Origin of the sequence: Roseibium salinum (assembly GCF_026240905.1) — a bacterium.
Taxonomy (GTDB): domain Bacteria; phylum Pseudomonadota; class Alphaproteobacteria; order Rhizobiales; family Stappiaceae; genus Roseibium; species Roseibium salinum.
This window is the reverse complement of the sequence record NZ_JAPEVI010000002.1, coordinates 400,507-440,976: the sequence shown is the minus strand read 5'-3', so window position 1 is coordinate 440,976 and position 40,470 is coordinate 400,507. Positions and strand designations below refer to the sequence as shown.

At 62.8% G+C, this 40,470-nt stretch carries 38 protein-coding genes and 1 pseudogene (1 of these 39 only partly in view); 22 read left to right on the top strand and 17 right to left on the bottom strand.

Annotated features, from left to right (window positions below):
- From ON753_RS04380 to ON753_RS04325, 12 genes are all read left to right on the top strand, one after another.
- On the top strand, positions 1-695 hold a 695-nt coding region (locus ON753_RS04380), incomplete at its 5' end, for an SEL1-like repeat protein (RefSeq protein ID WP_265961335.1).
- Positions 696-1,047: 352 nt separating this feature from the next.
- Complete coding sequence (locus tag ON753_RS04375) at positions 1,048-1,809, top strand: hypothetical protein (protein WP_265961334.1); 762 nt, start codon at positions 1,048-1,050, stop codon at positions 1,807-1,809.
- A gap of 280 nt (positions 1,810-2,089) precedes the next feature.
- Positions 2,090-2,443: an NADH-quinone oxidoreductase subunit A gene (locus tag ON753_RS04370; protein WP_265961333.1), complete on the top strand. Its 354-nt coding sequence runs from the start codon at positions 2,090-2,092 to the stop codon at positions 2,441-2,443.
- Entirely contained in the window at positions 2,434-2,988 is a 555-nt protein-coding gene (locus tag ON753_RS04365; RefSeq protein WP_265961332.1) for a hypothetical protein, read from the top strand. The genes ON753_RS04370 and ON753_RS04365 overlap by 10 nt, the downstream gene beginning before the upstream one ends.
- Positions 2,985-3,413, top strand: a complete 429-nt coding sequence (locus tag ON753_RS04360; protein WP_265961331.1) for a hypothetical protein — start codon at positions 2,985-2,987, stop codon at positions 3,411-3,413. The genes ON753_RS04365 and ON753_RS04360 overlap by 4 nt, the downstream gene beginning before the upstream one ends.
- Positions 3,410-4,336 carry a complex I subunit 1 family protein gene (locus tag ON753_RS04355; RefSeq protein ID WP_265961330.1) on the top strand — a complete coding sequence of 309 codons (927 nt, stop codon included), beginning with the start codon at positions 3,410-3,412 and terminating at the stop codon, positions 4,334-4,336. Before ON753_RS04360 ends, ON753_RS04355 begins: the two co-directional genes overlap by 4 nt.
- Positions 4,327-4,926: an NADH-quinone oxidoreductase subunit J family protein gene (locus ON753_RS04350; protein WP_265961329.1), complete on the top strand. Its 600-nt coding sequence runs from the start codon at positions 4,327-4,329 to the stop codon at positions 4,924-4,926. Before ON753_RS04355 ends, ON753_RS04350 begins: the two co-directional genes overlap by 10 nt.
- Before the next feature lie 12 nt (positions 4,927-4,938).
- The gene (gene nuoK / locus ON753_RS04345; RefSeq protein ID WP_265961328.1) at positions 4,939-5,244 is read left to right on the top strand and encodes an NADH-quinone oxidoreductase subunit NuoK; all 306 of its coding nucleotides are present in this window, start codon (positions 4,939-4,941) and stop codon (positions 5,242-5,244) included.
- Complete coding sequence (locus tag ON753_RS04340; RefSeq protein WP_265961327.1) at positions 5,244-7,214, top strand: NADH-quinone oxidoreductase subunit 5 family protein; 1,971 nt, start codon at positions 5,244-5,246, stop codon at positions 7,212-7,214. The genes nuoK and ON753_RS04340 overlap by 1 nt, the downstream gene beginning before the upstream one ends.
- A gap of 4 nt (positions 7,215-7,218) precedes the next feature.
- Entirely contained in the window at positions 7,219-8,712 is a 1,494-nt protein-coding gene (locus ON753_RS04335; protein ID WP_265961326.1) for a complex I subunit 4 family protein, read from the top strand.
- Positions 8,713-9,306, top strand: a complete 594-nt coding sequence (locus ON753_RS04330; protein ID WP_265961325.1) for a proton-conducting transporter transmembrane domain-containing protein — start codon at positions 8,713-8,715, stop codon at positions 9,304-9,306.
- Complete coding sequence (locus ON753_RS04325) at positions 9,306-10,118, top strand: NADH-quinone oxidoreductase subunit N (RefSeq protein WP_265961324.1); 813 nt, start codon at positions 9,306-9,308, stop codon at positions 10,116-10,118. Before ON753_RS04330 ends, ON753_RS04325 begins: the two co-directional genes overlap by 1 nt.
- A gap of 168 nt (positions 10,119-10,286) precedes the next feature.
- Here ON753_RS04325 and ON753_RS04320 read toward each other — a convergent pair whose 3' ends face one another.
- The gene (locus ON753_RS04320; RefSeq protein ID WP_265961323.1) at positions 10,287-10,955 is read right to left on the bottom strand and encodes a BON domain-containing protein; all 669 of its coding nucleotides are present in this window, start codon (positions 10,953-10,955) and stop codon (positions 10,287-10,289) included.
- Positions 10,956-11,055: 100 nt separating this feature from the next.
- Positions 11,056-11,574: a superoxide dismutase family protein gene (locus ON753_RS04315; protein ID WP_265961322.1), complete on the bottom strand. Its 519-nt coding sequence runs from the start codon at positions 11,572-11,574 to the stop codon at positions 11,056-11,058.
- A 271-nt stretch (positions 11,575-11,845) separates the two neighbouring features.
- Between ON753_RS04315 and ON753_RS04310 the strand changes: the two genes are divergently transcribed.
- A complete protein-coding gene (locus ON753_RS04310) occupies positions 11,846-12,346 on the top strand; it encodes a YciE/YciF ferroxidase family protein (protein WP_265961321.1) in 501 nt (166 codons plus the stop codon).
- A 96-nt stretch (positions 12,347-12,442) separates the two neighbouring features.
- Here ON753_RS04310 and ON753_RS04305 read toward each other — a convergent pair whose 3' ends face one another.
- The gene (locus tag ON753_RS04305) at positions 12,443-13,075 is read right to left on the bottom strand and encodes a hypothetical protein (RefSeq protein ID WP_265961320.1); all 633 of its coding nucleotides are present in this window, start codon (positions 13,073-13,075) and stop codon (positions 12,443-12,445) included.
- A gap of 249 nt (positions 13,076-13,324) precedes the next feature.
- On the opposite strand from ON753_RS04305, the gene ON753_RS04300 reads away from it, so the two are divergent.
- Together ON753_RS04300 and ON753_RS04295 are read left to right on the top strand one after the other, a co-directional pair.
- The gene (locus ON753_RS04300) at positions 13,325-13,903 is read left to right on the top strand and encodes a transporter substrate-binding domain-containing protein (protein WP_265961319.1); all 579 of its coding nucleotides are present in this window, start codon (positions 13,325-13,327) and stop codon (positions 13,901-13,903) included.
- Positions 13,900-14,886: a cation efflux transmembrane domain-containing protein gene (locus tag ON753_RS04295; protein WP_265961318.1), complete on the top strand. Its 987-nt coding sequence runs from the start codon at positions 13,900-13,902 to the stop codon at positions 14,884-14,886. The genes ON753_RS04300 and ON753_RS04295 overlap by 4 nt, the downstream gene beginning before the upstream one ends.
- 72 nt (positions 14,887-14,958) lie before the next feature.
- On the opposite strand, the gene ON753_RS04290 is transcribed toward ON753_RS04295, so the two are convergent.
- Positions 14,959-15,831 (bottom strand): SDR family oxidoreductase, encoded by an 873-nt coding sequence (locus tag ON753_RS04290; RefSeq protein WP_265961317.1) that lies wholly within the window; start codon positions 15,829-15,831, stop codon positions 14,959-14,961.
- Between the two features lie 219 nt (positions 15,832-16,050).
- Between ON753_RS04290 and ON753_RS04285 the strand changes: the two genes are divergently transcribed.
- Positions 16,051-16,407: a hypothetical protein gene (locus tag ON753_RS04285; RefSeq protein WP_265961316.1), complete on the top strand. Its 357-nt coding sequence runs from the start codon at positions 16,051-16,053 to the stop codon at positions 16,405-16,407.
- A 93-nt stretch (positions 16,408-16,500) separates the two neighbouring features.
- On the opposite strand, the gene ON753_RS04280 is transcribed toward ON753_RS04285, so the two are convergent.
- The 3 genes from ON753_RS04280 to ON753_RS04270 form a co-directional block, all read right to left on the bottom strand.
- A complete protein-coding gene (locus ON753_RS04280) occupies positions 16,501-19,662 on the bottom strand; it encodes an efflux RND transporter permease subunit (RefSeq protein WP_265961315.1) in 3,162 nt (1,053 codons plus the stop codon).
- Positions 19,659-20,999: an efflux RND transporter periplasmic adaptor subunit gene (locus ON753_RS04275; protein WP_265961314.1), complete on the bottom strand. Its 1,341-nt coding sequence runs from the start codon at positions 20,997-20,999 to the stop codon at positions 19,659-19,661. The genes ON753_RS04280 and ON753_RS04275 overlap by 4 nt, the downstream gene beginning before the upstream one ends.
- A gap of 207 nt (positions 21,000-21,206) precedes the next feature.
- Positions 21,207-22,091 carry an AraC family transcriptional regulator gene (locus ON753_RS04270; protein ID WP_265961313.1) on the bottom strand — a complete coding sequence of 295 codons (885 nt, stop codon included), beginning with the start codon at positions 22,089-22,091 and terminating at the stop codon, positions 21,207-21,209.
- Positions 22,092-22,187: 96 nt separating this feature from the next.
- On the opposite strand from ON753_RS04270, the gene melA (ON753_RS04265) reads away from it, so the two are divergent.
- Positions 22,188-23,639, top strand: a complete 1,452-nt coding sequence (gene melA, locus ON753_RS04265; protein WP_446692677.1) for an alpha-glucosidase/alpha-galactosidase — start codon at positions 22,188-22,190, stop codon at positions 23,637-23,639.
- Between the two features lie 141 nt (positions 23,640-23,780).
- Here the strand turns inward: melA (ON753_RS04265) and ON753_RS04260 are convergent, their stop codons facing one another.
- Positions 23,781-24,728 (bottom strand): IS110 family RNA-guided transposase, encoded by a 948-nt coding sequence (locus ON753_RS04260; protein WP_265961312.1) that lies wholly within the window; start codon positions 24,726-24,728, stop codon positions 23,781-23,783.
- A 388-nt stretch (positions 24,729-25,116) separates the two neighbouring features.
- Here ON753_RS04260 and ON753_RS04255 point away from each other — a divergent pair, with 388 nt between their 5' ends.
- Positions 25,117-25,557 carry a GFA family protein gene (locus tag ON753_RS04255; RefSeq protein WP_265961311.1) on the top strand — a complete coding sequence of 147 codons (441 nt, stop codon included), beginning with the start codon at positions 25,117-25,119 and terminating at the stop codon, positions 25,555-25,557.
- Between the two features lie 32 nt (positions 25,558-25,589).
- Complete coding sequence (locus ON753_RS04250; RefSeq protein ID WP_265961310.1) at positions 25,590-27,131, top strand: tryptophan halogenase family protein; 1,542 nt, start codon at positions 25,590-25,592, stop codon at positions 27,129-27,131.
- Between the two features lie 520 nt (positions 27,132-27,651).
- On the opposite strand, the gene melA (ON753_RS04245) is transcribed toward ON753_RS04250, so the two are convergent.
- The 5 genes and pseudogenes from melA (ON753_RS04245) to ON753_RS04225 form a co-directional block, all read right to left on the bottom strand.
- Positions 27,652-29,019: an alpha-glucosidase/alpha-galactosidase gene (gene melA, locus ON753_RS04245; RefSeq protein WP_265961309.1), complete on the bottom strand. Its 1,368-nt coding sequence runs from the start codon at positions 29,017-29,019 to the stop codon at positions 27,652-27,654.
- A gap of 18 nt (positions 29,020-29,037) precedes the next feature.
- Positions 29,038-30,705, bottom strand: coding sequence for an ABC transporter ATP-binding protein (locus ON753_RS04240; protein WP_265961308.1), 1,668 nt, complete (start codon positions 30,703-30,705; stop codon positions 29,038-29,040).
- Between the two features lie 11 nt (positions 30,706-30,716).
- Positions 30,717-31,814: an ABC transporter permease gene (locus ON753_RS04235; RefSeq protein ID WP_323054680.1), complete on the bottom strand. Its 1,098-nt coding sequence runs from the start codon at positions 31,812-31,814 to the stop codon at positions 30,717-30,719.
- A 44-nt stretch (positions 31,815-31,858) separates the two neighbouring features.
- Positions 31,859-32,869: an ABC transporter permease gene (locus tag ON753_RS04230; protein WP_265961306.1), complete on the bottom strand. Its 1,011-nt coding sequence runs from the start codon at positions 32,867-32,869 to the stop codon at positions 31,859-31,861.
- Between the two features lie 72 nt (positions 32,870-32,941).
- A pseudogene (locus ON753_RS04225) lies at positions 32,942-35,038 on the bottom strand (ABC transporter substrate-binding protein).
- Between the two features lie 147 nt (positions 35,039-35,185).
- On the opposite strand from ON753_RS04225, the gene ON753_RS04220 reads away from it, so the two are divergent.
- The 3 genes from ON753_RS04220 (at position 35,186) to ON753_RS04210 (ending at position 36,827) form a co-directional block, all read left to right on the top strand.
- Positions 35,186-36,175, top strand: coding sequence for a helix-turn-helix domain-containing protein (locus tag ON753_RS04220; RefSeq protein WP_265961305.1), 990 nt, complete (start codon positions 35,186-35,188; stop codon positions 36,173-36,175).
- 77 nt (positions 36,176-36,252) lie between these two features.
- Positions 36,253-36,486, top strand: a complete 234-nt coding sequence (locus ON753_RS04215; protein WP_265961352.1) for a type II toxin-antitoxin system ParD family antitoxin — start codon at positions 36,253-36,255, stop codon at positions 36,484-36,486.
- A complete protein-coding gene (locus tag ON753_RS04210) occupies positions 36,486-36,827 on the top strand; it encodes a type II toxin-antitoxin system RelE/ParE family toxin (protein ID WP_265961304.1) in 342 nt (113 codons plus the stop codon). Before ON753_RS04215 ends, ON753_RS04210 begins: the two co-directional genes overlap by 1 nt.
- A gap of 22 nt (positions 36,828-36,849) precedes the next feature.
- On the opposite strand, the gene ON753_RS04205 is transcribed toward ON753_RS04210, so the two are convergent.
- The 4 genes from ON753_RS04205 to kdgD all read right to left on the bottom strand — a co-directional run.
- Positions 36,850-38,406: a tripartite tricarboxylate transporter permease gene (locus ON753_RS04205; RefSeq protein WP_265961303.1), complete on the bottom strand. Its 1,557-nt coding sequence runs from the start codon at positions 38,404-38,406 to the stop codon at positions 36,850-36,852.
- Positions 38,403-38,870, bottom strand: coding sequence for a tripartite tricarboxylate transporter TctB family protein (locus tag ON753_RS04200; RefSeq protein ID WP_265961302.1), 468 nt, complete (start codon positions 38,868-38,870; stop codon positions 38,403-38,405). The genes ON753_RS04205 and ON753_RS04200 overlap by 4 nt, the downstream gene beginning before the upstream one ends.
- A 140-nt stretch (positions 38,871-39,010) precedes the next feature.
- Positions 39,011-39,988, bottom strand: a complete 978-nt coding sequence (locus ON753_RS04195; RefSeq protein ID WP_265961301.1) for a Bug family tripartite tricarboxylate transporter substrate binding protein — start codon at positions 39,986-39,988, stop codon at positions 39,011-39,013.
- A gap of 80 nt (positions 39,989-40,068) precedes the next feature.
- Positions 40,069-40,470 carry the 3' portion of a 5-dehydro-4-deoxyglucarate dehydratase gene (gene kdgD, locus ON753_RS04190; RefSeq protein ID WP_265961300.1) on the bottom strand. Its footprint extends 540 nt past the window's final position, so only the last 402 of its 942 coding nucleotides appear in the window; the start codon falls outside the window, past its right edge — the gene reads right to left on this strand; the stop codon is at positions 40,069-40,071.

Below are 40,470 nucleotides of genomic sequence, written 5' to 3'. Positions count from 1 at the left end.
GGCTGGAATCCGCCGATCGCAAGAATGCCTGGAGCCGGCTGGAAGTCGACCAGGAACAGGTATTGCAGGTCGCTGCGCGGGAAGGCGACAGCAGGGCCCTCAAGGGGCTTGCCTATATGCGTCTCAATCCCGAAGGCGACCGTTTCGATCCGTCCCAGGCGGCAGCCCTGCTTGAGAAAGCTGCCGAGGACGGAGACCCGGAAGCCATGTTCGAACTGGCGCGCATGTATGAGCGGGGCATCGGCGTCGATCAGGACGTGGAAAAAGCCCTCACGCTCTTCCGCAAGTCGGCGGACGCGGGATTTGCGGACGCCATCAACGATCTCGGATTTCTGCATTTTCAGGGCGGTCTGGGCATCACCCGCGATCCGAAGAAGGCAATCGAGTTTTTCGGCAAGGCCGCCGACCTGCGCCACCCCGAGGCGATGTTCAACTACGCGGCGCTGATCGACGACGGCATCGTGGATGGCAAGCAGCCGGACGACGCGGCGGAGTATCTCTATCGTGCGCTGAGATCAGGCAACGAGGAAGTGCTGGGACAGCTTTCCGACAATCCGGACATGTTCAAGGTGTCGACACGCCGGTCCCTGCAAAGGAAACTGGCCGAGCGTTCCTTCTACACCGGCACCATCGACGGGCAATTCGGGCCGCAGACCCAACGCGGGCTGAGGCAGGCATACGGTCTTTCGGAATAGGTACCCGCACGCAACCTGCACATTTGCACGCGGCGACTGCATTCGCCAATCTGCTGTGCAGCAAGCCGAGGGAGCCTGCGCGGCCGGGAGTGCCGCAGAGGAAATTTTTGTTGTGCTTCTATTTTTAAATCCAAAGAATGTTGCTATAACTTTATCATAACAAATGTGATGCCGGTGGGGTGTCATTCACAAGGAACGTTTAAACCACGTGCTTCTATATATTCTGCACGATCCGTATTGTTTATGATCTGCTTTGATTGATGGAATTTTTGTGAAGAAAACTGATTGTTGAAACGGATGTATTTATCTGGAAATCTGACTATTTTTATCTTCTTTTTTGAAGGGGAAGGGCATGTTGAAAACGAGATACTTGGAATTGCTGGTTGCCGCCGCTCTGGCCGGGCAATTCGCTGCGGCGTCGTCCCTGCCTGCCAGGGCCGACATGTGGGACGGCTACATTATCCTCGCACAAACCGCTCCGCCGGACCCTGAAGCGGACCCCGAACCCGCACCCGAACCGGAGTCGCCCTCGTATACGGGCACCATTCCGGATGAAGAGCGGGATCCCGACTTGAGCACGGTATATGATTACGACGATCAGATCACCCGTGGTGTCGCGCGGATGATACAGGCGGGCAGTTTTGAATGTAACAACTTGCTGCTTCCTGAATACCGCATCGACTGCCTTGCCGCCGTATTTGCGCGTGCCAGCTCGGTCATCGAACGCCGGCCCGATTATGGGGACGCGGGGCGTGAACTGAGAGATCTATCGCGCGAGCTCCGCGATATCGTCTCGGAAGCCGAGGACCCTATTGCGCCGCGCGTGACCCAGGACAGACGCAGCTATCGTGCGGTCGCAACGGACAAGCTGGCGGAGGCAAACCAGAAAGCAGACGCCGCCATCAATGAAACCGTAACCAAGCTGCTGAGATCGGTCGGTAACTCCGAAAAGCGCAGAGTGCACTATTCCGAGATTGCAAACGCCGTGGGATCGACCAAGATCATTCTGCGCTCCTTCCTCGAGAACCCCAGCGAGTTCATTCGCGAATTTGTCCGCTGGCATCTGGAGAAAGCGCCGGTTGAGGACAGCGATAGCGGGTCCGTCACGCTTTAGGGCGCGGGCTCATAAAATGCAGGTTGACGGGCCGGCTCGCCGCCGCGGTGTGGCGACCGAGGTGAACTCCGGTCGGCCCGCTGCTGCTGAGACACGGCGCGGCACCTGTTTGTCCCACCCGATCCTGACGGGCCGGTCTCCGAGACCGCCGGCCGGCCTGCCTTTGAGCGATGTATTGCTCGCAGTTCGTCCCCAGATCCCAAGCATCCTCCAGAGCGCCGCGCGAAGTCCCGGAACATTCCCGGAATTGGCGCGTTAGGAGGCTTTGAAGGGAGGACGCATGGAACCCCTGATCGGCGCGCTCGCCGTCACCGTTCTTGCTGCCGCGACCGCCGGTCTGCTGCAGCTCTGGGGCATGCGGATGTCCAAGGGCCGGGCGAGTGAACCGCAGAAGGTGCCTTTCCTGGGTGGAGCCACACCTAATACCCACGCCTGGCAGCGTTACCATGTGCGCTACTATTCCATGACCTTGCTCTTCATCGCCTTCGAGATGGAGATGATGTTCATGTATCCGTGGGCCGTGGTCTTTGTCGCCGAAGGGATAAAGGCGATGGTCGAGATGGGCATGTTCCTCGCCATTCTCTCCGTCGGCATTCTGTATGGCTGGCGAGAAGGAATCTTCAAATGGCAATGAGGCTTCTCCGCCGCCTTGCGGCGGCCGCACCGGCCTGCGTCTTTCCGGCAATCGGCGAGAACGGCGCCGGCCGCGTTGCCGCCCTGGCCTCGCTTGGTCGGTTCCGGTTTGTATCCACTGCCCGCCACGCTCCGATCCTGCTCGTTGCCGGTAAGATCCGCAAGGAAGACCATGAGGATTTGTGCCGGCTGCACGATCAGTTGCCCCATCCCCGCAGAACCCTCTGGTGGGGCAGCGACCCGATTGACGGGTTCGCCGATCCGCTCGTCGTCGCATCAATCGACGAAGCCCGTGATGCGATCCTGGACGTATGGCGCAGGCTCGTTTCAGGCGAGGAGACCAGCGAACCGGATCTCCTTCCCGACAAGCCGGCGCATCCGTGGCGCGGAAAGGGAGAACACGGCCAGGGCGGTGAGGGCATGATGGGCGGAAAGCCCTACGGCCGTCCGATGGCAATGACCGGCGACGACCTCCGTGACGGACTGGCACTGGACCAGTGCACCTGTGAATACGGGCCCTTATTGCCAATCCTTCCCCCGGATTGAAGCTCGAGCTCACGCTGCAGGGCGACGTCATCCAGACAGCAAGGGTCCGCCGGCCGCCCTATCGCGAAAAGGAAACCGACGAAGAGGCAACGGCAGTCCGCCGCAGACTGTTACATCTGCTCGGGATGCCGGGCATGAAACCAGGCCGCTCAGGCCGAAGCGGCCGCAATGTATCCTTCGCGCTTCCCGGGAACCTGGGAGCCATCGGCGGGACGGACGTTCGGAGCCGTTTCGGCGGAAAAGCTGTTGACGTACCCACCGGTGATCTGCCGCGCCTTGCGGACCTGCTTCCCGGACTGGAGTGGAACGAAGCGCTGCTGCTCATCAACAGTCTGCCGGCATCGACGCTCGAACCGATGTGCCCGGTGGAGCACCGCGAAGAGGCAGGCGAGGGGCACGCACACGATCACGGGGGCGCGGGATGAGCCAGGCGATCGCCATCCTGTGCATCTTCCTGCTGCTGGGTGCAGGAAGCTGGCTTGCAGCGGTCATGGACCGTGCGCACAGGGCGGCGATTGCCGGCAATCCGCAGGGCAATGTCGTTATGGCTCCCCTGGCGGAGGGCGCCGCGCAGCTGCTGCGTCAGACGACGACAACGGAGAGGCCGGATCTCCTGAACTGGCGGCTTGCCCCCGTTTTCTATTTTTCTCTGGCGGCACTCGGGCTGAGCGTGGTTCCGCTTGCGCCCGGCATTGTGGCTGCCGATTTCGAGTCCGGGATCGTCTTGTGGGGCGCCTGCGAGGCGCTGACCGTCATCGTCGTCTTCCTGCACGGCTGGTCGGCGAACGCTCCGCTCGCGCTTGTGGGCGCCTACCGTTACGTGGCGGTTGCGCTTCCGGTGATCTTGATCAGCATGTTCGTTCTCATTGCGGCCGCTCTGCCGGCAGAATCCCTGTCGATCGCTGCAATCGTCAGGTCCCAGGACGAGAGTGTGTGGAACATTGTCCGGCAACCGCCGGGGTTCCTGCTGTTCATGCTGGTGGGGCTGTCGATGTCCCTCCGCGGCCCGCTGGATTATGCGGATTCCGCCGATCTTGCCGGCGGCACCGCGTCCGAGGCGTCAGGCGCCCATTACGCCACCTGGCAGTTGGCACGGCTTGCCATGCTGGTGTCGGTTTCGGTCATGGCGGCCACCGTCTTCCTCGGCGGTTATCTCGGTCCCGTTCTGCCGGGTCTCCACTGGCTGGCGCTGAAGTCGGCTGCCGTGCTGGCTCTCCTCGTCGTTGCCGGCAACAGCTTCGCCCGCACCACACCCGCGCGCATGCTGGAACTGATCTGGGTGCTGCTGCTGCCGCTCTCCTTCCTCGTTCTTGCTCTTGTCGGCGCGGAGTTGCTGCTATGGGGCTGAGCGATATTCTTTTCGTCATTCTTTCGGCGATCGCAATCGTCTCCGGCTGGCGCGTCTTCGCAACCGACTCCATGGTGCGCGCGTCCTTCCTTCTGCTTACGTCGTTTATCGCCGCCGGACTGATGATGGTGATGCTCGCCGCGCCCTATATCGGCATCGCCACGGTGTTCATGATGGCCGTCGAGATGATGGTGATGGCCCTGTTCATGGTGATGTTCATGATGAACCCGGCCGGTCTCAATCCGATGATGATGGTCCATCAGCACCGAATCTCGATTGGCGCCGGCATCGTTGCCTTTGCCGGACTGACGCTGGCGCTCCTGCTGAGCCGGCTTCCGACCGATCCCGTCGACCCGCAGCGTCCCGTGATTCACGAGCTCGGCATCGAACTTCTCGGCGCCTCGATGCTGATCTTCGAGACGGCGGGTGTGACGCTGCTCGCCACGATGATCGGCGCAGTCGTGCTGTCCAGCCGGGCCGGCCGCTTCGGTCCGGCCGACGAGGCCAGCGTGCCGCCTCCGCTTGAACCGGGCGGCGAGCCGGCCGGCAGGCGGCCGGCGGACGGCGCAGGCCACCACCACCACCACTGAAGCGGAGAAACCATGACCCTTGAGACCGTGCTCCTCACCGCAGCAGCCCTGATCGGCATAGGACTTTACGGCGCCCTGTCGCAACAGTCGTTCGTCATGCTGATGATGGGGCTGGAACTCATGCTGAACGGAGTGCTGCTGGCCTCGATCGGGTTCTGGTCCTTTTCCCTAGCCGGCGCGCCGACCGGACAACTGCTTGCCATCATCGTCATGGCGGTCATGGCGGTCGACATGGCCATAGGCTTCGCGCTCGTCACCGCCGTCTACCGGAAAAGGCAGGCCGATGTCACCGAAAGCCTGACCACGCTGAAGAACTGATGATCTGGCTGCTTCCCCTTCTGCCCGCCCTCGGCGGACTGGTCGTCTTCCTGTCCGGCATCCGGGCGCGCCCCGTGCTTGCGGCTTCCGCCTGCGGCCTGACGGCAGTGACGCTGCTGAGCGCAGCTTTGGCGGCGGCCGGCGGGTGGAGCGGGCGCGTGGAATGGAGCGAAGCGCTGATCCTGACGGCGGCCCTTCCGCCCGCATCGGCGGTCATGGCCGTGCTCGTGCCGACAATTGCGCTCCCTGTCCTGCTGTTCGCCGCTTATCACGAGGAGAAGCAGGGCCTGAGCCGGCTCATGGCGCTTCTGCTGCTGTTCGTGGCCGGCATGGAGCTGCTCGTCGTCGCGGCCGATTTCCTGACGCTCCTCATCGGATGGGAGATCGTCGGGGCCTGCTCCTGGGCCCTGATCGGGCACGAATGGCGCGAAAGGCAAGCACCGTCCGGCGGCCGGTATGCCTTCGTCGCGACCCAGCTCGGCGACCTCGGCCTCTTCCTGGCAGCAATGTCTGTCTATGCCGCGGTCGGCTCCTTCAGCTTCGACAGCATTGCCTTGATGCGCTCGCCGCATGTCGAGATCCTGGCCTTTGGCGTCCTTCTGGCGGCAAGCGCGAAATCCGGTCAGGTGCCGTTTTCACCCTGGCTGTTCCGGGCGATGCAGGGGCCCACCTCGGTCTCGGCGCTTCTGCATGCCGCAACGATGGTGGCCGCCGGCGCCTTCCTGCTCGTCAGGCTCCATCCGTACCTGGCCGAAGTGCCCGGCTTCGGCGCGGCCGCCATCGGGATCGGCCTCGTGACTGCGTTGTGTGGCGGTATCGTCGCGGTTCTGCAGTTGCATGCAAAAAAGCTGCTGGCCGCTTCCACCTCCGCGCAGTACGGGCTGATGTTCGTGGCTGTCGGGGCAGGGTATCCGGGTGCGGCACTGGCTCATCTCGTCGCCCATGCCGGGTTCAAGGCGCTCCTGTTCCTGTCGGCGGGCGTTGCCGGCAAGAGAGCGCATTCCTACCTGCTGCAGCTGATGGGCTTCGGGCGCGCGCTCCCCCTGGCGGCGGCCCTGACCGCGACCGGTACGCTCGCCCTTGCCGGAGTTCCGCCGCTTGGCGGTGCATGGACCAAGGAACTGGTGGTGGCCGCCGCCGAGCACGCGAGCCTGTGGGCGGCGGCCGGTACGATGCTGGCCGGCGCGCTGAGCGCAGCCTATGCCGCCAGGTTTCAAATGCTCGCCCTTGGCGCCACCGCAAGGAGCAGGGGCAGCGGCCTGCCGTCACGCGCGGAACTCGCCGCTCTGGGCCTGCTATCGGCGTTTACACTCGTGCTCTGCCTGTTGTGGCTGCCGGAGGCACGCTCCGTCCTTTCGGCGCTCCCTGGCATGAAGGTTCCGCAGATACGCCCCGCCGGATTGACGGCTTCACTGATCCTCGTTGCCATCGGACTGTTTGCCGGCGCCGGACTTGGCCGCCAGTGGCCGAGCCTCGGGATGACGGGTCCGGCCGCCCGGCAGTCGAACTGGCTCGGCCTTCCGGCGTTGATCGAGGCGGCAATCGTGCGGCCCTTCAACGGCCTGGCCCAAGCCGCGGCACGGTTTGACGACACCGCAATCGACGCGGGCCCACGCGGCATCGCCCGCGCTGCCGGTCTTGCCTCCAATGGCTTGCGGCGGGCCGACGGATGGGCCATCGAAAGCGCTGTCCGCCATTCAGCGGCGCACCTGTCCGCATGGCTTGCGTACGCGGATGAACGCATTGTCGACCGTTGCGTCGGGTTGCTGGCTGCGGCGACGGGGGAAATCTGCCGGGCAGGCGACGGGATCGGTGAGTTCCTGACCGACGGACTGCCCGAGGGCACCGCGCAGCTGGTCGGTCTCGGCGGCGAGGATGCGCGGCGGCTGCAGAGCGGGCTCTCGCATCACTACTACACCCTTATGGCGGCCGGTACGCTCGTGACCGTCCTGTTACTTCTCATGGTATGACGGCATGCTGACACTCTCGATCCTCATCCCGCTCCTTGCTTCCCTGGTCCTCGCCCTGACGCCCGGTCTCGGCGAGAGAGCGGCGCGATGGACGGCCGTCACCGCATCCGCCGTTCCACTGGTGCTGCTGGTCTTCGTCTGGATGCGCTTCGACACGTCCGAAGGCGCGCCGGTCTTCCAGTCGGTGGCCGAAGTCGGCTGGATTCCCACGCTCAACGTGGCGTGGCGCGTGGGCGTCGACGGCATGTCGCTCGCCATCGCCCTGATGAGCGCGCTGTTGTTTCTTGCCGCCATCGCCTGGCCGGCCGAGGTGCTCGGCCGGGCGCGGCTGTATTACGGCTGGTTCCTCTTTCTGGAGAGCGTGTCGCTCGGACTGTTCCTGACGCTCGACCTGCTGGTCTTCTACGTGTTCTTTGATCTGAGCCTCGTGGGAATGTATTTTCTGATATGCCGCTGGGGCCACGGACAGGCGCAGCGGGCGGCGCTGAAGTTCTTCATCTACACCCTTGCCGGCTCGCTCGCGATCCTGCTTGCTATCCTCGGCCTGGTGCTGGCGAGCGATCCGATCACTTTCGACATGCGGGAGCTGATCGCGCGCCGGCCGCTTGGCGGGGCGGATCTCAGGGCATCGCTCGTACTCGCCGGTTTCCTGGTCGGCTTCGCCATCAAGACACCGCTAGTGCCGTTTCACACCTGGCTGCCGCCGGCCCATGTGGATGCGCCGGGGCCGGCCTCGGCGATCCTGGCGGGGGTGCTTCTGAAAATGGGAACCTACGGCATGGTGCGCGTGCCCTTGTCAATGATGCCGGACGCGTTCGCGCGCTATGCGCTGCCGATAGGGATCATAGCCGTCATTTCGATCCTCTGGGGTGCGCTGGTCGCTTACGCACAGCCGAACCTGAAGCGCCGGATCGCCTACACCTCCGTCAATCACATGGGCTACACGGTGCTCGGCATTGCCGCGGCCGGGGCGCTCGCCGTGAATGGCTCTGAGGCCGGACGGCAGCTGGCGCTGACAGGTGCCGTCACCGAGATGGTTGCGCACGGCCTGATCACGGGTGCGCTTTTCCTGATCGCCGGCGCCTTCTGGCGGCGGACCGAAGACTATGAACTCAGTCACTATGGCGGCCTTGCAAGCGTGGCACCGAAGCTCTCGGCGATGACAATCCTGGCGGCCTTCGCCAGTCTCGGACTGCCCGCACTCGCGGGCTTCGTCGCCGAGTTCCAGATCTTCGCCGGAACCTTCGCCGTCTATCCCTGGCTTGCAGCTATAGGACTGCTCGGCATCGTGATCACGGCCGCGCTCTTCCTGACGATGGTCCAGCAACTGTTCTTCGGGCCTTTGCCCGAGGACGGCCGCGCATTTCCCGATCTGGACGCAACCGAGACGTGGGTGCTAGGGGCACTGCTTTTGCTGGTCGTGCTCATCGGCGTCTATCCGCGATGGCTGCTGGACCTCATCGCGGCGGGTGCGGCCCCCATTACCGGAGCAGGCTAGATGCCGGTCGGCGATATCGTTCCAGAGATCGCCGTTCTCACGGCGGCGGTCGCCGCGATCCTCCTTGCCTGCTTCACTCCCCATGCGAAGCAATGGATCTGCGCGCCGGTGTCGCTTGCCGGGCTACTCCTGGCCACGTCGCTGTGTCTCCTGCAGTTGGGAACAGAAAAACTGACCTTCAGCGGTGTCTGGGCGCTGGACGGCGCAAGCATATGGGGCCGTCTGATCATTCTCGGCACGACCGTCTGCGTGGTTCTGCTCTCGCCGGACTGGATGAAGACCGACCGCCGGCACGGAGAGTACTACGCCGTCCTGCTGTTTTCCTGCCTTGGGGCGATGGTCCTTGCTGCGGCTGCGGACCTGCTCCAACTCATCATGGGCGCGCTCCTCTCTTCCGTTACGGGCTACACGCTCGCGGCCTATCATCGCGACTGGGGGATATCGGTGGAAGCGGGACTGAAATATTTCCTCATAGGCGCGCTGGCCAACACCGCGCTTGCCGGCGGAGTGACGCTGGCCTTCGGCATGCTCGGAAGCACGGATTTCCGGGAACTCGGCATGGCCTTCGAGACAAGCGGGGCCTCTCCCTGCTGATGGCCGGCATCGGGCTGATCGTTGTCGGGTTGGCCTTCAAGATCGGAGCCGTGCCGGCGCATGCATGGATGCCCGATGTCGCCGAAGGGGGACCGGCCCCCGCCGCGGCATTCCTCACGGTTGCGCCGAAAATCGGCGGTGCCATCGCGCTCGCCCGGTTCGTTGCCCTCGTTCCACCGGAGACCATTCCCGTTCGGCCCGCCATTGCGGCACTGGCCGCCGCCACGATGACGCTTGGCAACCTTGCGGCCCTCTGGCAGGACGACGTTCGCCGCCTGATCGGCTGGTCATCGGTCTCCCAGTCGGGATACGCTCTCATGGCCGTCTGCGTTCTCGGCCTTGCCCCCGGCGCACTGCCGGCGCTTCTCTTCTTTCTGCTCGGTTATGCCTCGGCGAACCTTGCCGCCTTCGCCGTCATCGTTCATCTGCGCGGGCGGACGAAGCGTCAGGACTATACGGGGATCGCCCATGAGCGCCCCTGGAGCGTGCTGGTGCTCGTCATTGCGTTTCTGTCGCTGATAGGCATCCCGCCGCTGGTCGGGTTTGTCGGCAAGCTGCAACTGTTTTTCGTCACGATCGAAGGGGGATACGCATGGCTTGCGGTGGTGGCCCTCGCAAACACGGTCGCTTCGCTGTTCTACTACCTGCGGGTCATCGGCCCGGCATATTTCGGCAAGCCCGCCGGCCGGCCGGCCGTGCTCGGACCGTGGTCCGGCGCGGTCATGCTGGCGACCGGGGCGTCGGTGATCGTATTCGGCCTTGGCGCGGGGGTCCTCCTCACGCAATTTGGCAGCGCGATGATGCTCCCCTGAAGGGACGTACTTCGGCGCGGGGGATGCAATCCGGTGCTCCGGAACGCAAAAAAGAACCGGCCGCTACAGCCGGTTCTTTGCATTCTCACTGACGGATCCTTATCCGCGGGTGGGGAGGCAGTGGCCGGATCAGCGGCGGAATACCGGCCGCACGACCGGATCGCGCCCCTACGGGCTGTGCGGAACCGAGGGCTGCTCAATCCGCAAGTTGTTCTGGGTATTGCGGACGCCGCTCACGGAATCGGCGCAGTCCTCCGCACGCCGTTTCTCATAACGGTCGAAGACCGTGCCGTTCAGAGTGACCTCGCCCTTCTTGACGGTTACCCCGATGTCGCTCGCGTCGACCTCACGGTCCTGGGTGAGCCGTTCGTGGACCTCCTCGAGGATGCGTTCGTCCGAGCGTGTATATCCTTTCGGTCCCTTGCCCCGGTGCCTGTCCCGCCAGCGACGGCGTTCTGCTGCCTCATCGCCGAACCAGGAAGAAACCTCGTCGGCGGCCCGGTCCATGAAATCTCGGCCGCCGCGGTCCGGATGGTCCCTGTAGCGGGCTTCGGGTCCGGCCCCGTAGGGACGGCGGGGAGCGAGAGGTGCCATGGGCCATCCGTAGTGGGAAATCGGGAGCGGATCGCCGTAGTGTCCTCCCCAGAACTCACCGTAGCCGGTGCCGAAGTCACTTTCGAAGTCGCGCCTGTAGTCGCGGCCGGGACCCCGGAGGCCATACAGGTCATACCACCTCCAGGGATCCCCGGCCGGCCTGTCGCGGCGGGGCCCCTCGTCGTATCTTTCTGCAGCGCGCTGCCGCTCGGGAGACTGTTGCCTCTGCCGTTCCTGTGCCATCGACTGCTCCTTTGGCTCGTTTGGGGTTTGATATTCAAACGTCGAGCCAGCGGATTTGTTTCGGTTCAGGGAAAATTTTAAGGACAGGCCGCCTTGCTGCTCATGATTTCCGTGCCAGCACGCCGCAGGCAAGTCTATCGCCGGCGTCACCGGAAGGCTGGGAACTGTAGTCGTCCGCGCCCGCGTGAATGATCACGGCGGCGCCGTCATCATCGAGCAACCGCTCGTCAACGCCTTCTCCAATGGTGAAGCCGCGTGCGAAGAATTCCGCTTGCAGGATGCCGTCTTCGCCCACGTGTATGTTGGGGAGGTCGCCGGGATGCGGGCCGCCGCTGGAATTGATTCCGTGCTCCTTGTCGCCCGCCAGATGGCCGCCGGCGGACTTGAACCCGCCATCGGCTTCGCAGGAGCCGGTTTCGTGGACGTGAAATCCGTGTTTGCCGGCCGGCAGGCCTTCTGCGTTCACCACCACATGGACGACGCCGGATGCGGTTTCCGTCATCTCAACCGTGCCGCTGATGCCTTCGCCTTGCAGCGTGGCGGTTACCGACTCCGCTGCCGCGCCCTGGACGGCGAATGCAGGCAGGATCAATGCGCAAGTTAAAGCCAGTCGTTTCATGGTCGATCTCCTTTTCCTCGATCTGGATGCCGAACGAATGATCGGCCCATATGTTCGCCCAACGGTGTCGGCCGTGACGGCGTGGCAGGACAGAGATGCTCCTCAGGCTGCCGCTCGCCGGGCCGGGAACATTTTCCAATCCTCCGCAGTTCGGTGATACGTCGTTCTCGACAGCGGCAGTGAAAAGTCCGGGCAAAGCTGCGGCTTTCCCTTTCGCGCCGCGAGTACGGCGGTTTCCATTCCAAGCTACTCGTTCAAAGGAACATCGACAATGGCAAAGGAAAAAACGCTCTCGGATCTCTTTTATGAGACCTTGCGGGACATCTACTACGCGGAACGGAAGATCGTGAAGGCCCTGCCGAAGATGGCGCGCGCCGCCAATTCCGACGATCTGAAGCAGGCTTTCGAGCATCACAAGGACGAAACGGAGGGGCACGTCGAACGCCTGCAGAAGGTGTTCGACATCTTCGGAAAGCGCGCCCAAGGCAAAACCTGCGAAGCCATAGAAGGGATCATCTCCGAAGCCGAAGAGATCATGGACTCCTACAAGGGGTCTGCGGCGCTGGACGCCGGGTTGATTGCTTCGGCTCAAGCCGTCGAGCACTACGAAATCACCCGCTACGGCACGCTGAAACAATGGGCGGAGCAACTCGGCCTGAAAGATGCTGCACGATTGCTCGACGAGACGCTGAAGGAAGAGTCGAAAGCCGACGAAAAGTTGACGAAGGTCGCTCAATCCGCGGCCAACGTGAAGGCGAAGAAGGCGGCCTGATGTAGGCATGGGAAGGGCCCGTAGCGGACGGGTCCTTTTCCATTTCTCCGATTTGGCCCAACCGGCATTTTGCACGACCGGCGGCAAGGCGCGAGATTACCTCGAATTCGCTTCGCTCCTGTATGTATTGAGCATGAGCCTCTCGATGCTCTTCAGTTCTTTGCGGGAGCGGGCCTGGCGGGCGGAGAACGATGTGGGGCTCAAAAGGCGTTCCCCCTTCTTAACAGGCAGTTCGTAGCAGCGTTCCGCTGCGATCAGGCCGTCCCCGGCGGTATAGGTGCCCACCACCATCACCTCGAGGCGTGCGGTGTCGTCGGCGAGGTTCTCTTGCCCGCCGGAAGTTTCCCGGGCGCGCTCGATCAGGGAGTCAAATGAACCGATGTCGAGGAATTCACCACTCGAAAGCGGGCCTTGAAACAACTGGGAGCGGGTATCGGTGTCGGGCGACACCGAAACGTCGAGATCGCTCAAATGGCAGACTTGCCGCTTCTCGCCGTCGCCGAGCGTCAGAACGATCGCCTCCACATAGACGGCCTCGGCACTCATGTTGGAGATCACGCATCTGGACCGGGTCGACCGGCCACCGGCGCGGTTGATGTTGATCTTCGGGCGGACGCGGTGGCGATAGCTGTTCAACAGCAGCTGGAAGTAAAGCGTCCAGATCCCCAGCGTCAGCACGGAGGCGACCGCATTTATCGCGCCTTCATTGTCCTTGATGAATTCCCACATACGCGTTCCGGTTCAGTAATAGCCGTTTGAAGCAGTTGGGGCTTAGAACGATCCAGGCGGCCTAAAGTTCAAAGAGCGCCCGGATTTTCGATGAACCTGCGGAAGACTGTGTGCCTCATCCGGTTTGGGAGATCCACCAAGCCGAGATCGATGGGACTTGATCTCCATAGAGGCCATCGCAAGCAGCGCCCACTCCGGAACGAATCCGCGCAGCGAGCGTTCTCGCTCCGAAATCAGGAACCTGCTGAAATGTCCCTTTCGACCGCCGTCATGGCCTGCCGAGCGGCTCTTGTCGCCGGGGCAGCTTCGTTGCTTGCCGGATGTGCGGATTACCCGCGGGACCCGGAGGATACGACGGAGAAAGCCCGTAGCGGCACCGCGCGGGTGGGCATCACGGAAAACCCGCCCTGGACGATCATTCGGGACAAACCTTGCGGCCTGGAGCCCGCGCTCGTAACGGCGTTCGCGAAGACGCTCGGCTCGGAAGTTCGATGGGAAAGCGGCAGTGAAAGCGTTCTGCTGGAGCGGCTGGAGAACTTCGAACTTGACATCGTGATCGCGGGGCTGACGTCCAAGACACCCTGGAAAAACCGCATCGGGACCACGACCCCCTATCTTACGGCGGACACCGACGGCAATGGAAAGACGGAAGAGCACATCATGGCGGTTCCTCCGGGCGAAAACGGCTGGCTGATCCGGCTGGACCGGTTTCTCCATGCAAATCAGCGCCGGGCACTGGTGCTGTTCTCCGACTCCGCACGGGCGGATGACCCCAGCGCAGCCTGTCCCGACAGCCCGGGCTCGGACGCAGGAGGGCTTGATCCGTGAAACTGGCGACCTCGGTAGACATTCCTAACGAGCGCAAGCCGGATTACCGCAAGGCGAAGTGGCTCCAGTGGATCACGATCGTTTACCTGATATCGGTGGTGTTCGTGCTGTATCTTGTCATGGGCTCGTCCCAGGCCATGCGTGCCGCCTGGCTGGAGGATCTTCTGAGCCTGGTTCCCTCGATCGCCTGGACGATCACGACACCGATAGCCTGGCGCAAACCCGATCCGAAATTCCCGTATGGGTATCACCGCTCGGTCAGCATCGGGTACCTGGCCGCTTCCCTGCCACTGCTGCTTCTCGGCCTGTTTCTGGTCGGCGATGCGGCGATGAAACTGGTGCAGGCGGAGCACCCGACGATGGGCACTCTCGTGATCTTCGGCCAACCCGTCTGGATCGGTTGGCCCGCCTTGCTCGCCTTGATCTATAGCTCGGTTCCCTCCGTCATCCTCGGGCGCATGAAGCTGAAGCTTGCGGATAGGCTCCATGACAAGGTCCTCTATGCCGACGCAAAGATGCGCAAGGCCGATTGGATGACGGCAGGGGCCGCCATGATCGGCATCATCGGCGTCGGGTTCGGCATCTGGTGGCTCGATGCGGCAGCCGCTCTGGTCATCGGACTGGATGTCATCCGCGACGGCTTCACTCAGACCAAGCACGCAATCGGCGACCTGACGGACCGGCGGCCGATGACAACGACGCAGGAAAAGGAAGAGGACCTGCCGGAGCGGGTGCGCAATCAGCTCTGCCGGTTGGACTGGGTAAAGGATGCACAGGTCCGGCTCCGCGAAGCAGGGCACATCCTTTACGGTCAGGGTTTCGTTGTGCCGACGGTGGACCGGGTTGCCGTGGAGACAATAAGCAAGGCGGCGGACGATATCACCCGGATGGACTGGCGTCTGGCCGAATTTGTACTCACGCCGGTCACCAGTTTCGACGGCTCCAACGCCAACGGGGAAACTGGCGATAACGGCGAGAAGTAGGGCCGCAGGCGTGCCGACCGGTGTGCCGGGGCCCGGAAAACGGCCCCGGCTCAGTGTGGAGATCGGCCGGTATCACAGCATCGGGCGCCCGCCGGTGATTTCATAGAGCGCACCGGTGGTATAGCTCGCCTCGTCCGAGGCCAGAAGCACATAGGTGGAGGCCAGTTCGGCAGGCTGGCCGGGCCGTCCCATCGGCGTGTTCTGCCCAAACTTCTCGACCTTTTCTGCCGGCATTCCCGAGGGTATCAGCGGTGTCCAGATCGGTCCGGGCGCAACGGCATTGACGCGGATACCGCGCTCGGCGAGAAGGCCCGCAAGGCCGGCGGTGAAGTTGGCGATGGCGCCCTTGGTCGTCGCGTAGGCCAGCAGGATCGGCACCGGGCTGGTGGCATTTATCGACGATGTATTGACGATCGCCGAGCCGGGCTTCATGTGCTGCACGGCGGCCTTGGACAGGTGGAACATGGCATCGATATTGGTCCGGAACGTCGTGTTCCATTCTTCAGAGGAGATGTCCTCCAGCTTGTTGAAAAATGCCTGGTGGGCCGCATTGTTGACCAGGATGTCGAGCCGCCCGAACTCCTCGACCGTGCGGTCGATCAGCGATCGGCAATGATGTTCGCTGCCGATGTCGCCGGGAAGCAGCAGGGCCTTGCGGCCGGCCTTCTCGACCCAGCCCGCGGTTTCCTCGGCATCCTCATCCTCGCTCAGATAGGCAATTGCCACGTTCGCTCCCTCGCGGGCGAATGCAATCGCCACTGCCCGGCCAATGCCTGAATCGGCACCGGTGATGAGGGCGACCTTGTCCTGGAGCCGGCCGTTGCCGCGATAGCTCTCTTCGCCATGGTCCGGCTTCGGGTCCATCTTTGCGGTATGTCCGGGCGCTTCCTGCCGCTGCTCGCGAAAGGGTGGCACGGGATAATCCATCTTTCCTTCGACGCTCATCTTGGTCTCCTTGGGTTGCCAGCCCTCCAAACAGGCGTTCCGGACGGATGTTCCGTAACCGAGTGATCGAGCTTCAGCAGGACGTGCTCCGGCGCCGGGACCCGCGAATTCGCGGAACTCCGCCGCCCGCCGTTCGTTTGCAAGACATCAGCGGCGAGGAGACGGATAGTTTGCCGGCGCCGGCCAGCTGTTGTCATTCCCGATCGGAAAAGGAAGCCAATGCCAGACCGGAAGCCAGAAAGCGACGGCACCACGCCGTCCAACGTGCGCGGCGATATTCAACGTGGCCTTGCCGGCGACAAGAAGCCAGGCTTTGATCCCGCCGCGGCCCCCATGGAAACCGATGCGGAATCCGGAGGTACGCCGACGACAGCCGAGGCCGCGGCAACGGACCGGCAGGCGCAGTGGAATCCCAACCCGAGCGACTATCAGGGCAGTAAGGCAAGCGCGATGCGCGAGTTCGACACGCCGCCGCCCCGCAAGGCGGCGTGGCCAGTCGGTAAGCTGCTGCTTGTCGCAATCGTCATTGCAATCCTGGCCGGTGCGGCGGCGCTGGTGTTCGGTGGTCTTGTCTGATCACCGTGAGAGCGTTTGCAGCGGGCGACCAGGGACTTGCAGGCGCCGCCTCCTGTCATTTGAGGGCAAGCTGCTGGTGTTAAGAATTGGACGCTATGTCGCTTCCGCAGCCGCGGCCTTTTTCCGGTTCCTGAATCGCTTGCCGACCCAGTCGCTGGTCCTGTGGCCGATGAGGAGCATGCAGGGCGTGAGCATCAGCGTGAGGAAGGTTGCGAACGCGAGGCCGCCGGCCACCGTTGTGGAAAGCTCGATCCAGTACTGGGTCGAAGGAGCACCGCGCTGGATCTGCCGGTTGATCAGGTCGACGTTCAGGCCGAGCACAAGCGGCATCAGGCCGAGTATGTCGTTGATCGCCGTGAGAAAGACCGGTCTCAACCTTTGTGCGCCGGAACGCAGCGCAGCTTCGAACGTGTCGAAGCCTTTTGCCCGCATTTCGTTGAAACTGTCGATCAGGACGATGTTGTTGTTGACCACGATGCCGGCCAGCGAAATGACGCCGAGACTACCCATGACGATTCCGTAGGGCCTGTTCGTCACCAGGAGACCCAGCAGCACGCCGGTGATCGAGAAAACGATGGCACTCATGACCACCAGCGCCTGGTAGATACTGTTCAACTGGGCGACAAGCACGACGGACATCAGCGCGATTGCCGTCAGGAAGGCCCCCAGGAGAAAACGGCCGGCCTCGTCGATTTCCTCCTGCTGTCCGACGAACCGCCACGAAACGCCTGCCGGAAGTTCGGCCGAGTGCAGCGCCTGGCGCAGGTCCTCGGTCTTGTTCGCCGGCAGGGCGTCCGGCACCACACCTGAGCGGATGGTAACGGTGCGCTGCGCATTGTGCCGGTTGATGATACCGGTGCGTTCGCTCGGCTCGATCTCGACGAAATTGGTGATCGGGATCTGGCCGCGGTCGGTGGGGATCGACAGACGGGACAACTGATCCAGCGTGCGTTCGTCCGCCGGGAACCGTACACGGATGTCCACGGCCTCCTCGACGTCCCCCGGCCGGTATTCGGCCAGCTTCAATCCCTGGGTAACCAGCTGGACGGCCTGGCCAAGCGTTGCGACGTCGGCGCCAAAGCGCGCCGCCTTCTCGCGGTCCACACGGATCTGCCACTTGACCCCCGGCACCGGTGTATCGTCCTCGACATCGGTGAACCCGCCGATATCCGCCATCATCTGCCTGACCCGCGCGGCAGCCTCCTCAAGCTCCGGAAGACCGGAACCGGTGAGCCGCAACTCGATCGGCTTGCCCTGTCCCGGCCCCATCTCCTGCTCGGTCGTTGAAATCCTGACGCCGGTGATACCGGCGGTCCGTTCGCGCACCTCAGCCATGATTTCACTGGCCTTGCGCCGCTGATCCCATTCCAGCAGGTCGAGCTGCAACGTGCCGATCGTATCGGCCGATGTCTGGCCGGCGCCGCCACCGGACGTGGCGTCGATCGTGCGCGAATAGATGTGCTCGATCCCCTCGGTCCCGAGGATGGCCTCTTCCACCTGCGCCACCCGTTCATCCATCTCGTATATCGAAAGGTTGTCCCGGGATTTGATGGTGACCTGGACGAAGCGCGGTTCGATTTCGGGAAAGAACTCGACGCCGCGGCCGAACGTGCCATAGGCGACGATCGTCAGGATCAGGAACGCCAGGACCGCCAGAAGCGTGAGGACGGGATGCGCAAGCAGGGAGCGAAGTGCGGACACGTAGACGGATGTGACGCGGTCCAGGTCCTCAAGGTCGCCGCTCTCTGCCGCCGACAGCGCCTTCTCCTCCGTTTCCTGCCTCGGTTTGCGCCGGCCGATCAGGCTGCCGAGAACCGGAATGAAGATCAGGCCCATGGCCAGTGACGCGATGAGAATGCCGATGACCGTGATCGGCAGGAATTTCATGAACTCACCCACCACTCCTGTCCAGAAGAGCAGCGGAAAGAACACGCACAGCGTGGTCAGTGTCGCCGAGATCATCGGCCAGGACATGCGCTTGGCGGCAGACCTATAGGCCTCGCGGGGCGAATAGCCCCCGGCCAGGCGGCGGTCCGCCAGTTCCGTGGTTACCACCGCCGCATCGACCAGCATGCCCAGAACCAGGATCAGGCTGAAAAGCACGACGATGTTCAGCGTATAGCCCAGCCAGGACAGGACGATGATGCCGGCCAGAAACGAGCCGGGAATGGAAAGGCCGACAAGCAGAGAATTACGCCAACCCAGTGTCACCACCGTGACCATCATCACCAGCAGCACGGCCATCACGACGTTGTTCTGCAGATCGCCGAGGGTGGAGCGCACTTCCTGGGACTGGTCCTGCAGATAGGTGACCCTGACGCTTTCCGGCATCCGGTCCTGCTCGCCTTCGAGAACGTTTCTGATCTCGTTGGTGGTTTCAATGATGTTGGCACCGATCCGCTTTTTCACTTCGAGCGCGACGGCCGGCTCTCCGTCCAGCCGGGCAAAACCCGTCGGATCCTCGAAACTGCGGCGGACGACGGCAACATCGCCAAGCGTGACGACCGTGCTCCCGGACGCCTTCACCGGAATGGCACTGACATCGTTGATGTCTTCTATGACGCCGGGAACCTCAAGCGTGATCTTTCCCGCGCCGCTGTCGATCGCTCCGGCGGTGACAAGCTGGTTGTTGCGGCTGATGGTGGCAAGCAACTGGTCGAGGGGGACGGCGTAGGTCTCCAGGGCGGTCGGATCCACGAGGATTTCCAGCATCTCGGTGCGGGCGCCGCCGATGTCGACCTCGAGGACATCCGCCAGCCGTTCGAGCCGGGTCTGCAACCCCTCGGCGACGTCGATCAGGGCACGCTCGGTGAGCGGGCCGGACAGCATCACCGTGATGACCGGGAACAGCGCCACATTCACTTCCTGGACAACGGGCTCTTCCGCGCCTTCGGGCAATTCCGCGCTCGCCGTGTCGACAGCCTGGCGAACGTCGCGTTCGGCCTGGTCGGCATCGAAACCTGCGGTGAATTCCACGGTGACGGAGGCATATCCCTGGGCGGCCACGGCTTTCAGTTCGTCCACTCCTTCGACCGATTGCAGTTCAGTCTCGAGCGGCCGCAGGATAAGGCGTTCGGCGTCTTCCGGCGAAACACCCGGATAGGCAACCGAAACATAGATTATCGGGATAGGTACATCGGGGGCGGATTCGCGGGGGATCTGCCAATAGGCGTAACTGCCGAACGCGAGGATCATCAGCAGAATAAGCGTCGTCACCCGGTTGCGGTTGAAGGCAATATCGATCAGCGAATTCATGGCGCACCGCCCGCTTCACCCTGCGGCTCGCTTCCCTCCGCCGGTTCAGCGAGACCGGACGCTGCCGTTCCGCCGGTGCTGGAAAGGGATCCTGCCGCCGAACTGCCGGAGACCGAGCCGGTCGCTCCAATTGCGCCCTGCGTTGTCATCTGCCCTGAACCGGGCGGCGGCGCATTGGCCGCGACACCGCGGCACAGGTCCGATACGGACGGGGGCTCGGCTATCTCTTCCGCTTTATCGAATTTTTCGTCCTGCACGCCCGCCGTCGGCAGCGGGGCGCTGAAGGTGCCGTCTTTCCCGGCACCGCTTTCCTCGTCCTTACGCTCGACACGCACGGGTTCGCCCGCGCGCACGAACCCCTGGCCCCGTGAGATCAGCTGAAACTCGTCTGGCGGCCCGGTGACCCAAAAGCCGTCCCTGCCGCCGCGGATGATCCTGACCGGGATAAACTCGACGGTCCGGTCCTGCGTCACGGATTTCAGGCCCAGCCGGCCGGCATCGTCCAGCGTGAGCACCGCGGGGGAAACGAAATGCGCCTTTTCGTCGCCGGTCCGGAGCCTCGCCTCGGCGCTGATATTGGCGGGGATGCTCCGGTCGGCATTCGGAACCCGGATCTCAACGCGGAATGTCCGCGTTTCGGGATCGGCGGCGGGCGCGACGAAACAGACCCGGCCGGATGCGAGATCATCAACCGCAAACCTGATCACCGCCGGGTCCCCGCGCTCGATCGCGCCCACTTCGCGCTGGGAAACGTTCAGCATGATCCGCAAGGGCGCATTGTTGACGATGCGGGCGAGTGCCGTTCCGGCCGGCAGCGACTGGTTTTCGTTCACATAGAGATCGCTGACGATGCCGAAGATAGGCGACTTGACGGCCGTGTCCTGGATTTGCTCGCTGACATCGGCAAGCGTGGCGCGCGCGTCGCTGAGCTGCGACTCCAGGTCGCGTAGCCGGCTCTCCGTTGCAAATCCCTGGGTGACAAGCCGGCGTATCGCTTCGACATCGGTTTCAAGCTGTTCTACCCGTCTGCGGGCGCTTTCCAGCCGGCTGGTGCGCGCTTCGGGCCGCAAATGCGCAATCGTTTCACCGGCTTCGACCTCGTCTCCCTGCTGGATCTCGATGGATTCAACGCGGCTGCTGATGTCGGCCACCACGTCGTTGGTTCGAAACGGTAGGGCGACGCCCTGGGAATAGACATACTGGGGAATGGTTTCGGCGCTTGATGTCCTGACCCCGACGAGCGTCGGGCGCGAGCGCGCCGATTGCGCCGGCTCGTCCTCCGGTTCTTCACCGAAAAACAGGCCGCTCGCCATCCACGCCGTGACCGCCGCAAGCAAGCCTACAACTATCCACGATGAGGTTCTCAAAATCCGCTCCGATTGTGCAGGTGCCCGTGAGGCAAACCACGCGCGCAACCGAGGGTTCCATTCTCCCGGATCACATTTCCTGCCCGAGAAGGCGGCAGTTCGGCGGAAAGACGAGCAGTCACAAAGGCTTCGGATGGTTTGTGGCGGTTTCGGAGATGGTTTCGCCCAGCAGGTGTCTCAGCCCTCCGGCAGGGCCTTGAGCAGCCCGGTACGGCCCGCGCCGCGGAAGTCTCCGGGCGAGCAGCCTTGAGCCCGCCGGAAAGCCTTTGAAAAATAATTGGCATCGGCAAATCCGCAGGCCCTGGCGACGGCGCCGACAGTGGCATCGGTGGCCAGCAGCATGCGCGTTGCCCTTTCCATGCGCTTTTCGAAGACATAGTCCGACGGCGGCACCCCCACCGCGCCGGTAAACATGCGCACGAAATGCGCGCGGCTGAGGCCTGCCGCCTGCGCCAGCATGGCCACGTCGATCTTCCGACCCAAGTTTTCCGCCACGAAGCGCTGCGCGCGCAGGACAGCCGCCGGCAAGTCGGCATACCCCGTCACCGCACCGATGGCCTCGTCATAGAGCGTGGCCATGGCCGAATAGGCGGATGCCGAAACCGCGCCCGGCGTGTCGGCGGTGCCTGACAGCAGGGCGAGGCAAGCCCCGGCCAGCCGGTCCACCGCCGCGACCGCCGGTGTCACCACGGGGCCTTCAACAGCCAGAATGGCGCCGGCCAGCCTGAGGGCTTCGCGACCGGACAGAATGATCCAGAAATACTCCCAGCTCCTGCCCCGTTCCAGATAGTAGCGGTTGGCGTGCGGAAACGTCAGCAGCATGGTCCTGCCCGGCAACAGGACGTGGCGCGTGCCCTCGTAATCGAGCCTGCCTTCGCCTGCGATCGTATGCTGGATGAGCACAAAGGGAATATCGCCGCGCTGCAGCCCGTCCCATGAATAAACCTCGTTGACACGCAATTCGTAACCCGCGCCGCTTGCCATGCAAAACAGGCCGAGCCCACCCTTTGGCGGCTCGATCCGGCGCATGCCGTGACGGTGTTCGATCAGACGTGACAGCACAATGTTACCCTCTTTCGCACAAGCTTTCTCTACACGAATAGTCGGTGACAGGCTACTCCTTGGAGAACCGCTCAAACCTTCGAGGAGGAAGTCATCATGTCGTTCAAGGTTGCCGTCATCGGTGCCGGTTCGGTCGAATTCACCAAGAGACTGGTATCGGACCTGTTCAAGGTTCCCGAGTTCGCCGATATCGAGATCGCGCTGACCGACATCAACGACCACAACCTGGATATGATCCGCCAGATCATCGAGAAGATCGTCGCGGTGAACGATCTGCCGGCGCGCGTGACGGCGACGACCGACCGTCGCGAAGCGCTGGAAAGCGCGCGCTATATCATGAGCTGCGTGCGCGTCGGCGGGCTGGAAGCATTCGCGACGGACGTCGAAATTCCGCTGAAATACGGCGTCGACCAGTGCGTCGGCGATACGCTGTGTGCCGGCGGCATCATGTACGGCCAGCGCAATATTCCCGTGATCCTGGACTTCTGCAAGGACATCCGGGAGGTCGCCGAGCCCGGGGCGCTGTTCCTGAATTATGCCAATCCGATGGCCATGAACACCTGGGCGGCGCTGACATATGGCGGCGTGGAGACGGTCGGCCTGTGCCACGGCGTGCAGCACGGCGCCGCGCAGATCGCCCGGGTGCTTGGAGTGGAGAAGGACGAGCTGGACTATGTCTGCAGCGGCATCAATCACCAGACCTGGTATCTCGACATTCGCGCGAAGGGGCGCAAGATCGAGAAGGAGGAACTGATCGCCGCCTTCGAGCGCCATCCCGTCTATTCAAAACAGGAAAAACTCCGGATCGACGTTCTGAAGCGGTTCGGTGTCTACTCGACCGAGAGCAACGGACACCTGTCCGAATATTTGCCCTGGTACCGCAAGCGGCCGGGGGAGATCGAAAGGTGGATCGACATGAGCGAGTGGATCCACGGCGAAACCGGCGGGTATCTGCGCCACTGCACGGAAATGCGCAACTGGTTCGAAACTGATTTTCCAAAGTTCCTCGAGGACGCCGGCAATCCGCTGTCGGAGCACAAACGTACCACCGAGCATGCATCCTGGATCATCGAGGCCAGGGAGACGGGGCGGGTCTATCGCGGCCATTTCAATGTGAAAAACGGCGGCATCATCACCAATCTGCCCGAGGACGCCATTATCGAGAGCCCCGGTTTCGTCGACCGGTTCGGGATAAACATGGTGGAGGGCATCACGCTGCCGCTCGCCTGCGCGGCCACCTGCACGGCGTCCATTTCCGTCCAGCGGATGGCGGTGGAAGCGGCGGTGACCGGCGATATCGAGCTGTTGAAACTCGCCATGCTGCACGATCCTCTGGTCGGCGCCGTGTGCACGCCGGAGGAAGTCTGGGCTATGGCGGACGAGATGGTGGTGGCGCAGCAAGAATGGCTGCCCCAATATGCCGACGCCGTCCCGGCCGCCAGGGAGCGGCTCGCCAGCTCGAAAGTGGCGACGCGCGACTGGCAGGGCGCCGCGCGCAAACAGGTGCGGACGATCGAGGAACTGCGGCGGGCCGCGGGGGCTGGCTGATCGGTAGGAATCTGCTAGGTCAACCTGCCTTCAAGTGGACATACCTGAATGCAGAAAAGTTGTTTTCTTTTAAAGCGTTAGAGCAGCAAAACCACCCTCATCCTGAGGAGCGAGCTTGCTCGCGTCTCGAAGCAACTATGTTTATTCTTGCAGTGCAGGCTGCCATGGTTTGTTGTCGCGGACCATGGCGTTGAGGATTGTCACGAGTTTGCGGATGCAGGCAATGAGGGCCTTTTTCTTGCTGCATCCGTTGTCGATGAGGCGCATGTAGAAACGTTTGAGCACCGGGTTGAACCGTACGGCCGACATGCTGGCCATGAAGAGGGCCCGTCTTACGGGCGCCCTGCCGCCGACGATCCTTCGCTGGCCGCGCAAGTTCCCGCTGTCCCTGGCGAAAGGAGCCACCCCGACGAGGGCGGCAATGGCGTGGCGGGAGATCTGGCCCAGTTCGGGCAAGCAGGCGATAAGGAAGACGGCGGCGACTGGCCCGATGCCGGGCACGCTCGTTAGTTGGTCATAGCGTTGACGCAAATCGGCGTTGTCCTGGATGCAGCTCTGGATCAGGAGGTCCAGATCCGCAAGCTTGGCCTTGGTCGTCTCCTGAAGTTCCCGGACCAGCTGCTCCACATCCGGGTCGTCCATGTGAGCGAACTGATTTGACAGACGCGTCATCTGGGCGACCAAAGTGTCCCTGAGAGCGGCATATTGCGCCAATTTGGCCTGGGCCTCGCTCGGCAGGGATGCGCTCGGCGGATCGAACACTTGTGCAAAATGGGCAAGCACGGCTGCATCCAGCCGGTCGGTCTTGGCCAGATACCCGCAGGCCCGGGCAAAATCCCGAACCCGCCGCGGGTTGACCACACAAACGCAGTGCCCCTGGCGCAACAGAGCCTGGACGGCTCCGCGCTCATAGCCGCCAGTGGCTTCCACTACGACCCGTTCGACTTGAAACGGCGAAAGCCAGGCACCGAGCGCCGCCCAACCTGCCCGGTCGTTGGCGAACTGTGCCCTGCTACCGCCCGGCCGTACATGCACATCCAATGTGGCCTTGGAAACATCTATTCCTGAAAAGGAGATCGTCTCGTCCATCTGTCCCTGCCTTATCTACGCACTCTTGCGCGAGCAACCATTCGGGATAAGCTGGAAAGCGGAGCCGGGAGCCTTGCTTCGAACGGACTATCACATGCCAAGGATGGTACGGTCTCCGGATCCGCTCGGGAGGGCGCGCAACAGCCCTCCCGAAACATCTCTACCAAATCTCAAACAGATAAGGATGGGCCGCTTGCTCGGAATATGCCGCCCATGCTTCGAGACGGACCTTCGGCCCTCCTCAGCATGAGGGAGCAGGGAGGCCACTCAGCACCAGTCCACATGTCCGCTGTTGAAACACGACATCTAGAGCATAGGGGCCGCATTCGACCGGCCGTTGCGCCTTTCCGGCAGCAGGAAGTAAGTTTCTGAAAACAAGGAGGACCCGATGGCTGATTCCCGATCAGGCGTCCGCATGCTGGCCGGACGCTGCCAGTGCGGCGCCGTTCACTACACGGTGGCCGATGCGTTCGGCTACGCGGCCATTTGCCATTGCGCCGATTGCCGGAAGATGACCGGTTCCGCCTTCAAACCGTTTGCGGGTATCGAGCGAGAGAAAATGGAAGTCATCAGGGGTGGCGACAACCTCATGATCTTCGGCGAGGCGAACAACCACGATGCGCGCTGCAGGACCTGCGGTTCGCTCCTCTATTCGCTCGTGCGCGACGGTGCCTTCGTGCATGTCACCCTGGGAACGCTCATCGATCAGCCGGCGATGCGGCCCCAAGAACACATCTTTGTCGGCTCGAAGGCGCCATGGTACACGATCAACGACGATCTGCCGCAATATGAGCGCCACAGCTTTGAGGGTCCACCGCTCAACCGGTGAGACGGGACGGCAGCGGCAACCGGGGAGGGACCATGCAGGAACAGGTCCGTTTCGTCATTGCGGGCGGCGGCACGGCGGGATGGCTCGCCGCATTCGTCATTCAGGACAGCGCAAGGCGGAAGGGCCTCGATGCGACTGTAACGGTGGTGGAATCCTCCAGGGTGCCGACCGTCGGTGTCGGCGAGGCGACCACGGCAGCCTTCCGGGTGCTCCTGAAATATTTCGGCATCGACGAGTTCGAGTTTCTGCGAGAGACCGAGGCCAGCCTGAAGCTCGGTATCCGCCATGAGGACTGGCGGCGCAAGGGCCATATCTATTACGGACCGATCGACGATCCGCATCCGGTCGTCGCCGCCCCGCCCGGGAGCCCGAGCGACTATCTCAACGTCTATGCGGTCGCGGCGGGCAAGCCGGTACAGGACATGCACCTCTTCCAGCCGCTGCTCGAAAAGCGAAAGGCGCCCTATGCGCTCAAATCCGACAGCTCGCTGGTCCCGCTCGGACCCTTTCACTATGCCTTCCATTTCGATCAGGCACTGGTCGGGAGGTTCTTTGCCCGCAAGGCAAGGGACGTGGAAACCGTCGATGCTCTGATTTCCGGCGCCGAACGGGACGGCGAGAGCGGCCTGATCAATGCGCTGGTGCTCGACGACGGCAGGCGGCTCGAAGGCGATTTCTTCATCGATGCCACCGGGTTCCGCAAGCAGTTGATCGTCCGCGAACTCGGGGCGGCGTGGAAGTCCTATGCCGAGGAGCTGCCGGTCAACCGCGCGCTGCCCTTCTGGCTCGATCATGAGGCGGGAGCCGATATTCCGAATTATACCCGCGCCTGGGCGCAAAGTGCCGGGTGGATGTGGCAAATCCCGACCCAGACCCGCCTCGGCTGCGGTTATGTCTACTCGGACGCGTTCCTGTCTCCCGATGAGGCTCATGCGGAGGTCGAACGGGCGTTGGGGCGCGGCATCGAGCCGCGCGGCGACATCCGTTTCTCGATCGGGCGGCTGGAGACGCCGTGGATCGGCAACTGCCTTGCGGTGGGCCTGAGTTCCAGCTTCCTGGAGCCGCTCGAATCCACCTCCATCCATGGCACCATCGTGCAACTGCTGCTGTTCGCCGGCCGCTTTCTGAAGGCGCCGGCCGCGATGACCGGGACCGAGCGCGACGACTATAACCGCCGCGTCGGCCGTCAGGTCGACGATTTCCGCACCTTCGTCAACATGCACTACATGACCGAGCGGGAAGATACGCCATTCTGGCGCGACGTCCGCGCCAACCGGCTGCATGCGGAAACCGGAGAGCGGCTGGCGCAGTGGCGCCGGGAAATGCCGCGCCGGGAGCATTTCCCGGACCGCCTCGACGGCCTGCCGCATATCGAGACGCAGCTCTATTACCCGGTTCTCGACGGGCTGGGCCTGCTCGACCGCGCCGTGGCGCGCAAGGAAATGGCCCAGTCGCCCGCCCTCAGGTCGTTTGCGCGCAAGACCTACGACGCGCTTGCAAGGGAATACCGGCAGGCGTCGCAGAAGGCGCTGAGCCACGGCGAGTTCCTGCGACACGTGCGCAAAATGGACTGAGCTTCCGGCAAAAAAAGCGTCCGGCCCTGAGAACCGGACGCAAGTCGGGGAGGAAGGTTGGTAGCCATGACGGACCGTCCGGTTCGTCATCGGCTCTGTTTTGCAGACCCCAGGTCGGGGGGATGCCAGGGTATGTACGCTCTGTCATGCCGCTCCCGCCCGTCATCCGGGGCAAGTGAGGCGCAGCCGAACGCAGATCCGACATCCAGACATATTTCGCGTCGCAGACGCGGCTTTTTAATCTCTTTCACCTACGCTGGTGGCGGGATCTTGCGGAGCCGGGCGTGTTCTGAAGCCGCTTCGTCAGACCGTCTGAATGAAGTGCTCGCTACCGCTCGCGCTGATGCGCTGGATCCCGGATCTGCGCGCAGCTTGCGCTGCGCTTGTCCAGGATGACCGGCGGGTGCGGCAGCGCCGCGTACCAGCCCATCGTCCCCGGCTCGCGCTAGGCAAGATCAACCTGCATTCAGGTAAACTCACCTGAATGCAGAAAATTGATCGTCAGCAACCCGTCAGACTCTCACGCAACCCGTTTCCGGGGTTCGCCGCGTGCCCATTCAGGCAGGATATCGCCATGGGCGGAGATGAGCTCGTCCGTCAGTTGCCAGATCTGCTCGAGATCGAGTTCGGCGCCTGCATGCGGATCCATCATTGCCGCGTGATAGATGTGCTCGCGGTTTTCGCTCATGAGCGCGGCGACCGTCAGTTCCTGGACGTTGATGTTGGTGCGCATCAGGGCCGTCAGCTGTGGCGGCAGCTTGCCGATCACGGTGGGCTGGATGCCGTTTCCGTCGACTAGGCACGGCACCTCCACCGCACAGCCTTCGGGCAGCGACGTGATGTAGCCCTTGTTGGCCACGTTGCCGTAGATCACGGAAGGCTCGCCCGTCCATATCGAGTTGATGATGGAGGAGGCGTATTCGTGGCTTTCCTTGACCTCGATGCGTTCGGCGTTGCGGTACTTCTCCGCCTGTGCCTTCCACTGCTCGATCTGCTCCACGCAGCGCTTGGGATACTCATCGAGCGGGATGCCGAATTTCTCGATCAGGTCCGGCCGGTCGCGCTTGATGAACCAGGGCGTATATTCCGCGAAATGCTCCGAGCTCTCGGTGACGAAATAGCCGAGACGGTGCAGCATTTCGAAACGCACCTTGTTCGGGCAACGCGGCATGGCGCGATGCCTGGGAAAGTGGCCGTCGAGATAACCTTTGAGAAGGTCGGGATAGAGGTTGCGGTACGTGCCGTCCTCCTGCCTCTCCTCGAAGGTGAGATAAAAGGCCACGTGATTGATGCCGGCGGCGCGGTAGCGGATGTTCTCGATCGGGATGCCGAGTTCCCGGGCAAGCTCGTTTGCGGTTCCCTGGACCGAATGGCACAGGCCCACCTGCCGGATCTCGGGAAACTTCTCCGCGATCGCCCAGGTGTTGATGGCCATCGGGTTCACATACTGCAGGAGGACCGCGTCGGGGCACAGCTCGGTCATGTCCCGGCACACGTCCCACAGATGCGGCACGGTTCTGATGCCCCGCATGATGCCGCCGACGCCCAGTGTGTCGGCGATCGTCTGCCGCAGGCCGAATTTCTTCGGCACCTCGAAATCGATCACCGTCGAGGGCTCGTAACCGCCGACCTGGAAGGCGGCGATGACGAAGTCGGCGCCGTCAAGCGCTGCGCGCCGGTCGGTATGGGTTTCGACCCTGGCCGGGACCGCAAGCGTCGCCACGAGCTTGTTGGCGACGGTCTCGCTTTCCGCCAGGCGTTCCGCACTGATATCCATGAGCGCCACGGTAGCGCCGGAAAGCGCCGGGCGCTGGAGCAGGTCCCCGATGATGTTCTTCATGAACACCGTGGAGCCGGCGCCGATAAAAGCGATCTTTGGTTCTGCCATTCTGATAACTCCGAAAATTTACGCGGCAATGTCGAACGCGGCACGGACGAGCCGGGCCGTATAGTCGGTCTTGGGGTTGGACAGCACCTCCTCCACAGGGCCTTGCTCCACGATATTGCCGAACTGCATCACCATCACGCGGTGGCAGAGCGCCCGCACAACCTTCAGGTCGTGCGAGATGAACAGGTAGGAAAGGCCCTTCTCATCCTGCAGTTTCCGGAGCAGATCGATGATCTGCGCCTGGACCGACAAGTCGAGCGCGGAGGTCGGCTCGTCGAGCAGGATGAATTCCGGCTCCAGTGCGACCGCCCGTGCAATGGCGATACGCTGGCGCTGTCCGCCGGAGAATTCGTGCGGGAAGCGGTTGAAGATATTGTCGGGCATGCCGGCGTCGAGCAGCGCCTGGCGCACGCGGTCCACCCGCTCGCGGCCGTTGGCGCCGATGCCGTTGACGATCAGCCCTTCCTCGATGATCTGCCTGATCGACATGCGTGGATTGAGCGATGCGAACGGGTCCTGGAACACCACCTGCATGCGCGAGCGCAGCGGCCTCATGCCCTGGCGGTCAAGCCCGTGGATAGGCTCGCCATTGAAGAAGACCTCGCCGTCCTGGGTCTCGGTCAGCCGGATGAGCGCCTGCCCGAATGTTGTCTTGCCCGAACCGCTCTCGCCCACCAGACCCAGCGTCTCGTGACGCTTGAGCTGGAGATCGAGATTGTTGACGGCGGTGAGCTTGAAATAGTCGGGCTTGAAGAACCCGCCGCGCTTCAGCGTGAAGGAGACCTTGACCTGCCGTCCTTCAACCATGATGGGGCTGTCATCGGAAATCGGCTTCGCCCGGCCTTTGGGCTCGGAGGCCATCAGCCGCTGCGTATAGGCATGCCGCGGGTTCTCGAACAGCGCCTCCGTCTCGTTGTGCTCCTGCACCGCGCCGTTCTGCATCACATAGACGTATTCGGAGAACTGCCGGACGATGGTCAGGTCGTGGGTGATCAGGATCACCGCCATGCCGTACCTGTCCTTCAGGTCCTTTATGAGATGCAGGATCTGCGCCTGAACGGTCACGTCGAGCGCCGTCGTCGGCTCATCCGCGATCAGGATGTCGGGCCGGTTGGCAAGGGCCATGGCGATCATCACGCGCTGCCGCTGGCCGCCGGAGAGCTGATGGGGATACTGCTTCAGCCGGGCCCCAGGTTCCGGGATCTGGACCTCTTCCAGGAGCTGGCGTGCCCGTTCCATCGCGTCCTTGCGGGACATGCGGTTGTGCAGGTGCAGGATCTCGCAGATCTGCTGCCCGATCGTATAGACCGGATTGAGCGAGGACATGGGTTCCTGGAAGATCATCGACACTTTCGAGCCGCGCAGCTTGCGCATCTCGCGGTCGCTCATCGAGACGATGTTCTTGTCCTGCAGCTTTATGCTCGTGCCGGGCTTGATGGTGGCACGGCGCGACAGCAGCCGCATCACCGTGCGCGCCGTGACGGACTTGCCGGATCCGCTTTCACCCACCAGCGCGATGGTCTCGCCCTTGTGGAGCTGAAAGGAAACGTCCCGCACGGCGTTGACGATGCCGCCTTCCACCTTGAAATCGACCGCCACGTTGCGCGCGTCGAGGATCAGCTCACGGCCGTGATTGCCGAGATCGTGCCGCTCGGTCGGGGCGAAGGGATTGTTGCGTTCAGGCATACCGTGCCCTCTCAATACGGATCGATGGCATCGCGCAGGCCGTCGCCCAACGCGTTGAAGGCGAAGACGGTGATCAGCACGAACACCACGGGTGACAGGATCCAGGGATAGGAGCCGATCACGGAGAAGTTCGACGTGTCCTGCAGCATCAGCCCCCAGGAAATCAACGGCGGTTTCACCGCAAGACCAAGGAAGCCGAGAAAGCTCTCCAGAAGCACGACGGTCGGAATGGCCAGTGTCACGGCGACGATCACGTGGGACAGCACGTTGGGCAGGATGTGGCGCAGGATGATGCGCCTGTCGCTGGCACCGACCGCCATGGCGGCGCGCACGTAGTCGATGCGGGCAAGCGCGAGCGTCTTGCTGCGCACCTCCCGCGAGAGCTGTGCCCACAGGAGCGCGGCCAGCACGATCACCACGAAAGCCAGGAAAACGTTCGATGACGCCGTTGCCGGGATCAGCGAGGCGAGGGCCAGATAGAGCGGCAATTGCGGAAAGGCCAGCACGAGCTCCACGAAGCGCTGCATCCACGTATCGGTCCTCCCGCCGAGATAACCGGAGGTGATCCCGACGAGCGTTCCGACGATCGTGGTGATGGTTACGACGGTGAGCGCGATGGCGAGCGAGATGCGGGCGCCGACGATGCCGCGCGAGAGAATGTCCCGGCCGAACTTGTCGGTGCCGAGGAAGTGCACCGGGTGCCCATCACGGGCGCCGAAGAAACGCCGTTCCATCGGAATGAGGCCGAAGAGCCGGTAGGGGCTGCCTTCGACGAAAAAGCCGAGGGGAACGGGATTGTCCATTTCCGGCCCGGTGATCGGCTGGAAGGTCACCGGATCGAACTCGCCCGTCTCTCCGATCGGGTAGGCATAGGGAATGAGGGCGAACCCGCCCTCCGGGCCGAAGAAGCTGATGTGGTCGGGCGGTGCGAAGGCGAGGCCCGGCTCCTTCGGGTTCATCGGCGCGAAGAAGTCACCGAAGATCGTCACGACGAGGAGGATCACGATCAGAACCAGTCCGGTCATGCCGCTGACCGAGCGCCGGAAACGCCGCCAGACGAGCCGCGAATAGCTTTCTTCGCCATGGCCGGGCAGGGTTGCCGCAGGCACCTCCGGCGTGGCCGGCTCGCTGGATTCGGGAAGTATGACGGTGCTCATTCGGATGCTCCTCCCAGGCGCACACGCGGATCGAGCAGCGCGAGCAGCATGTCCGCGATGATGTTGCCGATGATCAATGTCGCCGCGAGCACCAGCATGAAGGTCGCGGTCACATAGACGTCGCCGCGGTTCATCGAGCCGACGATGGCAGGGCCGACGGTCGCGAGCGAGAAGACGATGGCAACCTCGATTTCACCCGTCAGCATGTAGGGCAGCACCACGCCCTGGTAGGCGACCAGCGGGTGCAGGGCATTGGGCACGGCGTGCTTCAGAATAACCGCTCCCTCGCTCATCCCCTTGGCCCGCGCGGTTTCCACATATTGCGCGTTCAAGGTGTCGAGCAGGTTGGAGCGCATGACGCGCATGTTGTAGGCGAGCCCGCCGAAGGTGGCGATGGCAATGACCGGCCAGATGTGTTTCACCAGATCGACGAACTTGCCCCACGTCCAGGGCGCCCCGCCATAACGCGGCGAGAAGAAGCTGCCGAGCTCCTGTACGTTCAGCTTGAAGGCAAGAAGGTAGAGGATGATCAGCGCCAGCAGGAAGCGCGGGATGGTCATGCCCAGGAAGGACACGAAGGAAAACAGCGTATCGATCCAGCTGTATTGCCGGGTTGCGGCGACGATGCCGAGCGTTATGCCGAAAATGGATGCCAGGATGTGGCAGGTCAGGGCAAGCAGGATCGTGCGGGGCAAGCGTTCGGCCACCACGTCGCCCACCGGCTTGTTGTAATAGAAGCTGTGGCCGAAATCGCCGCGGGTAACGATGCCGGTGATCCAGCGCACATACTGCACCGGGATCGGATCGTTGAAGCCGCGTTCCTCGCGCCACGCCTCGGCCTGGATCTCCGCCTGCTCTATGGAAGCGCCGCCCTGGTTGATGAGTTGCGAGCGGATATAGTCGCCATAGTCGCCCGGAGGGGCCTGGATGATGGCGAAAGTCACCACGCTCAGCACAAACAGAATGGGCAGCGCCGAAAGGGTACGCATCGTCAGGAAGCGCAACATGGCCGATTTCTCCTCACCTGTCCTTCAGGTCCGGTGAGCGAGGGGGAGTTTCCCCCTCGCTCGTGCCAGGTGTCAGTTTGCGGGGCCGTCCGCCCCGGGTTCGCCGGGCAGGGTCTGAGCGTGGAGCTCAAAGTCCTGCTGCATCTCCGTGGGCACATACACCCGCTCACGCATGATGTTGTCCTCGGCCCAGTTGAACATGAAGATGGGCGCGCCCTGAGGGATGTTGGCAAAGCGCTTGTTGACGATCAGAGCACCCGGATATTGCGTCACGCCGATCGCCCACAGGTTCTCGGTGTAGAGTTTCTGGTACTCCTGCATCAGTTCCGTGCGCTCGGCACTGTCGCGGCTTGAGGTGAAGGCGTTGACGGTCTTCACCATCTCCTCCTCGAAGGGCAGCAGGTCGAGCGTGCCGTCGGAGCCGGCCCGCCGTGTCCAGGTCTAACGTGGACCCACGGGGGCCAGCCGTTCGGTGAACTTCAGCGCCGTCGCCAGCTCTTCGGAGTTGCGGAAGAGAGCCCAGTCGAACCCGCCACCCTGAAGCAGATCGTCATTGGTATTGGAGTTCTGGATGTTAAGGACCACCCGCAGGCCGATACGCTCCATCATGGCGATGATGCCTTCGGCAAGGCTGCGGTCGGTCTGGTAATCGCCATTGATCAGCATGACGACCTCGACATCCTGGCCGCCCACACCTTCTGCATCCGCAGGGAAGTTGACGATGCCGTTGCCGTCGGTATCGGTCAGGCCGGCCTTCTCGATCAGGGCTTTCGCCGTTTCCACGGAGAAGGGATAGTAGACCGTGGATTCCTTGTCGTAGAACGAGGTTCCCGAATACAGCCCGCCCGGATAGATGGCCGTGAACGGCCCCTTCACCAGGGCTTCACCCAGCCGTTGCCGGTCGAGCGCATAGGTCACGGCCTTGCGGAAGTCGAGATTGCGGTTGAGTTCCCGAAGCGCCTGGCCGCGCTTGTCCGGACTGCCCCAGCCGTTGGCCGAAAGGTTCGGATAGAGCGTGTAGCCTATGGTGCGGGCGCCGAAGGCGAGCCTCGCCGGAGAATCCTCCGTGGCAGCCTTTTTCAGCGACTCGACGTAGTTTTCCGGCTGTTCGAGGTTGGAAAAATCGCCCGTGCCGGCGACAGCCTGCACGTCGCGATCCGCCCAGGTCGACAGCTTGTAGTGCATCTCGTCGAGATAGGGCAGCTGATTGCCTTCCTCGTCCACCTTCCAGAAATAGGGATTGCGGCGCAATACGATAATGTCGTCCGCACGGTATTCGACCGGAACCCAGGCGCCCATCACCGGCCAGTTCATGTATTCCGGCGGAAAGGCGTTCTTGTACTGCTCATAGGTCACATCCGGATTGTGCTTTGGATGCTTGGTCTTCAGGATATGCGACGGTCCGGGGCAGAAGGTGCCGTAGGCCATCTGGTAAAGATACTGCTCCGGGAAGGTCTCCTCGAACGTCCAGCGAATGGTATAAGGATCAAGCGCCTCCAGCTTGGTGCCCTCGCCGCCGAACGTGTCCGCCGTCGCGCCGTTGAGCGGCGAGACATTGGGGTCGAGCACGTGGTCTTCCCAGTAGAACATCACGTCCTCGGCGTCGAAAGGATCGCCGTCGGACCATTTGGCGCCCTCGATCAGATGCATGGTCAGCTGATGGCCATCGTCCGACCATTCCCAGCTCTTTGCGAGGTTGGGCATGGGCTCGACTTCGTCCGCCTTGATGGTGAACAGCGGACCGACACGGGTCAGGCATTCGTACATGCCGATGTCGATGCCGCCCCAGCCCTGGCTCTGGCCGGCGATGTAGTTCCAACCTTCCGGCCGTCCGCCGATCACATGGCGCATCACGTCGCCATACGTGCCGACACCGTCGGGCATGTTGCCCGCCTTGTAGACCATCGGTTCTTTCGGCAGCCGTTCTTCGACCGGCGGCAGTTTGCCGGTTTCGACGAACTTCTCCGTCACCCAGCCCGGTTCGTGATATTCGTCGAGCGCGCGGTACTCCATGATGTCGGATATGCCGACGAAGACCGGCTCGCTCTGGGCCGGAAATGCCGGCGGATCGGGCGGTGTCGTGGGTTCGACCATCTGGGCCTGTGTTGCGAGCGCCGAAGCTCCCAGTAACAGACCAGCGCCGCCGAGAACACTCAGCTTCCTGTTCATCGTTCCTCCCTTTCATTGCTTCACGCGGGTCCCGGACCTCCCGTCCGGTGCCGGATCGCGTACGCCCCTGACGGTACCTCTTGCATAACGGCGCGCAATCCGGTTCTCTAAGCAGTTATTCCGGTTTTTAAAGATCGGGGAGGAGTAATGGCGGATCTGATCGACAGGCAGGGAGCACAGTCCAAGGGCAAGGCGCAAAAGCCGGTGCCGCGTCCCGACCGCCGGTTCTACGCAACAACCAAGGCTTTCGGCCGTTTCGGCATCCGCTGGTTCGACCCGCAGCTGATGGACGCGGAGCACTGGCACGGGCATATCGAATTCAACTGGCTGACCGGAGGGTCGATGAACTACCTGTTCGACGGCCGGCCGGTGGAAATTCCCGCAAGGCGGCTGGTGATGTTCTGGGCGGGCATCCCGCACCGGACGGTCAGCATCGAACAGGAAACAGAGGACAAGATACGTCAGTGCAACGTCTATCTGCCGCTGGACACCTTCCTCTACATGCCCAATATCGGACGGCTGACGGAGACCATGATCGGCGGCGGGGTCATCGTGCTGCCTTCCGATGCCGTCGACAATGCGCTTCTGGAACGCTGGTATCAGGACTACCGCAGCGGTGATGCCGAACGGGCGGATATCCTGAAATCCGAGATCGCCAACATGCTGCGCCGGACGACCCTGGTCGGCTGGGAGGAGCTTCTGTCCCCCTGGATCGAAACCCAGGAGCCTACTCCCAGTACGGCCTCGCCGCTGCGCTATGTCGTTGCCATGGTCCGCTATATCCACGAGAACCTTGCGGAACCGATCAGCGCCAAGGACATCGCGAAGGTCGTGGGAATTCACCCGAACTATGCGCTCAACCTTTTCACCCGCGTCATGCGCATTCCCATGCGCCGCTTCATCATCCGTGTACGGCTGATCAGGGCGCGGGCGCTTCTGTTCGAGGGCAATCTGTCCATCGCCAATGTCGCCTTCCAGTCGGGCTTTTCATCCCAGAGCCAGTTCTACACCCATTTCCGCTCCGCCTACGGCATGACACCCCTGGAAATGCGCCAGAAACTGTTGGCAAGCGGCAAGCTGATCCCTAAGAAAACCGAACGTGACAGCTGGACCGATTGCCAGCGGGATGCCGTGTAGGGCGCTGGGTCCGACGGCTCCCATTGGCTATTCAGGCAAATCTTGCCAAATTTTGTCATATTGACTATTTTAGCGCCATGAGCACGATGAACATCTCCCTCCCGGACAGCCTGAAAGACTATGTCGATCAACAGGTTACAGGCCGCGGTTACGGCACAAGCAGCGAGTATATCCGCGAATTGATCCGCCGCGACCGCGACCGTGAACACCTGCGCTCCCTTCTGCTTGAAGGTGCCGCATCTGCGGAGACCTCTCCGGTTGATGCGGGCTATTTCGAAAAACTGCGTAATCAGGCACGCAGACAAGGGTGATGCCCAAACCTGTCATTCCCCGACACCGGGCGCAGCAGGACACCGAAGAAGCGATCAATCGATATGTGCATGAAGCGGGTGTCGAAGTCGCGATTGGTTTCGTTGATTCGCTGGAAGAGGCATACAGACTGCTCTCGTCTCATCCGGCTGCTGGCTCTCCGCACTATGCCCACGAACTCAGGATCGCCGACCTGCGGCACCTGCGACTTCAGCGCTATCCGTACCTGGTTTTCTATATCGAGCGTTCCGATTGTGTCGACGTTTGGCGAATCCTGCACGACAGGCACGATATCCCCGCATGGGTCCGTCAAACCGACCCCATAGCTCAAGGCTCAGAATAGCACCCGACCCGCCCGCGAAACCTCAAGTCCGGTCTTCGGCCGCCTTCGAGGACGCGTCCTCAGGCAGACCGGCCCCGGTCGCCGGCTGTTTGCGCAGAACCATGAAGTAGAAGAACACCGCTGCCAGAACGAGGAAGAAGAGGCTATCCGGGCTGGTCAGGAAGACGACCGGATTGTTGTCGTTGAGCGCCAGGGACCGCCGCAGGTATTGTTCCAGGTCCGGACCGAGAATGAAGCCGAGCAGCAGGGAAACGGTGGGGTAGCCGTTCTTACGCATGAAGAACGCCAGCACTCCGAACACGACCGCAAGCGCCATCTGGAAGACCGAGAAAGTCGCAACGAAGCTGCCCACCAGCGCCACCACCGCGATGGAGGCATAGAGCAGGCCGCGCGGAATGGCGACGATCCGCACGAACCAGGGGCCGAGCAGGAACAGGGTCAGCGGGATCAGGATCAGCGCGCTGACCAGAAGCGAGGCGAACATGGGAGCGATCAGGTCCACCTGGTTCTCCAGAAGCCGCGGGCCGGGCTGCAAACCGTTGATCACCAGGACCCCCAGGACCACCGCCGTGGTGGGGTCGCCCGGGATGCCGAACATCAGCATCGGCACGAAGGCTCCGCCGCACATGGAATTGTTGGCGCTTTCCGCTGCCGCGATCCCCTCGCGGCTTCCGTCGCCATATTCCTGTGGTTTCTTCGAGCCGCGCTTGGCATCGGCGTAGGCGACGAAGGCCGCCATGGAGCCGCCGGCACCTGGCAGGATGCCGATGCCGTAACCGATCAAGGCGCTCTTGAGATAGGTGAACAGACCGATATCGCGCACTTCCGACCACTTGGGGAGAAAGTCCCGGCGGCGGATCTCGGAGGCAACGCGCAGCGCCTGTGCGTTCAGCGTCTCGGCATGGGCCTGTGCCTGCACCAGCACCTCGCAGATCGCGAAGGTGCCGATGATGATCGGCATCATGTTGATGCCTTCGACCAACAGTTCCGTGCCGAAATGAATGCGGGGGATCGGCTGCATCACGTCGATGCCGATGGTCGCGATCATGATGCCGAGCAGGGTGGCCACGATGCCCTTGCTGATCTCGGCGCGCTCGACGATGACGATGACGATCAGCGCGAAGAGGACCAGCGAAAACTTGCCCGGCGTCTGTATGAGCAGCGACAGCTTCGCCGCCAGCGGCATCAGCGCCATCAGCAGCAGCGCTCCGACCGAGCCGCCGATCATGGACCCGAGGGCCGCGTGTCCGAGCGCATTGGCGCCCTGTCCCTTCTTCATGAGCCGATTGCCTTCAATCGCCGTCATCATGGAGGAGGGGGCGCCGGGAATGTTGATCGTTGTCGCCGTGATGCTGCCGGCATACATGCCGGACATGAAGATGGCCGCGCACATCACCAGGGCCGGAACGACATCGATGCTGTAGGTGACCGGCAGCAGTAGCGCGATCGCCAGCACCGAGGTCAGGCCCGGCATGGCGCCGAAGAAGGCACCGATGAAGAAGCCCAGCACCATGAAGCCCAGCACGTCCGGGCGGGCAAGAACGGTGAAGCCGTTGAGAAGCTCGAGAAAAAAGGTCACTGGATCGCTCCGGGCACCAGGGGCAGGCGAATGCTGAAGGCGACGGCGAACAGCAGATAGAAGACAAAAGTCACCGCGGCTGCGTAGAGCACCATGACCAGTGGCCGGTTGCGTTCGAAATCGAAAACCCGGAAGAGGCCGAGTGTGAACAGGAATGTGGAGACGACATATCCGAGCGGCTCGAACAGCGCGGCGTAAAGCCCCGTGGCGACAACCACCTGTGCCGGGGCTGCAAGGGAACGCAACGGCTCGGCATCCCCGTCCTGCCGGCTCTGCCGCCAGATGATCCGGAGCAATGCCAAATACATGATCCCTGAGGCCAGAATGGGCAGGAAGCGCGGGCCGGCAAGGCCTTCGGCAAACGGAACCCTGATCTGAAATGCGGCGACGAGATAGATTGTCGTCAGAGCCATGAGGAACAGGGTGAACCCCATGCGCGCCAGTTTTCCGGTAACACCTGACATTCGATAGAAACCCTGGTCCCTGGAGTATCCCGGTTTCTTCAGAACCCGGGAGGCTCCAGCACATTGGAAGCGGTCGGCTTTTCTGCAGTCCGGGACGCCGCCGGTCTGCCGGCGGCGTCCCGTTCATCGTGCAGGAGCATCTACTTGGAGATCACGCCCTTCTCGACCAGGTCGTCCATCTGCTGGTAGAGGGTTTGCGCCGTCTCGTCCGCCCAGGCCGTGACGTCCGCCGTTCCGATCCAGTCCGGCGTCACGCCGACATCGGCGACCCATTTCTGGAATTCGTCGCTTTCCAGCGCCTGCTTGTAGGCATCCTCGATCTTGGCAACCACGTCGTCCGGAGTGCCCGCGGGAGCCGCGAAGACGATGAAGCTGCCGACCTGGATGTCGAGATTTTCTTCGGCGGCCGTCGGCACGTCCGCATAGGTCGGATTGCGCGTTTCGGAGAATTCCATCAGCCCGAATGCGTCGCCGCTCTGGATCAGCGAAGCGAAGTCGCCAAGGCTGGTCGCCGCCACTTCGACCTCATCGTTGAGGATCGCTTCCTTCTGCGGCGCGGCGCCGCCCGGATAGGCGATCAGATTGAACTCCACGTCCGCGGCGTCCTGAAGCTGCAGCATGGCCAGGTGCGTGCGCGATCCCGTGTTCTGAATTCCGACCTTCACCTTGCCGGGATTTGCCTTCGCGTCGGCAAGCAGATCGCCGATGGATTCATAGGGCCCGTCCGCGTCAACGACGATGGCGTCCGGCTCGCTGGTCACCCGGGCGATCAGCTTCAGCTTTTCCATATTGTAGCTGGGCAGAAGGCCCTGCCAGGGCACCGTGACGATGCTGTCATAGGTCAGCGCGCCGATCGTGTAGCCGTCCGGCTTGGCCTTCATGACCTCCGATACGCCGGTGGCGCTGATCCCGCCCTCGATATTCTCGACATACATGGAGGTGCCGATAATGTCCTCGGCGATGGTCGTGAGCTTGCGGACGATGCCGTCGGTACCTCCGCCCGCGCCCCACGGCACGACGACGCGGATATCCCGCTCCGGATAGTCGGCTCTGGCGTCCGCGGACGCAAAAAGGCCTATCGAGGCCGCAGCCATTGCAACAGTCAGTTTCTTCAGCATGGTATCCTCCCTGAATTCACGCTTGCTTGGTTAAGTTCGGCCGGCCCGCCGCCAGTCTGCCGGAGGGCCGGCGGCTTTGCTCAGCCGGTACGTGCAACGGGCTCGTCCCGCCGGGCGTCTGCCCGCGCCCTGTCGAACAGGCTCCTGAGCATGTCCGTCTCTTCCACGGAAAGGTCGGTGAGGGGCGGGCGCACCGGTCCGGGCTCGAACCCGGCAATGCGCACGCCGGCCTTGATCGCCGACACCGCATATCCGGGCTGCCGGTCGCGCAGACGGGCGAACGGGAAGAAAAACTCCTCCAGAATGGTCTGCACCGTCTCGCGATCGCCGCCGCGCAAGGCGTTGAAGAAGCGCAGCGCCAGTTCCGGAACGAAATTGAAGACGGCGGAGGAATAGGTGGTCACGCCCGCGCCATAGAGCGCTTCGGCGAACAGCTCGTGGGTGGGCATGCCGCCCACGTAGCACAGACGGTCGCCGAGCGT

Bases quoted from the DNA above. Each gene is read 5' to 3' on its own strand.
- ON753_RS04350 (WP_265961329.1), top strand. From the start codon at position 4,327: ATGGGGCTGAGCGATATTCTTTTCGTCATTCTTTCGGCGATCGCAATC.
- ON753_RS04355 (WP_265961330.1), top strand. From the start codon at position 3,410: ATGAGCCAGGCGATCGCCATCCTGTGCATCTTCCTGCTGCTGGGTGCA.
- ON753_RS04280 (WP_265961315.1), bottom strand. From the start codon at position 19,662: ATGAATTCGCTGATCGATATTGCCTTCAACCGCAACCGGGTGACGACG.
- melA (WP_265961309.1), bottom strand. From the start codon at position 29,019: ATGGCAGAACCAAAGATCGCTTTTATCGGCGCCGGCTCCACGGTGTTC.
- ON753_RS04370 (WP_265961333.1), top strand. From the start codon at position 2,090: ATGGAACCCCTGATCGGCGCGCTCGCCGTCACCGTTCTTGCTGCCGCG.
- ON753_RS04330 (WP_265961325.1), top strand. From the start codon at position 8,713: ATGCCGGTCGGCGATATCGTTCCAGAGATCGCCGTTCTCACGGCGGCG.
- ON753_RS04200 (WP_265961302.1), bottom strand. From the start codon at position 38,870: ATGTCAGGTGTTACCGGAAAACTGGCGCGCATGGGGTTCACCCTGTTC.
- ON753_RS04210 (WP_265961304.1), top strand. From the start codon at position 36,486: ATGCCCAAACCTGTCATTCCCCGACACCGGGCGCAGCAGGACACCGAA.
- ON753_RS04340 (WP_265961327.1), top strand. From the start codon at position 5,244: ATGATCTGGCTGCTTCCCCTTCTGCCCGCCCTCGGCGGACTGGTCGTC.
- ON753_RS04215 (WP_265961352.1), top strand. From the start codon at position 36,253: ATGAGCACGATGAACATCTCCCTCCCGGACAGCCTGAAAGACTATGTC.
- ON753_RS04255 (WP_265961311.1), top strand. From the start codon at position 25,117: ATGGCTGATTCCCGATCAGGCGTCCGCATGCTGGCCGGACGCTGCCAG.
- ON753_RS04260 (WP_265961312.1), bottom strand. From the start codon at position 24,728: ATGGACGAGACGATCTCCTTTTCAGGAATAGATGTTTCCAAGGCCACA.
- ON753_RS04220 (WP_265961305.1), top strand. From the start codon at position 35,186: ATGGCGGATCTGATCGACAGGCAGGGAGCACAGTCCAAGGGCAAGGCG.
- ON753_RS04230 (WP_265961306.1), bottom strand. From the start codon at position 32,869: ATGTTGCGCTTCCTGACGATGCGTACCCTTTCGGCGCTGCCCATTCTG.
- ON753_RS04315 (WP_265961322.1), bottom strand. From the start codon at position 11,574: ATGAAACGACTGGCTTTAACTTGCGCATTGATCCTGCCTGCATTCGCC.
- ON753_RS04365 (WP_265961332.1), top strand. From the start codon at position 2,434: ATGGCAATGAGGCTTCTCCGCCGCCTTGCGGCGGCCGCACCGGCCTGC.
- nuoK (WP_265961328.1), top strand. From the start codon at position 4,939: ATGACCCTTGAGACCGTGCTCCTCACCGCAGCAGCCCTGATCGGCATA.
- ON753_RS04335 (WP_265961326.1), top strand. From the start codon at position 7,219: ATGCTGACACTCTCGATCCTCATCCCGCTCCTTGCTTCCCTGGTCCTC.
- ON753_RS04250 (WP_265961310.1), top strand. From the start codon at position 25,590: ATGCAGGAACAGGTCCGTTTCGTCATTGCGGGCGGCGGCACGGCGGGA.
- ON753_RS04300 (WP_265961319.1), top strand. From the start codon at position 13,325: ATGTCCCTTTCGACCGCCGTCATGGCCTGCCGAGCGGCTCTTGTCGCC.
- ON753_RS04195 (WP_265961301.1), bottom strand. From the start codon at position 39,988: ATGCTGAAGAAACTGACTGTTGCAATGGCTGCGGCCTCGATAGGCCTT.
- ON753_RS04320 (WP_265961323.1), bottom strand. From the start codon at position 10,955: ATGGCACAGGAACGGCAGAGGCAACAGTCTCCCGAGCGGCAGCGCGCT.
- melA (WP_446692677.1), top strand. From the start codon at position 22,188: ATGTCGTTCAAGGTTGCCGTCATCGGTGCCGGTTCGGTCGAATTCACC.
- ON753_RS04305 (WP_265961320.1), bottom strand. From the start codon at position 13,075: ATGTGGGAATTCATCAAGGACAATGAAGGCGCGATAAATGCGGTCGCC.
- ON753_RS04310 (WP_265961321.1), top strand. From the start codon at position 11,846: ATGGCAAAGGAAAAAACGCTCTCGGATCTCTTTTATGAGACCTTGCGG.
- ON753_RS04325 (WP_265961324.1), top strand. From the start codon at position 9,306: ATGGCCGGCATCGGGCTGATCGTTGTCGGGTTGGCCTTCAAGATCGGA.
- ON753_RS04285 (WP_265961316.1), top strand. From the start codon at position 16,051: ATGCCAGACCGGAAGCCAGAAAGCGACGGCACCACGCCGTCCAACGTG.
- ON753_RS04290 (WP_265961317.1), bottom strand. From the start codon at position 15,831: ATGAGCGTCGAAGGAAAGATGGATTATCCCGTGCCACCCTTTCGCGAG.
- ON753_RS04375 (WP_265961334.1), top strand. From the start codon at position 1,048: ATGTTGAAAACGAGATACTTGGAATTGCTGGTTGCCGCCGCTCTGGCC.
- ON753_RS04240 (WP_265961308.1), bottom strand. From the start codon at position 30,705: ATGCCTGAACGCAACAATCCCTTCGCCCCGACCGAGCGGCACGATCTC.